At 57.6% G+C, this 57,671-nt stretch carries 42 protein-coding genes (1 of these 42 running past the window's edge); 32 read left to right on the forward strand and 10 right to left on the reverse strand.

Annotated features, from left to right (window positions below):
- Nucleotides 1–132: 132 nt before the first annotated feature.
- On the reverse strand, nt 133–1,086 hold the full coding sequence (xerD, locus tag NHH03_RS03365) for a site-specific tyrosine recombinase XerD (protein ID WP_253154331.1): 954 nt from the start codon (nt 1,084–1,086) through the stop codon (nt 133–135).
- 234 nt (nt 1,087–1,320) lie between these two features.
- Nucleotides 1,321–1,455, reverse strand: a complete 135-nt coding sequence (locus NHH03_RS27820) for a hypothetical protein (protein ID WP_261364064.1) — start codon at nt 1,453–1,455, stop codon at nt 1,321–1,323.
- 385 nt (nt 1,456–1,840) lie between these two features.
- On the opposite strand from NHH03_RS27820, the gene NHH03_RS03370 reads away from it, so the two are divergent.
- The 18 genes from NHH03_RS03370 to NHH03_RS03455 all read left to right on the forward strand — a co-directional run bounded on the left by NHH03_RS03370 (nt 1,841) and on the right by NHH03_RS03455 (nt 23,327).
- A complete protein-coding gene (locus NHH03_RS03370) occupies nt 1,841–3,469 on the forward strand; it encodes an arylsulfatase (RefSeq protein ID WP_253154332.1) in 1,629 nt (542 codons plus the stop codon).
- 105 nt (nt 3,470–3,574) lie between these two features.
- Entirely contained in the window at nt 3,575–6,085 is a 2,511-nt protein-coding gene (locus tag NHH03_RS03375) for a fused MFS/spermidine synthase (RefSeq protein ID WP_253154333.1), read from the forward strand.
- Nucleotides 6,082–7,050, forward strand: a complete 969-nt coding sequence (locus NHH03_RS03380; protein WP_253154334.1) for an AAA family ATPase — start codon at nt 6,082–6,084, stop codon at nt 7,048–7,050. The genes NHH03_RS03375 and NHH03_RS03380 overlap by 4 nt, the downstream gene beginning before the upstream one ends.
- Nucleotides 7,051–7,315: 265 nt before the next feature.
- Nucleotides 7,316–8,266: a DUF58 domain-containing protein gene (locus tag NHH03_RS03385; protein ID WP_253154335.1), complete on the forward strand. Its 951-nt coding sequence runs from the start codon at nt 7,316–7,318 to the stop codon at nt 8,264–8,266.
- Nucleotides 8,263–8,826, forward strand: coding sequence for a DUF4381 domain-containing protein (locus tag NHH03_RS03390; RefSeq protein ID WP_253154336.1), 564 nt, complete (start codon nt 8,263–8,265; stop codon nt 8,824–8,826). The genes NHH03_RS03385 and NHH03_RS03390 overlap by 4 nt, the downstream gene beginning before the upstream one ends.
- Nucleotides 8,820–10,802 (forward strand): VWA domain-containing protein, encoded by a 1,983-nt coding sequence (locus NHH03_RS03395; RefSeq protein WP_253154337.1) that lies wholly within the window; start codon nt 8,820–8,822, stop codon nt 10,800–10,802. The genes NHH03_RS03390 and NHH03_RS03395 overlap by 7 nt, the downstream gene beginning before the upstream one ends.
- Complete coding sequence (locus NHH03_RS03400) at nt 10,799–11,488, forward strand: tetratricopeptide repeat protein (RefSeq protein WP_253154338.1); 690 nt, start codon at nt 10,799–10,801, stop codon at nt 11,486–11,488. The genes NHH03_RS03395 and NHH03_RS03400 overlap by 4 nt, the downstream gene beginning before the upstream one ends.
- On the forward strand, nt 11,485–12,591 hold the full coding sequence (locus tag NHH03_RS03405; protein WP_253154339.1) for a BatD family protein: 1,107 nt from the start codon (nt 11,485–11,487) through the stop codon (nt 12,589–12,591). The genes NHH03_RS03400 and NHH03_RS03405 overlap by 4 nt, the downstream gene beginning before the upstream one ends.
- A gap of 56 nt (nt 12,592–12,647) precedes the next feature.
- Complete coding sequence (galE, locus tag NHH03_RS03410; protein ID WP_253154340.1) at nt 12,648–13,640, forward strand: UDP-glucose 4-epimerase GalE; 993 nt, start codon at nt 12,648–12,650, stop codon at nt 13,638–13,640.
- Nucleotides 13,641–13,746: 106 nt separating this feature from the next.
- On the forward strand, nt 13,747–15,705 hold the full coding sequence (locus NHH03_RS03415; RefSeq protein WP_253154341.1) for a c-type cytochrome domain-containing protein: 1,959 nt from the start codon (nt 13,747–13,749) through the stop codon (nt 15,703–15,705).
- Nucleotides 15,706–16,009: 304 nt separating this feature from the next.
- Complete coding sequence (aroF, locus tag NHH03_RS03420) at nt 16,010–17,008, forward strand: 3-deoxy-7-phosphoheptulonate synthase (protein WP_253154342.1); 999 nt, start codon at nt 16,010–16,012, stop codon at nt 17,006–17,008.
- Between the two features lie 4 nt (nt 17,009–17,012).
- On the forward strand, nt 17,013–18,068 hold the full coding sequence (locus NHH03_RS03425; protein WP_253154343.1) for a class I SAM-dependent methyltransferase: 1,056 nt from the start codon (nt 17,013–17,015) through the stop codon (nt 18,066–18,068).
- Between the two features lie 128 nt (nt 18,069–18,196).
- Nucleotides 18,197–18,379 carry a 50S ribosomal protein L32 gene (rpmF, locus tag NHH03_RS03430; protein ID WP_253154344.1) on the forward strand — a complete coding sequence of 61 codons (183 nt, stop codon included), beginning with the start codon at nt 18,197–18,199 and terminating at the stop codon, nt 18,377–18,379.
- A gap of 113 nt (nt 18,380–18,492) precedes the next feature.
- On the forward strand, nt 18,493–19,416 hold the full coding sequence (gene fabD, locus NHH03_RS03435) for an ACP S-malonyltransferase (protein WP_253154345.1): 924 nt from the start codon (nt 18,493–18,495) through the stop codon (nt 19,414–19,416).
- Between the two features lie 74 nt (nt 19,417–19,490).
- Entirely contained in the window at nt 19,491–20,249 is a 759-nt protein-coding gene (fabG, locus tag NHH03_RS03440) for a 3-oxoacyl-[acyl-carrier-protein] reductase (protein WP_253154346.1), read from the forward strand.
- A gap of 180 nt (nt 20,250–20,429) precedes the next feature.
- Nucleotides 20,430–20,675 (forward strand): acyl carrier protein, encoded by a 246-nt coding sequence (locus NHH03_RS03445; protein WP_150076235.1) that lies wholly within the window; start codon nt 20,430–20,432, stop codon nt 20,673–20,675.
- A 384-nt stretch (nt 20,676–21,059) separates the two neighbouring features.
- A complete protein-coding gene (gene fabF, locus NHH03_RS03450; protein ID WP_253154347.1) occupies nt 21,060–22,349 on the forward strand; it encodes a beta-ketoacyl-ACP synthase II in 1,290 nt (429 codons plus the stop codon).
- A 132-nt stretch (nt 22,350–22,481) separates the two neighbouring features.
- The gene (locus NHH03_RS03455; protein WP_253154385.1) at nt 22,482–23,327 is read left to right on the forward strand and encodes a hypothetical protein; all 846 of its coding nucleotides are present in this window, start codon (nt 22,482–22,484) and stop codon (nt 23,325–23,327) included.
- Between the two features lie 91 nt (nt 23,328–23,418).
- Here the strand turns inward: NHH03_RS03455 and NHH03_RS03460 are convergent, their stop codons facing one another.
- Both NHH03_RS03460 and NHH03_RS03465 read right to left on the reverse strand, forming a co-directional pair.
- Nucleotides 23,419–24,414: a tetratricopeptide repeat protein gene (locus NHH03_RS03460; protein WP_253154348.1), complete on the reverse strand. Its 996-nt coding sequence runs from the start codon at nt 24,412–24,414 to the stop codon at nt 23,419–23,421.
- 358 nt (nt 24,415–24,772) lie between these two features.
- Nucleotides 24,773–25,948 carry an aldose 1-epimerase family protein gene (locus tag NHH03_RS03465; RefSeq protein ID WP_253154349.1) on the reverse strand — a complete coding sequence of 392 codons (1,176 nt, stop codon included), beginning with the start codon at nt 25,946–25,948 and terminating at the stop codon, nt 24,773–24,775.
- 147 nt (nt 25,949–26,095) lie between these two features.
- Between NHH03_RS03465 and NHH03_RS03470 the strand changes: the two genes are divergently transcribed.
- The 5 genes from NHH03_RS03470 (at nt 26,096) to NHH03_RS03490 (ending at nt 35,975) form a co-directional block, all read left to right on the forward strand.
- A complete protein-coding gene (locus NHH03_RS03470) occupies nt 26,096–27,346 on the forward strand; it encodes a hypothetical protein (RefSeq protein WP_253154350.1) in 1,251 nt (416 codons plus the stop codon).
- A gap of 60 nt (nt 27,347–27,406) precedes the next feature.
- The gene (locus NHH03_RS03475) at nt 27,407–28,414 is read left to right on the forward strand and encodes a sugar phosphate isomerase/epimerase family protein (RefSeq protein ID WP_253154351.1); all 1,008 of its coding nucleotides are present in this window, start codon (nt 27,407–27,409) and stop codon (nt 28,412–28,414) included.
- A 55-nt stretch (nt 28,415–28,469) separates the two neighbouring features.
- Nucleotides 28,470–29,600 (forward strand): Gfo/Idh/MocA family protein, encoded by a 1,131-nt coding sequence (locus tag NHH03_RS03480; RefSeq protein WP_253154352.1) that lies wholly within the window; start codon nt 28,470–28,472, stop codon nt 29,598–29,600.
- A 934-nt stretch (nt 29,601–30,534) separates the two neighbouring features.
- Nucleotides 30,535–34,350 (forward strand): hypothetical protein, encoded by a 3,816-nt coding sequence (locus NHH03_RS03485; protein WP_253154353.1) that lies wholly within the window; start codon nt 30,535–30,537, stop codon nt 34,348–34,350.
- A gap of 20 nt (nt 34,351–34,370) precedes the next feature.
- The gene (locus NHH03_RS03490; RefSeq protein ID WP_253154354.1) at nt 34,371–35,975 is read left to right on the forward strand and encodes a protein adenylyltransferase SelO; all 1,605 of its coding nucleotides are present in this window, start codon (nt 34,371–34,373) and stop codon (nt 35,973–35,975) included.
- Nucleotides 35,976–35,987: 12 nt separating this feature from the next.
- Here NHH03_RS03490 and NHH03_RS03495 read toward each other — a convergent pair whose 3' ends face one another.
- A complete protein-coding gene (locus NHH03_RS03495; protein ID WP_253154355.1) occupies nt 35,988–37,460 on the reverse strand; it encodes a DUF1501 domain-containing protein in 1,473 nt (490 codons plus the stop codon).
- The gene (locus tag NHH03_RS03500; RefSeq protein WP_253154356.1) at nt 37,457–40,729 is read right to left on the reverse strand and encodes a DUF1553 domain-containing protein; all 3,273 of its coding nucleotides are present in this window, start codon (nt 40,727–40,729) and stop codon (nt 37,457–37,459) included. Before NHH03_RS03500 ends, NHH03_RS03495 begins: the two co-directional genes overlap by 4 nt.
- A 191-nt stretch (nt 40,730–40,920) precedes the next feature.
- Here NHH03_RS03500 and NHH03_RS03505 point away from each other — a divergent pair, with 191 nt between their 5' ends.
- Genes NHH03_RS03505 through NHH03_RS03530 form a run of 6 tightly spaced genes read left to right on the forward strand, consistent with a single transcriptional unit; the run spans nt 40,921 to nt 48,943 of the window.
- The gene (locus NHH03_RS03505; protein ID WP_253154357.1) at nt 40,921–42,897 is read left to right on the forward strand and encodes a peptide ABC transporter substrate-binding protein; all 1,977 of its coding nucleotides are present in this window, start codon (nt 40,921–40,923) and stop codon (nt 42,895–42,897) included.
- 6 nt (nt 42,898–42,903) lie between these two features.
- A complete protein-coding gene (locus NHH03_RS03510; protein WP_253154358.1) occupies nt 42,904–43,833 on the forward strand; it encodes an ABC transporter permease in 930 nt (309 codons plus the stop codon).
- Nucleotides 43,830–45,059 (forward strand): ABC transporter permease, encoded by a 1,230-nt coding sequence (locus NHH03_RS03515; RefSeq protein WP_253154359.1) that lies wholly within the window; start codon nt 43,830–43,832, stop codon nt 45,057–45,059. Before NHH03_RS03510 ends, NHH03_RS03515 begins: the two co-directional genes overlap by 4 nt.
- Nucleotides 45,060–45,065: 6 nt before the next feature.
- Nucleotides 45,066–46,055: an ABC transporter ATP-binding protein gene (locus NHH03_RS03520; RefSeq protein ID WP_253154360.1), complete on the forward strand. Its 990-nt coding sequence runs from the start codon at nt 45,066–45,068 to the stop codon at nt 46,053–46,055.
- The gene (locus tag NHH03_RS03525) at nt 46,048–47,088 is read left to right on the forward strand and encodes an ABC transporter ATP-binding protein (RefSeq protein WP_253154361.1); all 1,041 of its coding nucleotides are present in this window, start codon (nt 46,048–46,050) and stop codon (nt 47,086–47,088) included. Before NHH03_RS03520 ends, NHH03_RS03525 begins: the two co-directional genes overlap by 8 nt.
- Nucleotides 47,089–47,143: 55 nt before the next feature.
- A complete protein-coding gene (locus NHH03_RS03530; protein ID WP_253154362.1) occupies nt 47,144–48,943 on the forward strand; it encodes an adenylate/guanylate cyclase domain-containing protein in 1,800 nt (599 codons plus the stop codon).
- Between the two features lie 6 nt (nt 48,944–48,949).
- Here NHH03_RS03530 and NHH03_RS03535 read toward each other — a convergent pair whose 3' ends face one another.
- Nucleotides 48,950–49,621, reverse strand: coding sequence for a GNAT family N-acetyltransferase (locus NHH03_RS03535; protein WP_253154363.1), 672 nt, complete (start codon nt 49,619–49,621; stop codon nt 48,950–48,952).
- Nucleotides 49,622–49,859: 238 nt separating this feature from the next.
- Between NHH03_RS03535 and NHH03_RS03540 the strand changes: the two genes are divergently transcribed.
- Complete coding sequence (locus NHH03_RS03540) at nt 49,860–50,930, forward strand: DinB family protein (RefSeq protein WP_253154364.1); 1,071 nt, start codon at nt 49,860–49,862, stop codon at nt 50,928–50,930.
- Nucleotides 50,931–51,070: 140 nt separating this feature from the next.
- Here NHH03_RS03540 and NHH03_RS03545 read toward each other — a convergent pair whose 3' ends face one another.
- Nucleotides 51,071–51,886, reverse strand: a complete 816-nt coding sequence (locus NHH03_RS03545) for an alpha/beta hydrolase (protein WP_253154365.1) — start codon at nt 51,884–51,886, stop codon at nt 51,071–51,073.
- 12 nt (nt 51,887–51,898) lie between these two features.
- Nucleotides 51,899–53,944, reverse strand: a complete 2,046-nt coding sequence (metG, locus tag NHH03_RS03550) for a methionine--tRNA ligase (protein WP_253154366.1) — start codon at nt 53,942–53,944, stop codon at nt 51,899–51,901.
- Between the two features lie 221 nt (nt 53,945–54,165).
- Between metG and NHH03_RS03555 the strand changes: the two genes are divergently transcribed.
- Nucleotides 54,166–55,533 carry a trypsin-like peptidase domain-containing protein gene (locus tag NHH03_RS03555; protein ID WP_253154367.1) on the forward strand — a complete coding sequence of 456 codons (1,368 nt, stop codon included), beginning with the start codon at nt 54,166–54,168 and terminating at the stop codon, nt 55,531–55,533.
- A 191-nt stretch (nt 55,534–55,724) separates the two neighbouring features.
- Here the strand turns inward: NHH03_RS03555 and NHH03_RS03560 are convergent, their stop codons facing one another.
- On the reverse strand, nt 55,725–57,224 hold the full coding sequence (locus NHH03_RS03560) for a sulfatase family protein (RefSeq protein ID WP_253154368.1): 1,500 nt from the start codon (nt 57,222–57,224) through the stop codon (nt 55,725–55,727).
- Between the two features lie 250 nt (nt 57,225–57,474).
- On the opposite strand from NHH03_RS03560, the gene NHH03_RS03565 reads away from it, so the two are divergent.
- On the forward strand, nt 57,475–57,671 hold the beginning of the coding sequence (locus tag NHH03_RS03565; protein ID WP_253154369.1) for a hypothetical protein. It continues 1,153 nt past the right edge of the window; the window shows 197 of its 1,350 coding nt (coding positions 1–197); it begins with the start codon at nt 57,475–57,477; the stop codon falls past the right edge of the window.

The raw sequence follows: 57,671 nt of genomic DNA on the forward strand, positions 1-57,671 counted from the left end.
GTTTAGCGCAACTTCAAAACTCACGCGTCGGGTTACCAAAAACCAAAGCCCCACGCGAAAGCGCAGCTTCAAAACTCACGTGTTAAGTGAGGGATAGAAAAGGCAGGTTCGCACAAACTGCTGCGCTGTCGGTTACGCGCGGGGATGGTACTGTTGGTGGACGCGTTTGAGCCGGGAATGTTCGACGTGGGTATAAATCTGTGTGGTTTGAATGCTGGCGTGGCCGAGCATCTCTTGGACTTGGCGCAGGTCCGCGCCGCCGGCCAACAGGTGGGTGGCAAAACTGTGACGCAGTGAGTGCGGGCTGATTTTGGAATCGATGCCTGCGCGTTTCGCGTAGTGTTTGACTAGTCGCCACAGTTGGATGCGATCGAGCGCCCGACCGCTGCGGGAAAGAAACAGTTCCTCGGGGGCATGCGTGACTTTGGCTGCCAATTCGCCGCGCAGCTCCGACACGTAGCGATCGATCGCCGCGATGGCTTGAGAACCGATCGGCACCATTCGTTGTTTGCCGCCTTTGCCCGTGCATTTGAGAAACTTCTGGTCCAGCGACAGATTTCGAATCCGCAACGTACACACTTCGCTGGCACGACAGCCGGTTGCATACAGCACCTCCAGCATCGCCACATCGCGCTGCCAGAACGAATCGGTTTTCCGGGGCGCCGCCAAGAACTCGTCGACTTGGCGTTGCGACAAAACCCCCGGCATCCGCTGCCACATCTTTTGCGCCGCCAGCAACTCGGCCGGGTTGTCGACGACGGTGCCTTCGAGTTGCAGGTACTTAAAGAACGTGCGGACGGCAACAATCCCCCGTGCGATCGATGCCGGGGCTAGACCTGAATCGTGCAGCGTCCCCATGAACTCCGTCAAATCGCCGACACGAAGCGCATCCAAGCCACGCGTTCCCAGCCATTCAAAGAAATGGGTCAAATCACGTCCGTAGGCAACGATCGTGTTGTCCGCCAGATGACATTCACCACGCAAATAATTCAAGAATTCTTCACGGATCGAATCCACCGACTGCGATGGTTTGGCCACCGGGTCAGCCTGTTGCATCATCTGCAGTTTGGTACGTCGTTTTGCCACGAATCAGAAAGTCCGGTTTGAAGTGTTGTCACGACAGGTATTAACGACGTTCCGCTGCCGCCGAGCGTTTTGAAGATTCGAGTTTATCGCAACCCGACGCGTCAGCGAGGGATTTAGCCGGTTGACGGGATCCCTCGCTGACGCGTCGGGTTACCCTTCCCACGCAAATTTTACCTTCGAAGATTAAACCAACAGGCCGCGGGGCGGGAGAGTGAATCGCTCTAAGCGAAAACTTCACAACGCGTTGCGAATTGCCGCGTCCGCTGGGTGACCCGCAGCGATCCGTCTTCGTTTCGTCGGCATCGCCGATGGATACACTTGGCGGACCATCGTGATTTCATCGACCAGGGCGTCGTTTTTGGGACTCACGTTAACGGTCGCAACGATTCTGAGCGTTGGGCGTCTGCGGTCACCGACAGCAAACCACCTGGTGAGACTCTGTGCACCTCCCCCGGTGCAATCCAGTTGACGGGAGGTCTCAATTGGTTGTTGCTACCCCACGTTTCTACTAGCATAAATCGCGTTTCTCATTGCATTGCATTCCCCAGCCGCAGCCGGCTTGCCCTTGGTTCGTTTCGATGATCTAGAATCTGGGTACAGGACCGGATCGTTGACGAATCGTCCTATTTGTGGCCGTTGGCCGGGCGACAGGGGTCACTTGCCTACTCTTCTATTTGCTGCGTTTGTCCAGTCCGCCGACGCATGCGAATTTTCGGAACCATCGCGGACCAAACAACAGTGAGTTGAGTTGATCATGAGACGTTCAAGACGACTCGGTGGCTGGCGGGGCACCTGTGCTCTTGCTCTGGCGATCGTGTGCAGCAGCTTTTGCGCGACCGGCGTGTCGGCGCAAGACAAATCGGACGATGCGTCCAAGGCGAAGAAGCCAAATATTTTGGTGATCTTTGGCGACGACGTCGGCCAATCAAACATCAGCACGTACACCCGTGGACTGCCTGGCTACGACACTCCGAACATCGATCGGATTGCAAACGAAGGCATGATCTTCACTGATTATTATGCAGAGAACAGTTGCACGGCAGGACGTTCGACGTTCATCACCGGTCAGAGTTGCCTGCGCACCGGTTTGTCAAAAGTGGGTATGCCCGGCGCACCGGTTGGCTTGCAAAAAGGTGACATCACGATCGCCCAAGCGCTGAAGTCGCTCGGCTATGCGACCGGTCAATTCGGCAAGAACCACCTCGGTGACCGCGATGAGTATCTGCCGACGAACCACGGCTTTGATGAATTCTTTGGCAACCTATACCACCTCAATGCCGAAGAAGAGCCCGAGCGTCCCTACTGGCCAAAGAACAACCCCGAGTTTCTGAAGGCCTACAATCCTCGTGGCGTCATCAAGAGTTCGGCTGATGGAAAAATCACCGACACCGGTCCGCTGAACCGCAAGCGGATGGAAACGATCGATGACGAAACCACCAGCGCCTGCATGGATTTCATCGAACGACAAACCAAAGCTGAAAAGCCATTTTTCGTGTGGATGAATTTCACCCGCATGCACATCTTCACGCACGTGCGTGAATCGATGCGCGGTCAAAGCGGAATGCAAGGCAACGAGTATGCCGACGGCATGATCGAAATGGATCTGAACGTTGGCAAGCTGCTGAAGCAACTCGAGGACCTTGGCATCGACAAGGACACGATTGTGATTTACAGCACGGACAACGGTCCCAACCTGTTCACTTGGCCCGACGCTGCCACGACGCCCTTCCGATCGGAAAAAGACACCTGCTACGAAGGTGCATTTCGAGTCCCAGCGATGGTCCGTTGGCCTGGGAAAATTTCCGCGGGCAGAGTCGGAAACGGAATTGTTTCCGGCTTGGACTGGTTCCCAACTCTGTTGGCCGCCGCCGGTGACACCACGGTCAAAGACCGTCTGTTGAAAGGGTGGCAACCCGAGGGAAGCCAAACCACGTTCAAAAATCACTTGGACGGATACAACCAACTGGATTACATCACAGGCAAGTCGGACAAGAGTGCCCGCAACGAGTTTTACTACTTCAATGATGATGGCGACTTGGTCGCCATGCGTTTTGGAGACTGGAAGCTGATTTTCCAGGAGCAGCGTCAACAAGGGCAGCTCGACATTTGGGCCAATCCCTTTACCTCGTTGCGTCTGCCGAAAATGTTTAATCTGCGAATGGACCCCTACGAGCACGCCGAAATTTCCGGCAGCGGTTACGACCAATGGCGGACTGAAAACGTCTACTTGACCGCCGAAGGTGTCACCAAAGCCGCCGCGTTCCTGCAGACCTTCGTCGATTATCCACCGAGCCAGCGACCCGCGAGTTTTGGAATCGACCAGATCCGCGAGAAGGTCGACGAAAAGATCGACGAGTCGTTCAAGAAACGCGGACTTGAATAGTAAGACCGCAGAATGACCCGACGGTCAAAGACCAAGCGATCGAGCGCGCCCGGTGTCCGCACCCGGCGCGCTCCAGAATCAACACGCAGCAAGATCGAGCAACCTGTGTCGACGCAGGAGCGTGCTGCGACCGAACCTGCAAACCTGTGGGCGCTACCGCTACTGTTGGCATCGGGCTGCGCATCGTTGGTGTACCAGGTCGTTTGGGTCAAACAACTTTCGCTGGTGGTTGGCGTTGATGTTCATGCGGTGACAACCGCGGTCAGCGCATTCTTTGCCGGACTGGCCATCGGCAGCTATTACTTCGGCCGACGTGCCGATCGGTTGATGCGTCCACTGCGTTTGTATGCACTGGTCGAAATCGGGATCGCCGTGTTCGGCATCGCGACTACCTTGCTACTTAGCCACGCCGCACCGTGGTTTGTGTGGCTGGAAACCCACTTCGGTTTCATCGCCTGGGCACTGCCGTTCGTGCTGGTCGGTTTGCCTGCGGTGCTGATGGGCGGGACGGTACCGATCATCATGCGAGTGCTGGCCCCCGATGACCAGCGTGTAGCAGGCACCGGCGGTCGTTTGTACGCAGCGAACACTTGCGGAGCGATCGGGGGCGCCTTGCTGGCTCCGTTTGGGTTGATCCCGCTGTTCGGCGTTCGCGGAGCGGGATTCACAGCGGCTGCCATCAATGTACTGGTGGCGGTTGTGGCGTTCGCCATCGCCCGCCGTAGCGATGCCAGTCAGTCGCGAGAATCGATCGTCCAGCCGACTGCTGACGTCGACCGCAATGGATTTGCATTGGCGCTGTATTTTCTGGTCGGCGGTTTGGCACTGGGTTATGAAGTGATTTGGTCGCAGTCGATCGTGCAGTGGACCAGCACCCGCAGCTTTGCCTTTGCCGTCGTGTTGGCAACCTATCTGTTCGGTTTGGTGCTGGGCAGCGCGTGGTTTGCCCGCCGCGGTCGTCGCCCCAGCGATCCTTGGGGCGAATTCGGATTGTTGATCGTTGGCGTCGGCCTGGCCGCTCTATTGGGAATGATATTCACGGGGGATTGGCTGTCGTCCCTGCAGATTCAAGTCGCCACTTGGGTATTCAACGCGACACAATCGGAATCGCTGTCGATGGCATCGCGGTTTGCCACTGCCGCGGGCTGGATCGTACTGGTTCCCACGTTTCTGTTGGGGGCCGCGTTTCCGGCGATTTTGCGTTTGACAGTCAAAGCAGAAAGCGCCGGGCGAGACACCGGTCTGGTGCTGGCGTTCAACACCGTCGGTGGAATTGTCGGCACCGCACTGACGGGATTTGTGCTGGTGCCTTCGCTGGGTCTGGAGCGTAGCTTGGCGTTGATCTCGGCGGTTGCCGCGATGGTGGGAATCGCCGCGGTGACCAAGGGGGCTTCGACGACCCGGTGGATGCGCTGGGCGACGTACGTGGCCGGTGGATTGGTGATTCTGTTGGGCATCACGTTGCGTGCCGATCACCTGGCACAATTACTTGCAACAGCACGCAACGGCGAACTGGTGTTTTGTGAATCAAGCGCTAGCGGAACCGTGGCCATCATCCAACAGAAATCAGGAGTCAATCGCTTTCGCCGATTGTACATTCAGGGCGTTTCCAATTCCGGCGATTCAATGACGTCGCTGCGCTACATGCGTCTGCAGGCACTGCTGCCGCTGATGATTCACCGCGGTCAGCCACGCGATGCGTTGGTGATCGGTCTGGGCACCGGCATCACCACCGGCAGCCTGCTACGGTACCCGGGACTGAAGCATCGCGTTTGCGCCGAACTGTTACCGGCGGTGATCGAGGGTGCGTCACGGTTCGAAGGCAACTACAACGTGACCACTGACCCACGCGTCGAGATTCGATTGCGTGACGGCCGTCGCGAATTGCTCCGAAGCGATGATCGCTACGACCTGATCACATTGGAACCGCCACCGCCGTCTGCCGCTGGCGTGGTCAATTTGTACTCGCGAGATTTTTACCAGCTAAGCGCGAAACGATTGAACCCCAGCGGCTTGGTCGCCCAGTGGTTGCCGTTGCCCACCCAGACCGATCTGGACACCCGGTCATTGGTTCGCAGCTTTCTAGATGTCTTTCCGCATGCCAACCTGTGGACGACCGAGTTGCACGAGATGCTGTTGGTCGGCTCGCTGGACCCGATCGAAATCGACGCGGACACGATTGCCGAGCGATTTAATCAACCAGAAGTCGCTGAAACGCTGGGTGAAGTCGGGATCGCATCACCGGCCGCACTGCTGGCAACTTGGGTGACCGACCGGGCGGGATTGGAACGCTATGCCGCCGATGCGCTGCCCACCACCGATGATCGACCACGGATCGAATACGGCGACTGGGTGATGCCGGGCCAATTCATTCCAACGCTGCAGGCATTGAACGAACTTTACACACCACCCCCGCTGAGCGTCCCAGATCCGGAACTGCAAATCGCCATTGCCGAGGAGCGAGACAGGCTGTTGGCCTTCTACGAGGCGGGGATTTACGCCTATCACGGCGATCGACTACGATGGAACCAAACCATTACGTGGCTGCTTGAGAAGGACCCCCGGAATCCTTACTACCGTTGGTTCGTCCAGGGAACAGGAACAAAATCATTATGACCATCCACGAACAAATCCTTGATCTCAAGCAGCGCATCGCTGCGGCCGTGATCGGCCAAGAAGATGTCATTGATCAACTGTTGATCGCACTCTTGGCCAATGGTCACGTGTTGCTCGAAGGTCTGCCGGGACTGGCCAAGACGCGAACCATCAAGACGCTTGCGCAACATTTGCAAAGCGAGTTCCGCCGCATTCAGTTCACACCCGATCTGCTGCCGAGCGACATCACCGGGACAGAAATCTACACCGGCGAAGCGGGTGGCGGGACGTTTGAATTCCAACCCGGTCCGATCTTCGGCAACCTGGTGCTAGCCGATGAAATCAACCGCGCCCCGGCCAAAGCTCAATCCGCGCTATTGGAAGCGATGGAGGAACGGCAGGTCACCGTCGCCGGCAAAACGCACGCGCTGCCACAATTGTTTCTTGTTTTGGCCACCCAAAACCCGATCGAACAAGAGGGCACCTATCCGTTGCCCGAGGCGCAGATGGATCGTTTTTTATTACACGTCTTTGTTGATTACTCCAGCGATCAAGACGAACAAAAAATCCTGCAGTTGGTCCGTTCCGAAGACGCCGGCGGGACGCCGCACGATGACAACAAGATCCCTGAACAAACGGTGTTCGAAGCGCGTCAGCAGGTGCTCGGTGTTCAAGTCGCCGACGCGCTCGAGCGTTACATCGTGGCACTCGTCGCAGCCACCCGCCGCCCAGCCGACTATCCGCAATCACAGTTGTCGCAGTGGATTCGGGTCGGCGCCAGCCCACGTGGTACACTCGCACTGGACCGTGGTGCCCGGGCAAACGCTTGGCTGGCCGGTCGCGACACAGCCACGCCGGACGATGTCAAAGCCGTCGTGCACTCCTGTCTGCGGCATCGGTTGATGTTGACCTACGAGGCCGAAGCGGACGGCATTACCAAAGACGTTGTCCTGGACGAAATCATTAAACAAGTCGCCGTGCCTTAATTAAGTCTGCCCCTGCCAGCAAGCGAATTGGCAATTGAATCACCCAGTGCGAGAGTTTTGAAGCCAGCCGCTTTATGGTAACCCGAAGCGTGAGCGAGGGATTTAAGGTGTTAATGGGGTCCCTCGCTGACGCTTCGGGTTACCAAAAAACCAATGCCACACTCGACACCGCAATTTCCAGTAGCGCGAGCAACGGACACGAGTGATTCACTCGCTCACGCGTCGCACTCCTCGCTCCTAACGCCCCCTTATAGAAGCAGCGATCATGAAGCCTGACGATCCGGCAATTGCTTCTGCCGCTCCCGGTGTTTACGCCCAGTTGAGTGATCTGATTCGTTTGCGTGCACACGCTCGCGGGTTCAGTTTTCTGCCGCGACAGCCGCTGCATTCTGTTCTGGCCGGCCAACATGCCTCGCGGTTGCGTGGTCGTGGATTGGATTTTGAGGAAATTCGGCGCTACCAGGTGGGGGATGACATCCGACAAATCGATTGGAAGGTGACGGCGCGGACCCGCAAGACGCACAGTCGTGTTTACACCGAAGAACGTGAACGGACCACGTTGTTGTTGGTCGATCAACGGATCAGCATGTTCTTTGGCAGTGTCAAAAACATGAAATCCGTGACCGCCGCCCAAGCCGCAGCGCTGGGCGCCTGGCGCGTGTTGGCGCAAAAGGACCGTGTCGGGGCGTTGGTGTTCAATGATTCCACCATCGAGGAAATTCGGCCGCGACGCAGCGAGTCCACGGTGCTGCAAATCTTTCATCACATCATTCAGCAGAATCATGCACTTTCGGTGGACTCCGATGCGCGTGCCAATCCGGAAATGTTCAATGAGGTGCTGCGTCGTGCCGACCGACTGACCAAACACGATTGCCTGGTTTGTATCATTAGCGATGGATCGGGCCAGAACGAAGAAACACGACACTTACTAACGCGAATCGCCCAGCACAATGACGTATTGTTCGCGTTCGTACACGATCCTTTGGAAGCACAATTGCCCAGCGCTGGCACGTTGGTGTTCGGCGATGGACAGCAGCAGTTGGAAGTGAATACGAACAGCCGCGATCTGCACGATGGTTTTCAAGCCGATTTTGCCGCCCAGCGTGCCGCCGGGCGCAAGTTCTTGTTGCAGCGTGAAACGCCCGTCATTCCATTGAGCACCGCCGAGGACGTGAGCCAACAGATCCGCCGTCAGTTGGGAGCACGAATCCGATGAAAACGGACGCAACAAGTTTAGACAAGTTGCATGACATCATCGTTCCCGCTCCCGTTCCCTGGTGGCCGCCGGCACCGGGTTGGTACTGGGTGTTGGGGTTCACCCTGGTTGCTCTGTTGGCATTGCTGCTGCGGTGGCTGATTCACTGGCAGCAAAATCGCTATCGTCGCGAGGCACTGGCGGTGCTGTCCGAGCAAGTGTCGCTGTTGGCCAAGTCCGATCAATCAACGGACCGCCGCGCCGCATCGTTGCTGACGCTTGCCGAGCTGCTAAAGCGAACCGCCGTGACCGCCTTCCCCCGTGATCGGGTCGCCACATTGACCGGGCGACAATGGTTCGAGTTTTTGGATCAAACCGGTCGCGGCACAAGTTTTGTCGGTGGAGCCGGTGCCCGTTTGGAGGATGCCGTCTACCGACCCCAGACCGCGAACGATCTGACGACAGATCAACTGCATGAATTGACTGAAATGATTCGCCGTTGGATCGACACCCATCAAACAGAGAGTGAAACGACCGCGCGGACATTGCCACCGACGGAAGCGATGACATCGTCATGCTAACGCTCGCCCATCCATTATTGTTATGGCTGCTGCCGGCACCGCTGCTGGTGTGGTGGTTGATGCCTGCGCACCGCGAGACCCGCCAGGGATTGGTGGTCCCGTTCTTGGCACGTCTGTCGCGTCACAGCGGCCAGGATCCCGCCACCGGCGCGGTGATCGCCCGTGGCACCTGGTGGCGTTGGTTGGCATTGGCGATCTGCTGGGGATGCGTCGTGCTGGCAATGGCGCGGCCGCAAATTATCGAACCGCCGATCAGCAAAGAGATCCCGGTGCGTGACATGTTGTTGGCGGTCGACCTGTCCGGTTCGATGGCGACCAAGGATTTCAAAGATGCGCAAGGTAAAACCGTTGACCGCTTGACCGCGGTCAAGCAAGTGCTGGATGATTTCTTGGCGAAACGCAAAGGCGATCGCGTCGGATTGATTTTCTTTGGCAGTGCGGCTTTTGTGCAGGCACCGTTCACCGAAGATCTAAAGGTCTGTCGCCAGTTGCTTGACGAGGCCCAGGTCAAAATGGCGGGACCACAAACCGCATTCGGTGACGCGCTGGGGTTGGCGATCAACCAGTTCGACCGCAGCACGGTGAAGGAGCGCGTTCTGATCGCGTTGACCGACGGCAACGACACCGCCAGCCAAGTTCCGCCGGCCAAGGCGGCGGAGATCGCCAAAGACAAAGGCATCGTGATCCACACGGTTGCTGTCGGCGATCCGCAGGCCGCCGGTGAAGACAAACTGGATGAAACCACACTCAAACAGGTCGCGTCCTCCACCGGCGGGTTGTACGCCCACGCCAACGACGGCAAACAGCTTGCGGGAATCTATTCGCAACTGGACAAACTGGAATCCCACAAGGTGCAAACCGTTTCGCACCGCCCTCGCCGCGATGTTTACTGGTGGGCGCTGTTGGCGGCATTGCTGGTTTCATTGCTGCAGCTTTCGATCCAGTGGCTGCGTCACCAGGTCAGCCGATCCAACGTGGCTCCGCCGGCGACCCAGGACGCTCCCGCACCGCTGGCATCGATCGCTCCGATCGGATTGATCGCCGCGGCAACGATTCCATTTCACTTTATCCGTCCGCTGTGGCTGCTGGCATTGATTCCGGCGGCGTTGTTGTGGTGGGGACTGCGACGACAAACCGATGCCGCCAAGCCGTGGCAAAACATCATCGCTGCGAACCTGCTACCACATTTGCTGAGCGGCAAAGACCATCGATCTCGATTCGGACCACTGACCGGGGTCGCATTGGCCTGGCTGGTTGCGATCCTGGCGATCGCCGGCCCGACATGGAAACGCGAACCCGCCCCGTTTGCCAACGACACCGCAGCACTGGCGATCGTGATGAAAGTGTCGCCGTCCATGATGACCGAAGACGTGCAACCGAGTCGATTGGAACGAGCGACGCAAAAGATCCATGACCTATTGAAAAGTCGTGGCAATGCAAAAACATCATTGATCGCTTATGCCGGCACTGCGCACGTCGTGATGCCAGCCACGACCGATGCCGGCATCATTGATTCGTTCGCGCAGTCACTGGACCCCAAAATCATGCCGAGCGATGGCGACGTGGCGGCCGCTGCGCTGAAGTTAGCCGACCAGACACTTTCCGACGCCGGCGGTGGATCGATCTTGTGGGTCACCGATAGTATCGCCAACGACCAAGCCGACGCGCTGGCCAGTTGGCGTCAAGATTCGGCCACCGAACTGCGGTTGCTGCCGCCGCTGCTACCGGGCGGCGAACGTGACACGATCGATCGTCTCTCTCGATCCGCTGACGCTGATGTCGTCGCGCTGACCGCAGACGATTCCGATGTGCAACAGTTGGCCACCGAGGCAAAATTTGCCAATGTCAGTGGCGGTGACAGCGACAGTCGTTGGGCTGAAAGCGGCTATTGGCTGACGCCTCTGCTGGCGGTGCTGTTGCTGCCGTTTTTCCGCCGGGGTTGGATGGTCTCAAACTCTGCCAGAGGATCCGCATGAACAGACATCACCCAGCAAATGCTGAAACGGCGTCGAGCAAACGCCGTGGTCGCTTGGTAGCGGTTGCGGCCGGACTGTTGTTCCTGCTGGTTTTGGCGATCGGCACCATACGGAATCCACAATTCTGGCGTTCCTCCGACCGCAGTGGCGACATTCTGTTGTCAGAAAAACAGTACGACAAAGCGGCGCAGGTCTACGCGGACCCGTGGCGGATTGGAACGGCACAGTACCGCAACGGTGATTTCGAGAAAGCTGCCAAGACGTTCGCGCGGGTCCCGGGTGCCAATGGCGCGTTCAACCAAGGCAACGCGTGGTTGATGAACGGTAAATACGATGCCGCGATCGAGAGCTACAATCGGGCATTGGGGTTCCATCCGCGCTGGAAATTAGCCGAAGACAACATGGCGTTGGCGGTCGCCCGGAAAAAGCGATTGGACGACGCCGGCGAGCACCGAGCGGAAGAATCGGCCAATGCCTACAAACCCGATGGTGTGGTGAACGACCTGAAGGGCCAAGACAAACCCTCCGAACCGAACGACATGAACGGCAAAGAAATGTCGGACGAAGAACTGCGAGCGTCTTGGTTGCGCCGCGTGCGAACCACCCCGGGCGATTTCTTACGCGCCAAATTTGCTTATCAAGCCGCCCATTCAGCACAGCCCTCGGACAAAGAGGTTTCCAAATGAGTCTCGCTTGGACACCGCTGAATCGACTTCGGATTCAATGTTGCTTGCTGGGTGTATTGATCTGCAGCTGCGCCGTGGCGCAAGACACAAGCACTTCGAAAGCCGACACTTCAAAAGCCGACCAAGTCGGTCCCAAAGTCCGCGCCAGTCTGCAGAGCAAAGACACGATATGGGTTGGTCAGAAACTGGCGTTGGTTGTCGAAGTGCTCGTGCCGGGCTATTTCGACAGCGCGGCGAGCTTTGATTTACCCGATCCGCAAGGCGTGCTGCTGATGCCGCCGGCAGAACACCCGAGCGTCAGTAGCGAAAAGATTGATGACGTCGACTACACGGTTCAGCGTCATGAACTGTGGGTTTATCCGATGCGTGACGGCAAGCAGGCCGTCCCGGCGCTGACGGTTCGATTTTCTTATAAACCGATGCCGATGGACAAACAGGCGATCAATGCGGCGCTCAAAACCACGCCGTTGCCGTTCACCGTCAAACGACCACCGGGCACCGACCAGTTGGGTCAAATCCTCAGCGGGGAAGACGTGAAGGTGGACGAGACCTGGAAGCCCCAGCCGGGCACCGACGATGTGAAAACCGGTTCGGCGTTCACACGCACGATCACCTTCACCGCCCCCGACATTCCCGGAATGTTATTTCCGCCATTCAGCCCAGACGACATCGACGGGGTCGGGATCTATGTCAAACACCAGCTTCGCGATCAAACCGCTCGCGGTTCGATGAAAGGCGAGCGACAGGACGTGATCACCTATGTCTGCGAGAAACCCGGCCAATACAAAATCCCGGCCGAGCGATTCAGTTGGTATGACATCAAAGCGAAACAATTACAAACCATCGATTTACCGGCCCAGACGCTCAACGTGATCGCCAATCCGGCACTTGCCTCGGGCGCGGCGGACCCCGACGGAGCAACCACTGTCGACAACACGGATCGCCTGGTGCGGTGGTGGAAACCGTTGCTGGCGATCGGTTTGATCTTGTTGGTGATCCTGGGCTCTCGAAACAAGCGACTGCGCAGTCTGGTGTCCGATTGGTTCGCCCCGTTTCGGCCCCAGCATTTGCAACCGATGAACCCGACGCAATCTAGCGATTGATGGTGTATCCTGACGCCGGTTGACCCTCCCCCTTTAAATTCCCCTGTTGTGATTCTATGAACGTTTTGGTTGTCGGTGGCGCCGGCTACATCGGATCTCATGCCGTCCGCTTACTACTGGGTGCTGGGCACGACGTCACCGTTTATGACAACCTTTCACGTGGTCATCGCCAGGCGGTACCAGCGGGACTTTTGATCGAAGGCGAGTTGTCGGATCGTGAGAAATTGGTCTCGGTGCTCAAGGACAAACAGATCGATGCGGTGATGCACTTTGCCGCCTTTGCATTGGTCAACGAATCCGTCAACGACCCGGCGTTGTACTATCGCAACAATGTGGTCGCCGCGATTGAACTGCTTGACGCGATGCGAACCGCTGACGTCAAAAAAATCGTCTTCAGCAGCACCACCGCGACCTATGGCGAACCGGACCAGATTCCGATCGCCGAAACCACGTTGCAACAGCCGATCAATCCGTATGGATTCACCAAACTGGTTTTTGAACAGGCGCTAGCGGATTACGCGGCGGCCTACGGATTTGCCTACGCGGCGCTGCGTTATTTCAACGCTGCGGGGGCCCATCCCGACGGCACCATTGGCGAAGACCACACGCCGGAATCGCATTTGATTCCGATCGTCTTGCAAGTTGCCTTGGGCCAACGCGAATCGATCACGGTGTTCGGCGACGATTATGCGACGCCCGACGGGACCTGCGTCCGCGATTACATCCACGTCGACGATTTGGGCGCCGCCCACCTGGCGGCACTGGAAAAACTGCAGCCTGGACGTGGCATTTGTGTGAATTTGGGTACCGGCCAAGGCACCAGTGTCCGGGAAATCATCCAGGCCTGTCGCGAAGTCACCGGGCACGCGATTCCGGAAGTGATGGGACCGCGACGCGAAGGCGATCCGCCGGAATTGGTCGCCGACGCGAGTTTGGCCAAAGAAATTCTGGGCTGGCAGACGCGATACAACGACGTCAAAAGCATTGTCGAAACCGCCTGGAACTGGCATCAAAGCCATCCTCACGGCTATTCAGGCGCTTCGCAATAGAATTTTGGGACCAGATGGCTGCGGTGGGGCGTTCGAAAACAGGCCCCCCGATGATGGGTAATGTTTGGCCAGGTTCCAGCTCTCGATTCACAAACACGATAGAAAGATGCAACGATTCGTCCTTCTGACATTGTTTTCGATGCTCAGCTGCGGCGGTTTGCAGATCGCAGCGCCGCGCGACGCAGCAGCTGCCGAACTGGACCGCCGTCAAAAAAACATCGTGTCCACCATCGGAGCCGCCCTGAACCGTGCCGGCAAAGAATATTTTGCCGGCAAATACGAGGCCTCGGGGACCGAGATCCGCAAGGCGCTCGACCAGGTTCAACGGGCGGTCGATCTGGGCAGCCCCGAGTTGTATGACGCGATCGCCGGTCAGCTGGACAAAATTTCCAAAGCCCATGCGTTGCTGGAACTCGAAGGCGTCTCATTGCCGCCGTTTGTGCGACCGGAGCGCCCATCGGCCATGAAACCGACAGCGAATCCGTCGCCCGGCAGCGACGCCCCGGCACCCGATTCGACGTCTCCCATGCCGCCGGATTCACAGCTGATCAGTTTCACCAAGACCGTGGCGCCGATTTTGAACAGTAAATGTGGTCGCTGTCACGTCACGGCCAGCCGAGGCGGATTCAGTTCGGCCAGCTACGCGGCATTGATGAAGGGGCCGCCCGAAGGCGTGGTTTTGTTTGCCGGCGACGTGATTGGCAGCCGGTTGATCGAAACCATCGAAACCGGCGACATGCCACGCGGTGGAGGCAAAGTCAGCGCGGATGAGTTGCAAACGCTGAAGGATTGGATCAACCAGGGCGCCAAGTTTGACGGCACCGACCCCAATCAGTCGATCGCGATCGGTGCCCCGCCTACCGCGGCGCCCGATATGCAAGCGAAACCCCCGGTGATCACCCAGGCGACCGGCAACGAAACCGTCAGCTTTGCATTGGACATCGCACCGCTGTTGATCGAAAACTGCAACGGATGTCACATCGATGCCATGCAGGTACGTGGCGGATTGCGGATGGACACGTTCGGCCAATTGATGCGTGGCGGTGACAGCGGTGCGATCATCACACCGGGGCGGGGCGAAGCCAGTTTGCTGGTCAAGAAACTACGCGGCACCGCGACCGACGGGGACCAGATGCCCGCAGGCGGGCGCCCCGCACTGCCGGATGATGCGATCGCGCTGATCTCCAAATGGATCGACGAGGGGGCGACGATCGATGCAAACGAACGCCAGCCGATTAGAGTGATCAGCCAACTCGCCTGGGCGTCCAAGGCAACCAGCGCCGAGATGTCAGCCAAGCGTGCCGCCAATGCGGACAAAAATTTCCTGCTCGCCAATTCTGGCGCTCAGCCGACCGCCGAGAGCACGCCCCATTTTCGTGTCATCGGTAGCGGATCCAACGAAACTTTGGCGATGGTCGGCCAGGCCGCCGAACAGCATTTGAAAATCGCCCAGTCGCTAGCCCGATCGACCGGCGACGATGCAGCCGAAGATTACTTCCATGGCCAAGCAACGATCTTTGTCCTGCCGCGTCGATATGACTACAGCGAGTTCTCCAAAATGGTCGAACAGCGGAGCCTGCCTAGTGACTGGCAGGCCCACTGGCAATTCGACGGCATTAACGCCTACATCGCAACGGTCGCCACCGAGAGTGAAGACCCCGAAACCATTTCGGCGCGGTTGATGGCCCCGGTGGTCAGTCTGGCGGTGGCCACACGCGGAACCGACGTTCCACGCTGGTTCGCCCAAGGCCTGGGGACGGCCACCGCGCTACAGCAAAACGCCAAAGGACGCGGCGAACAGGAAAAACTGCGAACCCTGGCGTACGAAGCGGCGTCCTCGGTGAAGAACGCCAAGGACTTTCTGGAAAATAAAGTGACCCCTGAACAATCCGATTCATTGGGAACCGCGCTGGCGATGTCGATGCTTGACCGCAGCCGCCGCAAATATCTCAACACAACCCTTCGCGCGCTGACCGAAGACCAGCTCTTTGACGCTGCGTTTACGACCGGGTTTGGCGTGCCCCCAATGGTCTATATCGACCAGTTTCTGCAATTCGCACGCTAATCGTGCGTTCGAAGGGCCTCTGTGAGCTGTTGATGACCCACAAGTTTTGTTTGATCACCCGCTAAATCCCTCGCTCACGCTTCGGGTTACCAAAAACCGATGCCTCACGCGAATACGCTGGCTTCAAAACTGACGCGTCGGGTTGCCATTTGTGGGTCATCAACAGCTCTGTGAGAGCCGAACCATTTCATGTTGATCGATGGGTGCCCTGTTGGAATTCCCGTCGTCAGTTGCAACACTTTGCAGATTCACACACTGTCTCTTACCTCACACTCTTTCCACCGGTATCTCCATGATCGTGGTGATGGAACAAAACGCGACCGACGAGCAGATCCAAACGATCGCGTCGAAAGTCGAAGCAATGGGTCTGAAAGCCAACATCATTGTTGGCACCGAACGAACGGTGATCGCCGCCATCGGTGAAAAACGTGGCTCGTTTAAAGACTCGCTAGAAAGCTGTCCCGGCGTTTCGGCCGTCACACCGATTTCAGCACCCTACAAATTGGCCAGCCGCGAGGTCCGTCCCGAACCGAGCCTGATCGAGATTCTGGACTTTCGCGCCGGATCGGGGCACGTCGGTTACGTCGCCGGCCCCTGTAGTGTCGAGAGTGAAGAGCAATTGATGAGTTCGGCGCGAGCTGTCAAAGCCGCCGGGGCGACCGGGCTGCGCGGTGGGGCCTTTAAACCACGGACCAGCCCCTACAGTTTCCAGGGGATGAAAGAGGACGGATTGAAGTTGTTGGCGGCCGCCCGCGAGGAAACCGGATTGGCCGTGTTCACCGAAGTCATGGGGACCGATGACGTCGATTTGGTCGCGAAATACGCCGATGTGCTGCAAGTCGGCGCGCGGAACATGCAAAACTATCGGTTGCTCGAAGCGGTCGGAAAGTGTGGCAAACCGGTTCTGCTAAAACGCGGTGCATCGGGCACGATGGACGAATTCCTGCTGGCCGCCGAATACATTCTCAACGAAGGCAACGATCAAGTGATGTTGTGCGAGCGCGGCATCCGGACCTTTGAAACGCACACCCGTTTCACGTTGCCACTGGCCAGCATCCCGTACCTGCATCGCCGCACCCACCTGCCGATCATCATTGATCCCTCGCATGGCACCGGACACACCTACATGGTCAAAGACTTGGCCGTGGCCGCCGTGGCCGCTGGGGCCGACGGATTGATCATCGAAATCCATCCGGATCCGCCCAACGCGATGAGCGACGGATACCAGTCCCAAACGTTTGACGAATTCGCAGCGACAATGGATCGTTGTCAAAAAGTCCAGCGCGCATTGCAGGCGGACTGATCCGATGAACCAGTCTCCCCAGCAAGACCCGCCGGATTCAGGCTCCTCCCAGCCGGCGGCAGCCCAACCGGCAGCCGTTAGGGCCAGCGGTGACCGCACGATTGGCCAATACCAACAGTGGATGGAAACCAACGCTGCGGCGCACATGATGCGTGCGGCCCGGCAATCCGGCATCACGCAGAAATTGCGCGAACGCCAGCACACTCTCGACGAACTGTGTGAATCGCTGTCGCTGGACAGAACCACGTTGGGACTGTTGCTCGGCGGGCTGGTGTCGATCGGATTTGTCGAACAATACGGCGACGATTTCACACTCGCCCGGGCCGGTCACCTGCTGTGCCAATACGACGAAGACTTGGGCGACAGTCGCTGGGAAACGCTGGGCGGTCGGTTGCAGACCAGCGGCGACTCCGACTCCGACGCCGCGATCGACGACAACGACTATCGACAGCGACTCGCGGCGACGCAGTGGATTCATACCTCGGCGGCGATGCAGGCGGCTGAGATTTTGGATATCGGAGGCGACGCGACAGGGCCCGGTTTGCACATCTTAGACCTCGGCTGTGGATCAGCGGTCTGGAGCTGTGCGATGGCGCACCGCGACGCTCAGGCGACGGTGGTCGGGGTTGACCAGGCGGCGGCACTCGCCGCTGCGAAAACGCTGGCTGAATCGATTGAGTTGGGGGATCGATTCAAATCCATCGAAAGCGATCCGCTGTTGGCAACCGTCGGCAGCAACCAATTTGACCTGGTCGTGTTGGCACAGTTGCTGTCGTCCTATGGCGACACCCAGGCAGTCGAGCTGATTGGCAAATCGGTTGCCGCACTCAAATCCGGCGGACGCCTGGTCGCACCGGATTTTTATATCGGCCCGGGCAAGGCCGGTCTGACGGAGACGACCAGCCGTTTAGCCATTCATCTGGCCACCCGCGATGGCCGCGTCCGCGACCTCCGCCAGTCACAACAGATGTTCCAGGATGCCGGTCTACAATCGATCCAATTCACCTATTTGGCGGCCAGCGAAGCCGGTCTGGGGATGATTGTGGCTGAAAAACCGTGATTCGGTCACGGAGAGTTCACCAACCGGATCTTTTTCTCAATCGTGGATTGACGAACAGGGCTCCGCGTTTCTACGATGCTGGGCCAAATTTGTTTTAAAAACGACTCCATACTCACCCCCAAGCAGCCATGGCTGTCCCCAAGCGAAAACACAGCAATAGTCGAACCGGAAAGCGTCGCAGCCACGATCACGTTAAGAAACGTCAGATCGCTTATTGCCCGCAGTGCAGCAATTCCGTCCCGACGCACACGATCTGTCCGAAATGCGGCTACTACATGGGCCGTACCGTCGTTGAACCTCGCGACGAGTAGTCGGCTGTTCGGTTTCGGTCTTTGATTTTGACGCCCAATCCGCCGTGCCTACGCCGCGTCACTCGTGACGCTGGCAATACCAGCACGGCGGTTTTTCTTTGAAGTGGCTTTCCATGATGGACGTAAATTCCGCCGGAATTCTATTCCCCGGTCAGGGTGCCCAGTCAATCGGCATGGGTCGGTGGCTGTGTGATACCTATCCGATTGCTCGGGAATTATTCGATTCCGCCAGCCAAGTGCTCGGTTACGATTTGGCCGAATTGTGCCAAAACGGACCGGTCCAGCAGCTCGACGCGACCGAATTCAGTCAACCGGCATTGTTCACCGTCGGCATGGCCGCCGCTCAGGTTTTGCAAAGCGAATTCCCTGAGCGATTGAAAAACATCACGGCCGCCGCCGGTCTTAGTCTGGGTGAATACACCGCGGTCTGTTTCGCCGGCGGACTGGGATTCAGCGATGCACTGAAACTGGTCCAGCGCCGTGGCCAGGCCATGCAGGCCGCCGCAGACGCCGTCGACAGTGGCATGGCCAGCGTGATCGGTATGGAGTTGGATCCACTGACCGTGCTGTGTGATGAAACACGCACGGCTGACGAAGTGCTGCGATGCGCGAATCTGCTGTGCCCAGGCAATATTGCGGTTTCCGGCCACCGTTCGGCACTGCAGCGACTGGCGCCGGCCGCCACCGCAGCCGGGGCGATGAAAGTGATTCCGCTTTCGGTTGCCGGCGCCTTTCACACCGTGCTGATGCAACCGGCCGTGGCGGCACTGGAGCAGGCGTTGGCAGAGATACCGATCCAGGACACGCGGATTCCGGTGTACAGCAACGTCGACGCGGCGCCCCACCAATCCGCCGATGAAATCCGACAACTGCTCAGCAAACAGGTCACCCAGCCGGTGTTGTGGGAAGCCTCGGTGCGGCGAATGATCGCCGATGGCATCGAAGGATTCCTGGAAGTCGGCACCGGGCGGGTGCTGCGGGGAACGCTTAAACGCATCGAGCGGAAATTCCCCAGCGACGGATTCGGCGACGAATAGAAGCCGTCCTCCTCGTACCGACCGATCAACTTGTCACGCTTTTTTGCAATTTAATTTTTGCCCCACAAGACGCAATGCAACTGAATTTAAAAACCGACCTGTCCGGTCAAGTCGCGATTGTCACCGGTGCCTCCCAGGGCTTGGGAAAAGCCGTCGCAGTTGCCTTGGGCATGAACGGTGCCACCGTCGCCTGTATGGCCCGCAACGCGGATAAACTAGCCGACACCGTGGCTGCGATCGAAGCGGCCGGAGGCAAGGGCGTAGCCGTCGCTTGTGACGTGACCGATCGGGAAGCGACCGCAGCGGCGATCAAAGGCGTTGCCGATCAGCACGGCCGCTTGGACATCCTGGTAAATAACGCCGGGATCACTCGCGATAAACTGATGCGTGGGATGAGCGACGATGAGTGGGACAGCGTGATTGCGACCAATCTGACCAGCTGTTTCGTCTGCTGCCGCACCGCTGCGGGCATCATGCGAAAAAAGAAATATGGACGAATCATCAACATGGCCAGCATCTCGGGGCTGATCGGAAACCCCGGCCAAGCCAACTACTCGGCCAGCAAGGCGGGGATGATCGGCATGACACGCACGATGAGCAAAGAACTGGTCAGTCGCGGGGTCACCGTCAACGCGATCGCCCCCGGATTCATCGCCAGCGACATGACCGACGCGATTCCCGCTGGAATTCTGGACGAAGTCAAAAAAGCGATTCCGGCCAAGCGAATCGGCAATCCCGAAGACGTTGCCGCCGCCGTGCTGTTTCTGGCCAGTGCCGACGCCGGCTACATTTCTGGCCAAACCATCGTGATCGATGGCGGAATGACCGGCTGAGTGCCCCTCATCCGAATTCCGACATATTGACGCCTTTTGCTTGTTTCCCCTATCTTTTCGGCGAATCAACGAAGCGACACGGGGCTCTGACCCTGACCGTCTCGTTCCTCCCCATACACGAGGGGCGTTTGGTTCCCTTGAAGAACTTCCCCTTGCAGATCAAACCATTGGAGATTGCTTATGGCTACCGTCGAAGAACGCGTGGTCGATATCGTTGCTGAACAGTTAGGTGTCGAAAAAGACAAAATCAGCCGCGAGACTTCCTTCGTTAACGACCTGGGTGCCGACTCACTGGACACCGTCGAACTGGTCATGGAACTCGAAGAGGAATTCAACATTAGCATTCCCGACGAAGCCGCTGAGAAGATCCAAAAGGTCGGCGAAGCAGTGGACTTTATCGAGAATGCGAAAGGCGACGACGCTTAATCACGCCGTCATTCGACTCGATTCGAGTCGTAAGCCTGTGATGTTCCTTTCACCCCGGCTTGGCCTACACCGCCCGGCCGAAATGAATCGCTCTGCCACCGGCACACCCTGTCGCAATTGCCTCAAGTGTGTGTCACCAAGTGGTGCCGTTTCGACATAATTATTATGCATTGCCGCCCCCTGGTTTGCTTGTGGGCGGCATTTTTTCTGTCACGCACGCCAGCCCTTTGAAGTTGCGGTTTTGCGTGACGCATCGGGTTGTGATCAGCATGCAACTTCAAAACGCCGGTCCCACGGGCCGTGTCGACTATTCCAGCGACGCCCTGCATTGGCAGCGGTGTTTCGCAGCTTCGCCCTTATTGAACGTACCGCCAAGGCATTGCGATGACCGCAGGTTCATCAACCCCTCCAGCTCAGCCTCACATCATGAAAGGTGATCGCCGTGTCGTGATCACAGGCATCGGCATGGTGACCCCTCTGGCCTTGGATGTGCCCACCACTTGGGACCGCCTGTTGGCTGGCGAAAGCGGAATCGGACAGATCTCGTTGATCGATACCTCCAAATACAAGATTCACTTTGCCGGTGAAATCACCGATTTCAGTCTGGACGGTGTCGCCGAACCGCGCGAAGCCAAGCGTCTGGATCGATTCACCCAATTCGCCGTGCATGCCGGCCACCAAGCCGTCGTCGACTCCGGCGTCGACTTTGAATCGCTCGACCGCACGCGTTGTGGCGTGATCCTGGGCAGCGGCATCGGCGGTCTGATCGAAATCGAGAACCAGATCGAACGGATGCTGTTCAAAGGCCCCGATCGCGTTAGCCCGTTCACGGTGCCAAAGATGATGGTCAACGCCGCCGGCGGCAATATTTCGATCACCTACGGATTGAAAGGCCCCAACTATGCCGTCGCCACCGCCTGTGCCAGCGCGACCAACGCGATGGGTGATGCCCTCCGCAGTATTCGCTTGAACGAAACCGACCTGGTCATCACCGGCGGTAGCGAAGCAGCACTGACGCGAATGGGATTGGCCGCCTTCCAAAACATGAAGGCCCTGTCGTCGCGCAATGACGACCCCCAAGCCGCCAGCCGACCGTTTGATGCCGGTCGCGACGGTTTCGTGCTCGGCGAAGGCGCCGGAGTATTGATCTTTGAAGAACTCGAGCACGCTAAAAAACGCGGCGCAAAAATCTACGGCGAAGTGCTCGGCTATGGCACCACCAGTGACGCCAGCCACATCACCGCGCCCGATCCCGAAGGCACCGGTGCTGCGGCCGCGATGACCGCTGCATTGGCCGATGCCGAAGTGGAACCGTCGCAGATCGATTACATCAACGCCCACGGCACCAGTACGCCGCTGGGCGATAAAGCAGAAACCACCGCGATCAAACGCGTGTTCGGCGATGCTGCCTATAAAACCAGCGTCAGCAGCACCAAATCCTCGATGGGCCATTCGCTGGGCGCCAGCGGCGGCATCGAAGGCGCCATCCTGTGCAAGACCATCGAGACATCAACGATCCCGCCGACCATCAACCTGGATGACCCCGATCCGGCCTGTGACCTGGATTACACGCCCAACACCGCCAAGTCCCGTGAAGTCAATTTGGCGATGAGCAACAGCTTTGGCTTTGGCGGCCACAACGCCTGCATCGTGATCGGCAAATACACCGGTTGATGGGATCGCCCGCCTCGTTCACGAGACCTGCCAGAGCGTTTCGCTGGTACGCTATTGAGTATGCGAACCAACTCTTCTGCCCGAAACGCTTCCCCTGATTCCCGTTCCCGTGGTACCGATTCTTGCGGTGCACTGCTGGACCGCGAGGAATACATCGAACAGGCACATTTGTTCCAATTGCTGCACGAACGTGGCGGCGGTGAATTCCCGATCCAGGAATTGTTGGAACAGCTGCGGCACGAAGTCTTGGCGACAACGAAATTGCCGATGGCGATGGAGTACATGTTGACCGAGGTCAAGCACTCTGGACTGTTGGGTCCGGCGATGCATCAACTGGGACACTACTTCACCCCCTTTCAAACCTTTCTGATCGACCGGAGTGAAAGTGATACAGGGCGGTTCACAATGAACCGTGCGTTGCAAATCATGGAGTCCGAAGCCAAGTATCGGATCAAGGATGCGACCACCGCTGGGATGTTTCTGTTTCAATTCGAAGTCCTCTGTCGCAATCGCCTGAGCTACGATCAGGGGCTGACGGCGATCAGCGGTGACCCGATCTATGACAGCCAATGGAGCAGCTGGATCCTGGGTTTGAGAGCCCAGGTCGGGTTGGTCGATTTTGCCGACCTGCTGTTTTTGGCCAGCGAGCACTATCGCTACAAATTGGAACAGGCCGGGCAATCCGCCGACGGCAAAGGTCCGTTCCTGTTCGGTGACAAAGAAGGCCGAATCGCATTGGCCAATCGACGCAAAGACCCGCTGTACCTGTTTAGCGCTCTACAACGTCATCTTGGTTATCCCCCCGTCCCCAAACCGCTACCGGTCGACCACGCTCAAGAAATCATCCCTCAGATGGCGCGGCGCATCGAACGACTCGAAGCCCGCATTCAATTGATGGAAGAGGAACGCCGATCGTCATTGGACATCACCAAGTTCTACGAAAAGAACAAGCACCAGCTAAAACTGCCAGATGTGTAAAGCGATCCACACCAGCGCGACTTGATCGGGCATAAAGCCGGACACGCTGAAGCGTGAACTCCAACGGGTTGGAACGTTAGGTGAGCGCGCGTTAGTGGGCTCGTGTGATCACCCAGCCCTCGGGTGGATCGGGTAAGCCGAACGATTCGTGATAGGCACGTTGCTCCCGTTCGACCCACACCAAAGTTTGCTGGTGCAATTTCGACGGTTTCATTCGCACCGCCTTGCTGGCCAATTTTCGTGCCCGGGAGAAATCCTGATTGGCGACCGCGGCCAGCGATAGGTTGTGGACCGCGACGGACGAAAATGCATAACGGTCTCGGACTTCTCTCCAGACCGCTTCTGCTTCTTGCCAGCGTCCGGCCAATGCTAACGCGTTGCCGCGTCGAATCGCTTTGCTGCCGGGCGTCAGATACGGGATCTCCAATAGCACTCGCTCGCGCTGCACCGAGGGTGTGATCAGTGGCAACGTGTCACGCACCACCGCGGATTGCAACACCATCTCGGCCGATTCGGCCAGTCCCAGATCGGGATAGCGCTCGAGGGCGGATTTTAGATTCACGACGACCGGTTTTCCGTTGGGTTGGTCACCGCCATCCTGCTGCACCGGTAGCAATCGCCAGGAAACGGCAATTCGCTGGTCGGCTTGGTCGGTCGAGCTCAGCCCACGTTGGGGAAGAATCTCGCCGCGCAAGATGAAATCGATGCCCTGTTGTCGGGCTGTGTTGATCAACGCCAAATCACTTTGGTCGGCGTCGTCGTAGGACACCAATGCGACTCCGCCAGCGGCTAGCGGATCGACGGTTCGTTTCACGTCATCGGCGGACAACAATTGAGTGGCGCGGCCCGAATCGGTCGGCGCTGCCTGCAACAATTTTTCATGGATCGAATCGGCAACCTCGCTGGGCCCGGTGATGTCGGGAATCATCACCGACTTTCCCACCGTCGACTGTAGCGCCGGGGGCGACCAAACGTGAATCGGCACACCCATTTTGCAGCCGCACAGCAACACCGCGGTAAGCGCCGTGAAGCTGGAAAGAAAAAACGTGGGGAGACTAAATCGCATCATCCCATCGCGATACGACATTCTGCCTGTCGGCGTCAAGTCATCTCATCACCCGATGATGCTATCAAATCGCCCGACCGCGGCAGCCGTCACGACTTCTACCCCACCGCGTGCGTTTAGAAGCCAGCGCTTTTCATCACAACCCGACGCGTGAGCGAGGGATTTTGGGTGTTGACGGGATCCCTTGCTGACGCGTCGGGTTACCAAAAACCAATGCTCCAGGCGAAAGCGCAACTTCAAAACTTGCGCGTCCGGCTACTGAATCAACAGTCCGCGCGCGGGGTCGGTCGTCTATGCGACCGGGCAGGGCGGTTGGCTCTTGCCTGTGTGGGCATCTTCAAAGCCCAGGTCGATCGGGCAAATCCATTCACAGCGGCGCTCAGGCGCCCGGTGTCCAGCCGGGGCGGGGGACGCGGTGGATATTGGGCGAATGGTCGGCGGTCAGCTTGTCAATTTTTTCTTGCACGGTAGCGACCGATTCCGCGTCGGTCATCGGGTTCAAGGTGATGCGAAACGACGCGGTCTGCTCCGGTTGCAGCTGGACCACCCGCTGCTGTGACGCTTCGAACGAGCGCTGATTGGGATAGTTGGTGGCCGGTTCCAGCCCGGTGACGTAGCCATCGGCGCGATCGGCGGTGTTTTTCCAGACCACGAATCGTGGCAAGCTTTTCACCGAATAGGTGACGGCGAGCGCTTTGCTGGCGTCCGCATTCTGCAACATCGCGGTTGTCAAATTGGCTTCATCGGCGAGCAATTTGGCAAAATAAACTCGCTCGGCATAGCCACTTTGTGGGTCGGAGTATTCGTTCCAAGCATCGATTTCCTCGGCCGACAGTTTGTCTTTGGGTGCCAATTCATCGATCGGCATCACCAGCGAAGAACCGTTTTCCAGCACCGGCGCACCGACATTGATGTGGTACAGCAACTGCATCGTGGCGGGCTGCGAGCCGTCGTTGGTGACGTCGTCCAATACGTCGACGACCGGGCTGCCGGCGTGCACTCGAACGCGACTGCGGAGCCGAAAGTTGGAAAAGAACAGTCGGCTTTCGCGAAAATAACCGATCAACTCCAATCGCCCGGTCACTTCGTCGTATTCGATTTCCAGACCATCTGCCGGCATATTGCCGATCCGGCCGTGCAGCGGATACGCCAACCGACCATGGTCGTCGTGTTCCGGCGCCCCGTTGCTTTCCAGCCCGCAGCGCACCAGCAATTCGTCGAATCCTTCCAGCCACCCCAGACCACTGGGGTCGTGGATCGGTACCAGAGACGGGTGCACCGGGCCGTCGACCGGCGAGTCCCAGCCGAAGCGAACCGGGCCGTGTTCGATCTTCCAAATCGCCATCCCGCGAGTCGGTAAAACGTGGACGACCACGGCTCCGGTGTCGATACGAACGATTTCGACACCGTCGGCCCGTCCGCCGACGAAACGTCCATGCCGAGTTTGAATTTCGCCACGAGCGGACTCCAGCGAGACCGTCAGCGGCGAGCTCTCGTCCCAGGCGACGTTTTGCAGCGAATCCGCCAGGCTGCGGGCGATTGTCGTTCTAGCCATCCGTTTTTCCTAAACCCATTTTCTTTGCTGTGTGACGGCCTGGAACCCAGCGGCCATTCTTGCCGCCCGGCGCTCCAGTCAATACAACATGCGGGCGGACATCCCGCCCCAAAACATTAAAAATCACTTCCAACCATAAATCCATCCATGACGAATGTGAAGCTCGACGACGGACTGATTCAAGGTGATTCGGTCGCCTCTCTCTTGGATTCGGCGTTGGACGCCGGTGGCGGTTTGCTGCGTTTGACGCCGACTTGGGTTCCCCGTTCGTTTCTGCATCCCGGTCGCCGGATCAAATTGCACCCCGGTGATTACTACCGTTTTGGCGCCGACCGCGGTGGAATCGACGAACGCTGGTTCGGCAGCACGACCGACGCCGCCAACGATGGCCGAGTTTGGCACGAAGGCCAAAGTTTTTGCTTGTTCGAAGGCAAGAAGTTTATGCTCAAAGAGGCGATCGCAGAACGGGGTAACGACATCGTCGGCCAAGCGATCTATAGCAAGTACGACCGCTGGCCGGTGTACAGCAAATTCTTTGACAACATGGGCCCGATCCCCCACCACATGCACCAGTCGTTCGAAGACGCCGCGCTGGTGGGCCAAGAGGGCAAACCGGAAAGCTATTACTTTCCGCCACAATTGAACAACGTTGACAACAATTTTGCCTACACATTCATGGGCCTGGAACCGGGCACCCAGCCCGAAGACGTCCGCCGTTGTTTGGAAAACTGGAACGAGGGCGACAACGGCATTCTGGATCTCAGCCGCGCGTACCGATTGCAACGCGGCACCGGTTGGCTGATCCCGCCGGGCGTTTTGCATGCCCCCGGTTCACTGTGCACCTACGAACCCCAATGGGGCAGCGACGTGTTTGGCATGTACCAATCGATCGTCGAAGGTCGCTATGTGCCATGGGAGTTGTTGGTCAAAGACATGCCCGAGGAAAAACACCAAGACCTGGATTTCATCGTCGGCCAATTGGACTGGGACAAAAATGTCGACACCCATTTCAAGCAGAGCAACTTCTTGGAACCGATCGTCGATGAAAAACGATCGGGCGATGGTTGCATCGACAAGTGGATCGTTTACGGCACCGTTGATGGACAGCAACTGTTCAGCGCAAAAGAACTGACGCTGGCCCCCGGTGCCAAGTGCACGTTGAAAGACCCCGGTGCCAGCAGTTGGATCACCGTACAAGGTCGAGGACGAATGGGCGCGCTGGAATTGCAAACACCGGCCATGATTCGCTTCGGCGAAAACACAACCGATGAAGTCTTCATTTCTCACGTCGCCGCGACCGGCGGAGTGGAAATCGAAAACCTCGGCAGCGAGCCCCTGGTGGGCTTGCGCTACTTTGGTCCAGACACCCACGACGATCTGCCCAAAGCCGGATCCTAGTGCATCGCGTCCTGTCGTTGAGATTTCCCCCAACCTTCTGAATTCAAGTCGCTACGAACAATGAAACTGCACAACGCAATGTGGCCCGGTCTGGTCGGCAAAGGTGACGGCCCCGATCAAGAGCCGCCGATCAGTTTGGAAAAGATGCTGGACCTGACCGCGGCCGCCGAAGTCGACGGGCGCAAGTTTGACGGCATCGATTACTTTCTGTTTCTGCCCCACACCGACCCGGAAGCTAGCGACGCAGACCTGCGTGGCATCGCGGATCTGATTCAATCCAAAGGCTTCAATGTCGGTTCACTGGTGGCCCCGGTCTGGCCGGGCACGATCGGCGATTCGGCGATGGGCGACAAAGAGCAAACCGACAAATTCTTGTCGGCCGTCAAAATGGCTTGTCGTGTCGCCGGCATTTTTGATGATCACGGCGTCCGCAAGTACGGCGTGATTCGCATCGACAGCGCCGAGTTTGGCGTTGAAAAATGGCGTGAAGATTCTCAGGCCAATACCAAGAAAATCGCTCAGACGTTTCGTGAAGCCGCCAAGATTGCAGCCGATCATGGCCAGCGACTCGCCGCCGAAGGCGAAATCTGCTGGGCCGGCATGCACAGTTGGAAAGACATGCTGGATCTGTTGGAAGAAGTGGGGATGCCACAGTCGCTGGGTTTCCAGGCTGACCTGGCGCACACCTATCTGTATCTGATGGGATACAACGCGCCCGAGCATGCGCTGATCAAGGAAGGCGATAGCGACGAAGCCTTCTACGCGGCCTACGAAAAGATGACGGATAAATTGCGTCCCTGGACGATCGACTTTCACGTCGCCCAAAACGACGGCGAAGTCCACGGCGCTGGTGACCACGACAAAACTGGAAAGCATTGTCCGGCCGATGATCCCAACGGAAAATTGGACATCGTCAAATGTGCCGGTTACTGGCTGAAAGATGCCGATCAACGCGGCATTGAACACATCTGCTGGGACGGCTGCATGTTCCCCAACGCGACGCTGGAAAACCCGGCGACCTGGAACACGATCTTGGACACGATGATCAAAGTCGATCAGTCGCTGTAGTCAGGTCCGTCAAACTTGTCTTTTTCTCCCCACCAATTGAACCTTGCGAATCAACATGAAACCTCTCAACATCGGTATGGTCGGCTATGGATTCATGGGACGAACCCATAGCAACGGTTACTCCCAAGCCAACCATTTCTTTGACCTCGAGTACAAGCCTGTCCTGAAAGCCGTCTGCGCGCGGAACAAGGACAAAGCGCAAGCGTTTGCCGATCAATGGGGCTACGAATCGATCGAAACCGATTGGCGTGAATTGCTCAAACGGGACGACATCGACGCAATCGATATTTGCACGCCCAACAATTTGCACAAAGAGATTTCGATTGCGGCCGCCGAAGCCGGCAAAATGGTGTTGTGCGAAAAACCGATCGCGATGAGCACCGCCGATGGGGAAGAGATGTGCGCGGCGGTTGAGAAAGCCGGCGTCGTCAACATGGTCTGGTACAACTACCGACGGGTTCCCGCGGTTAGCCTGGCGAAGCAATTGATCGACGAAGGTCGGTTGGGACGGATCTTTCATTACCGCGCCAACTTCCTGCAAGACTGGACGATCAACGAAGACGTTCCCCAAGGTGGCGCGGCGACGTGGCGTTTGGATGCCGAAGCGGCCGGCAGCGGCGTGACCGGCGACTTGCTGGCACACTGTATCGACACCGCACTCTGGTTGAACGGTGACATCCAAGATGTTTCCGCCGTCACCGAAACGTTCATCAAGGAACGGACGCATGCCGAAACCGGTGCCAAACAAGCCGTCACCATTGACGACGCTTGCATGTTCCACTGTCACTTCACCAACGGATCGTTGGGTCTGTTTGAATCGACCCGTTACGCCCGCGGACACAAAGCGCTGTACACACTGGAGATCAACGGCGAACATGCCTCGATCCGCTGGGACTTGCACGATCTGCATCGCCTGGAATACTTCGACCACAGCGATGATTCGATCGTTCGCGGTTGGCGCAGCGTCCACGTTAGCGACGGCGACCAGCCCTACATGGGCAATTGGTGGGTTCCGGGTTTGAACATCGGCTACGAACACACCTTCATCCACCAAGTCGCCGATCTGCTCAAATCGCTGGAAACCGGCGAACCGATCGAGCCCAGTTTCCGCACCGCGCTGGAGACTCAAAAGGTCTGTGACGCCGTCCTGGAAAGTGCCAAAGACCGGTCTTGGAAAACGGTCTAAGCATCGTCGAAAGATGAAATGGGGGTGCTTCAAGTAGCTGAACCGGCCACGGTTCAGACCTCCCCAGCACGCCCCCCAGCCGACGGAACCCTTGGCGGGATCCGCTACGGTCGCGGCCAACCGTAGCTGGACCGGCCACGGTTCAGATCTCCCCAGCACGCCCCTCGAGCCGACGGAACCCTTGGCGGGATCCGCTACGGTCGCGGCCAACCGTAGCTGGACCGGCCACGGTTCAGACCTCCCCCAGCACGCCCCCCAGCCGACGGAACCCTTGGCGGGATCCGCTACGGTCGCAACCAACCGTAGCTGAACCGGCCACGGTTCAGACCTTCCCAGCACGCCCCCCAGCCGACGGAACCCTTGGCGGGATCCGCTACGATCGCAACCAACCGTAGCTGGACCGGCCACGGTTCAGACCTTCCCAGCACGCCCCCCAGCCGACGGAACCCTTAGCGGGATCCGCTACGGTCCCAACCAACCGTAGCTGGACCGGCCACGGTTCAGATCTCCCCAAGACGCCCCCCAGCCGACGGAACCCTTGGCGGGATCCGCTACAGTCGCAACCAACCGTAGCTGAACCGGCCACGGTTCAGACCTTCCCAACACGCCCCCCAGCCGACGGAACCCTTGGCGGGATCCGCTACGGTCGCGGCCAACCGTAGCTGGACCGGCCACGGTTCAGATCTCCCCAGCACGCCCCTCGAGCCGACGGAACCCTTGGCGGGATCCGCTACGGTCGTGCTCATGCCGTTGCTTGCAAAACGGCAGGCAGAAAGCGGAAGTTGAGCAGCAGACTGATCTTGCGCCGACGCCGCAATTCTTTGTAGGCTCACCGACAGCGCTACCTGGGTGTGACGGATACCCATCTCCATCTGCGGTGGCGCCGCTGTGTGTAAGGGATGGATGATCGTGCGGCTGGCACAAGGATGTGACCGTGAAGACCGACAAGTATTTGCTGGATGACATTGCGCGAACGCAACTCGATACGACGCGCCGACGACGTGAAAATCGCTCGCGCCGCTACTATCAGATGTTGCTGGCCGCGCTCGGGATGGTCGGCCTGCTGATTTTGGCTGCACCCAGTCTGGTCAGCCGATCGGGAATCGCCAAGTCTCTGTTGGCATCGACCGCACAGCGCTACGGATGGACGGCCAGTGCCGGCTCGATTGATGTTGGATGGATCACTCCGCTGTCGATCAACCAATTGGAATTGGTCGGCCAGTCCGGAGAAACCAGAATTCAAATTGATCGCACGGGCACCGCGCTGACGGTGATGAATCTGTTGCGATTTGACCCCGCCAAAATTGGTGAAGTTTCGCTGCGCGGTGTCGATTTCAGTTGCAGGGTTTCACCGGGCCACTCGTCGGTTGAATCGGACTTGGCAGAACTGCTGACCCCAAATGATTCGACCGATTCATCACTGCGGGCGATCATCCAAGTCCAAGACGCCGGGGCCACTGTGACCGATTCGGTAACCGATCAGTCCTGGACGCTGAATCAATCCAATCTCAATATCAATCTGGATGGCACGCAGATTTCGGGCGATGTCGCCGGCGTGGTCAACGCTCCGGGCGGCAGCGACGGCGCCATTCAAAGCAAATTTGTCTGGCAACCCAATTCGCAGTCAACCAAACCGGATAGCGAAACAATCACGACCGTCAGCGCGGGGAAACCCGGCGATGATGGTTCGCGACTGTGGGAGTTAACGGTCGACACGGAATCATTCCCGCTGTCGGTCATGAATCTGGTCTCCCGCCGTTTTGCCGGCGCTGTCAATGCGATGCCGGATGGGTTTTCGGGAGACACGACCGGTCATTTGCAGCTCTCTGGCGCGTTGGATGGTTCGGTCAAAGCCGAGCTGGGAAACCTTCGTATCCGCAATTTGCAAACCGTTCACGACCCCCAGCCCGACGCCCCTGCCAAACAGTGGGGAAATCAATTGGCAACACTTGACGGCCGATTCGCGATTTCCGACGGCTGGTTGTTCGGCTATGGGCTGGAGGTGACCACCGATTTTGCATCGGCGACGCTTGATGGTTCGTTCCCGACAACGATTTCATTGACCGGATCACACGACAATCCGATCAGCTGGTTGCAAGCGCTCGATGGTCAAGCACGACTGGATGTCGACTTGGCAGCATTGGATCGCGCGATGCCCGGATTGCTGCCGCTGCGCAGCGAAACCACATTGGTGTCAGGCCGCGCGCACGGCATCATCGAAAACTCCAATCGCACCGGATCGAACGCGTCCCGACGCAGTCGGTTGAAATTCAGCAGCGATGCGATTCGCGCTCGGGCCGACGGTCGCATGGTCGCCATTGAACCGATCGAGTTGACCGCCACGGTTGCCGACGACCAGGGAACCCTGCGCGCCGAACGATTCGATTTAAGCAGTTCGTTTGCCAAGGCATCGGGCAGTGGATCCCTGCAAGATGGCACGGCGGATCTACAAATTGATTTCGGCCGGCTGTATTCGATGCTGCGACCGGTGATCAATTTGTCTGAATCGTCGCTCGGGGGCACCGCCGGCGGCCAGGTGAAGTGGAGCGTTTCACAGGATGCAAAATCAAGCATTGATATCTGGGGGCTCTCCGGCCAAGGCGAAGCCAAAAATCTGATGGTCACGCTGCCTGGCGGCCACCGATTCAAACGGGCGATCGTGCAAGGCGAGCTTTCGGCCAAAGGCCGTTGGAACGGAAAAGCATTGCAGCAGCTTTCTGCCGCAGAAGTGGTGATGCACAGCAGCGGCGTTTCCGCCAGCGCGCAACTGACCGCACCGGTGAACAATCCCACGGCGGATTCGATGTATCCGATCCATCTGACCACCGACGGCCGACTGGAGAATCTCAGCGAATCCCTGCGTCCCTGGTTACCCGAATTTTTTCATGATGCCGAAGGCCGGGTGACGGGAACCGCCATTGCGACTCTCAGTCGGTCACAGGGCACATTGACCAGCGCCGACTTTGATCTCAGCCAGCCCCGGTTCGCCTACCGCGGCAACTGGTACAGCCAACCGACGCTGAAGGTTCGCTTCGAAGGCGTTTTGGATTGGCCCAGCGGCAACTTTTCGACGCAGCAATGCACGGTCGCCGGCCAAGCCATCTCGCTGGCCGTCCAAGGAGAGGTCAGCCCTGAAAAAACACAACTCGATGTGGCTTGGGAAGCCGATTTGGAACGCTTGCAAAAAAGCATGGGTGCGACCGTGGCACGGGCTCGTACCGTGGCTGCAATTCGGCCGGTCGGTTACCGCGCAGTGCAACAGGAACCCTATCGCGTCGGCGGGCATTGCAAAGGCAAAGCCACGATCACCAGGAAAGCGGACCATTGGAGAATTGATTCCTCCGCAGCGGCAACAAACTTGGCACTCTATCCGCCCACCCATCACTACCCCGTCCCGCCGGGCACCTCGGTCACTGCATTTGGTCCTCAGGATCAGCCGACGTTCAGTCAAAGCATGCGACGGTCAGGGAACCTCAGTCAAACCGACCCGATTTGGATGGAACCGCAACTGCAGATCGAAGGTCCGATCGAATACGAGACGGACAGTGGCATGATCACATTGCAAGGGCTGGCGTTCAGTAACGACGCCCTGTCCGGCACCCTCTCGGGCCTGATTCAATCGAGTCCGCAGAACGTACGCGCGGATTTGAAGGGCACGGCAACGTGGCAGATGAATCGGGTTGCCGAGCGTCTCTCCACACTGATCGGCACACCAATCTATGCCACCGGGATTCATGAAACACCGATCGAGCTGACCATTGTTTCGCCTGCCGACCGACCGATGACGATCACAGCGACTGGCGAATTGGGATGGGATCAATGCGACGTCGCGGGAATTCGAATGGGCAAGTGTGTGCTCCCCTGCCGAATCACCGAAAATCAAATCAAGATCGCCAAAACCACCATTCCGCTGATCTCCATCTCCGCGGCCCAGTCAGCAACCGGACAGTCAGCGACCGGACCATCGTCCGAAGTCAGCCCGGAAGCCGGCCAGGCTCGGTTTGCAGCTGAAATCAACTATGCGTCCGGCCCCATGACCATTCGTTTGGACCAGGGGGCTAAAATCGAATCGCTGCGAATCACGCCCGCCGCCGCAACGACTTGGTTGCAATACCTGGCGCCACTGGCCGCCGGGTCCACCCAGATCGATGGCATCGTGTCCGCAGAGTTCGCCGATGCGTTGATCGTGATCGACAACCCGTCCACCAGCACAATTCGCGGTTCATTGGATGTTCAAGAGATGCATTTGTCGTCGGGGCCGCTGGCTCGGCAGTTGATCCAAGGCGTGGACCAAATCAAATCGTTGGCTCGACTGACCGGTGCCGAAGTGGCGCCGGCGGAACAACAGACCTGGATCGAGATGCCGGCGCAAAGTGTTGAATTTGCGTTTGAAAACGCCGTCGTCTCGCACCAACGAATGTACTTCCAGATCGATCGCGCGGAAGTCATGACCAGCGGTCGGGTCGGACTGGACTCGCAAATACAATTGGTGGCGCAAGTCCCCTTGGACGCGCGGTGGTTGGGCAGTGACCTGAAAAGTCTGGCTGGCCAAACGCTCACCTTTCCGATCACTGGTACACTGACGCGTCCCACACTCGATTCGTCGGCGCTGCGAAACATGGTGACGCAGTTGGGAACGCAAGCCACGGCCGAAGTCGTTCAGGATCGTCTGGACGGATTGATCCAAAAGCAACTTGGATCGGGAATGGAACAACTCAATTCAGGCCTGGAAAAGTTTCTGGGTTTCTAACAACCCCAATTTTGACAACCATGTCTGCACCCGAGTGGATCGACGATTGGTATTCGTTGTGCTTCGACAACCGTTTCACGCGTGAGTTGCCAGCCGATCCGGAATCGTCAAACACCACCCGTCAGGTTCACAACGCTTGCTATTCCCGCGTCCACCCCAAACCGGTCGCGAGTCCAAAACTGATCGCCTATTCGGCGGAAGTGGCCGAGCAATTGGGCATTCCACCGGCCCTGCTCGAATCACAACAATTCGCCGAGGTATTCAGCGGCAACGCGGTGCATCCGTCGATGGATCCCTTTGCGATGTGTTATGGCGGGCATCAATTTGGCAACTGGGCCGGACAGCTCGGTGACGGACGCGCGATCAATTTGACCGAAGTGACTGCTGCGGACGGTCGCCATTACACCTTGCAGTTAAAAGGCGCCGGGCCGACGCCCTATTCCCGATTCGCAGATGGGCTGGCGGTTCTCCGCAGCAGCGTGCGTGAATTTCTTTGTAGCGAAGCGATGCATCACTTGGGCGTGCCCACGACACGAGCACTGAGTTTGGTGTTAACCGGCGATTCGGTAACGCGTGACATGTTCTACGACGGGAACGCGAAACAAGAACCCGGCGCCGTCGTCTGCCGAGTCGCTCCTTCGTTTGTACGACTGGGCAGCTTCCAGATTTTTGCCAGTCGTGATGAGTTCGAGACGCTGCGCAAACTGGTCGATTTTACGATCCGCAATGACTTTCCCCATCTTGGTCCGCCCTCACCGGAAGTCTACGCGGAATGGTTCGCCGAAGTCTGTCAGCGGACGGCGGAACTGATGGTGCACTGGATGCGAGTTGGATTCGTTCATGGTGTGATGAATACGGACAACCTCTCGATCTTGGGGCTGACGATCGATTACGGCCCCTACGGATGGCTGGAAGATTACGATCCGAATTGGACTCCCAATACAACGGATGCCCAGGGCCGACGCTATCGCTACAGCTATCAACCGCAAATCGCGCAATGGAACTTAGTCCAGTTCGCCGGTGCCATTTTGCCGCTGGTGGACAATGACGTCGATCAACTGCAGCCCGGGCTGCGGCATTATGTGGCAACCTTCGACGAAGGCTGGCATAGCATGATGGCAGCAAAATTGGGGTTGGGCAAATTTCGTGGCGAAGACGACAAAAAGCTGTTTTCGGACTTGCTGGATGTGCTGCAACTGGCCGAAACCGATATGACGTTGTTCTATCGGCGACTGGCCGATGTGTCCTGCGACGACGCGGTTGATTCGGTGTGTGATCAATTGTCCGACGCCTATTACCAACCCGATGAAATCAACGACCAAGTGCGCCAGGCGACCAACGAGTGGTTCGATCGCTATCGAGAGCGCATTCGCAGTGAATCGATCAGCGACGATCGGCGACGACAACGCATGAATCGTGTGAACCCGCTGTACGTGCTGCGGAACTACTTGGCACAGTTGGCAATCGATCGTAGCGAGCAAGGCGACCACAGCGGTATCAGCGAATTGCTAGACGTGCTCCGCAATCCTTACCAGGAACAACCCGGCAAACAGGCCTTTGCCGAGAAGCGTCCCGAGTGGGCGCGTCACCGCGCGGGATGTTCGATGTTGTCGTGCAGTTCCTAAAACGGTGACCGCTTAGCCGATCAGGTCGTGGATCACGTGAGCCGGTTCGACGCCGGTCAGTTTTTGATCCAGCCCTTGAAATTTATAGCTGAATCGCTCGTGATCGAACCCCAGTAGGTTCAACACCGTCGCATGGAAATCGCGAATGTGGATCGGGTCTTTGACGATGTTGTAGCTGAATTCATCGGTTTCACCGTAGATGGCTCCTCCCTTGGCTCCGCCACCGGCCATCCACATTGTGAAACAACGTGGATGATGATCCCGACCATAGTTGTCGCGTGACAACTTGCCTTGGGTATAGATTGTGCGGCCGAATTCACCGCCCCAAATCACCAGTGTGTCGTCCAGCATGCCGCGTTGTTTTAAATCTTCCAGCAACGCATAGCAGGGCTGATCGATGTCCTTGCATTGGCTGGGCAATCGGCCCGAGACGTTGCTATGGTGATCCCAGTTGTTGTGATAGACTTGGACAAAGCGAACACCACGCTCGGACAGTCGTCTGGCCATCAACGCAGTGTTGGCAAATGTCCCTGGCTTCTTGGCATCGTCGCCGTACAACTCGAAAGTGTGTTCCGGTTCGCTGGCCAAATCCGTCAACTCGGGCACACTGGCTTGCATCCGGAATGCCATTTCATATTGCTGAATCCGAGTTTGCGTTTCTGGATCGCCCAAACGTTGGTATCCCAGTTGGTTGATTTGGTTTAGCTGCTCGATCGAGCGGCGGCGGAGCGCATCGGGAACTCCGGGCGGATTATTGATAAACAGAATCGGATCCCCTTTGCTGCGAAAGGAAACGCCAGCGTGTTCACCGGGCAAATAGCCCGCACTCCAAAGCCGCGCCGAAATGGCCTGTTCTTGTTCACGATTGCTGGGGACGGCGACCAACACCACAAACGCCGGAAGGTTATCGTTCATCGACCCCAGTCCGTACGATGCCCAGGAACCCAGGCAGGGGCGACCGGTGACTTGATTGCCGGTTTGCATGGCGGCGATCGCCGGTTCATGGTTGATCGCTTCGGTATGCAACGACCGCATCCAGCAGATTTCGTCTGCCATTTTGGATAGGTGTGGCAACAGTTCTTTGTTCATCCACATCCCACAGTCACCGAACTGCTGGAACTTGTATTTACTCGGTGAAATCGGAAACCGTGATTGACCACTGGTCATCGTCGTCAACCGCTGGCCATTGCGAATCGATTCAGGCAGGTCTTTGTCATACCAGTCTGCCATGCCGGGTTTGTAGTCGAACAGATCCATTTGTGACGGACCGCCAACCATGTGCAAGTAGATGACTCGTTTGGCCCGTGGCGCGAAATGCGTTGGTATCGCTCCGGACGGATGGCCCGCCCCCAGCGCCAATGAATCGCTCCACGCACCACCGAGTAGCGAACCGATGGCGGCACCGCCTAGCAAGTGGCTGCCGTCGGTGAAGAATTGTCGCCGCGATTGCAGACCGGCTCCAGTCATGTGATTGAAACCACTCATTTGCAAACGACCTCGTCTAGATTCATGATTTGATTACACACCAATGTCCATGCCGCTAATTGGGCCGCATCGATTGATTTGGGTCTGTCGCTCTGGCCGACGGCAATCAGTTGTTCTGCGTCATCGGGATGTGCCAGATAATGGTTGCGGAACTCACCCAAGCTGGTCAGCAGGATCTCGGTTTCCACGGCATTGATCTCACGACACAACACGCGCCGCGCGATGGTGGTCGCGATCCGTAGGTCGCGGTCGGTTGATCCCGACTCTGGCGTTTCGGCGAGCACCGATTGGGCCAGGAATCGAGCGGCTTCGACGAACTGAGGATCGTTCAGGGTGACCAACGCTTGCAGCGGCGTGTTGGTCCGTTCGCGACGAACCACACAGACCTCGCGACTGGGGGCATTCAGCGCATCCATGTTCGGCGGCGGTGCCATGCGTTTCCAAAAACTGTAAAGCGTTCGCCGATACAAGCCTTCGCCATCGTCTTGTTTGTACTCGCGCGTGTCACTTCCCGGCAGTCCGACGATGTTCCAAATATCAGTCGGTTGATAGGGCCGTACACCAGGACCATACATCTGGTGCGACAGTAATCCGCTGGCGGCGAGTGCTTGGTCGCGAACCATTTCGGCATCCATCCGAAATCGCGGGCCACGTGAAAGCAACGCGTTGTCACGGTCGCCCAGCAACTTTTCAGGGGTGGTGATCGCGGCCTGTCGATAGGCGGCGCTTTGGAACAGTCGTTTGAAAAAACGTTTGACGTCGTATCCGTGTTGCTGAAAATCCACTGCCAGGTAATCCAGCAATTCAGGGTTCGAAGGCAACATGCCGGTCACGCCAAAGTCTTCGCTGGTCGGAACCAGTCCACGGCCAAATACTTGTTGCCAGAATCGATTCACGGTAACACGCATGGTTAGCGGATTCGCCGGATCGACTAGCCATCGTGCTAGACCGAGCCGATTTTTGGGATCACGCGGGTCCATCGGATGCAGTGCCGCCGGGGTCGCTGCGGCGACTTGATCACCCGGCTGGTCATACTGGCCACGCATCAAGATGTGCGCCGTCGCTGGTGAATCCATGCGTTCGCGCTGGATGTGTGTGATCGGGCTGCGTGCTTCAATCGCCTCTCGTTCTTGCTGCAAGGTTTGAACGGACTGGACCAGTGTGTAATAGTGATCGTCGACAGCCACCAAGTAAAATTGGTCGACCTGTTTGCGGTCTTTGGCACTCCATTTTGAACCGGCATCTCGCGCGGTGATCAAACGTCGAATCTCTTGAACGTGGAGCAGTCGACCAACGTCGGAACTGGAAAGCTTGCGGCGATAGAAACGAAAATCGCCGATCCCCATGCCGACCATGGCTTTCCCAGTGTCTCGGGCGCCTAATTGCAGGGCGACATCGTTGACCAATGTCGCGCCGGGTTGAAGTGTTTCTGTTTGTGTGGTTAGCGATTGTGGAATTCCATCCAGATAGATCGTGATCCCAGCCGTTTTGCCCGACCCGTCGTAGGTCACCGCAACGTGTTGCCAGTGTCCCGGTTTCAGCACCTGTTTCTCTGTCGTGGCTTTCAAGGCATTGTCGGGCCAATGATCAACCAAATGCACGGCCAACGCATTGCCCTGGCGAAACAAATCCCAACCGCGGTGACCGGGGCCGGCAGCCATTTTGGCAATGAAGCTTTCACCACCGGATTCCGGCGCGTTGATCCAGGCCGAAAAGGAGAACGCGGTACCAGGGGCGACATTTCCGATCGGCCCCAGTTCAATCGGTTGACCGTCTTGGATCACCGGAGTGGGGGCGTGATCCGCGGACGATTTCCAAACCAATTTGTGGTCTAAATGAAAGGTCACGTCCAATTGCCCGTCACTGCGGAGATCATTCCCGTGACCTTCATCGAGTGGCAAATGGGCGACCAGTCCGGCCGTTGGGACCAACTGATCCAATTCGTTCAAATCAACGGCAGCGGCCCATGCATCGATCGATGCTTTGGCGGTGTCTGGATAGCCGTCGCGCGCGGCGATTGCAGCGGCGATTTCCTGCGGCAACGCTTCCCAGCGGGGACGGTCGGCATCTGTCGGTACCGCCAGGATTGGTCCCAGACCGTCGGCACGGTTGCCGTCTTTGGCACGCTGCGTCGTATTGCCGAAAAACGCGGCCAACGAGTAGTAGTCTTTTTGTGTGATCGGATCAAATTTGTGGTCGTGACATTGGGCACAGTTGGTAGTCAGCCCCAGAAAGACCCAGCCAAACGTTTGCACGCGGTCGGCCGCATAATTTGCCAAATTTTCTTCGTCGATCGTGCCGCCTTCATTGGTCGTGATATTGCATCGTTGAAATCCGGTCGCGATCAGCTGCGATTCCGTGGGGCTGTCCAATAGATCCCCGGCGATTTGTTCGATGATAAAACGATCGAAAGGTTGATTGCGGTTGAACGCTTTGATCACCCAATCACGATACGGCCACATCTCGCGATAATTATCAAAATGTAACCCGTGAGTGTCCCCGTACCGAGCGGCGTCCAACCAGTATCGACCGCGGTGTTCGCCCCAGGTTGGTCGATCCATCAAGCGATCGATCCACTGCAGGTACGCTGGCTCGCCGTCGCGCGCATAGTCACTGACAAACGCCTCGCGATCGGCTGGGGAGGGAGGCAATCCGGTGACGTCTAGATGCAAGCGGCGAAACAAGACGTCGGGTTCAGCTTCGGCGGCCGGTTGGAGATCAATTGACGCCAGTTTTGCGGCGACGTAATCATCGATCGGATTCTTTCGCCAATCTTGATTCGCAACCGGTGCAGGTGATTGGATCGTCGCCGGTACCAACGACCAGTGACGCTGGTACTCTGCCCCAGATGCAATCCAGCGGTTCAATGTTTCCCGCTGCTGCGGGCTGACCACTTTTTTGGAATGCGGTGGGGGCATCACCACCTCCGGGTCGTCGCTTTGAATTCGAGCAATCATTTCACTCGCTTCCGGATCCCCGGGAACGATTGCGGCACCCTCGATCGCAGCGTCTCGTTGGTCCAACCGCAGATCAGCCGCGCGTGATTCGGCGTCGGTTCCATGACATGCGAAACAGAGGTCTGCCAAAATGGGACGGATGTCGCGGTTGTAGCTCGGGTCAGCGGCGTCAACCCGGGGGGCGGTCCAACCTGCCGCCAACAACAGCAGCATGCCAGATGCAAGCTGACGCAACCGCCATGGCGTTGCAAACGGCGATGTACGGCCAGATTGCGTCTGGCCGATGGGGGTAAGACGGGCACGTCGTCTCATCAATGAACCTCGGGCGAGAAAATCACAAGCGTGTGATGGTGGGATTGCATCAGTCTACTTTGAACCGGGGTTGATTGTGTGCCGGTAGCCGTTTCGCTATCGCATCAAACTTGCCGATCCGACTAAACTTCCCCGCATCGCCCAGCCAGCGTTTTCTCATTTTGCCAGCCCAAACTGAATAGAGACACACAGTGCCCCCGGAAGTTCGGCGTGGAATCGTTATTTTTTCCTGTCTGGTCACGCTTGTCGCCGTGATCTGGGCGGCTCGAATGGACTACGTCCCTCCGGCCCACTTTTCGTTGCAAAATGGCACCGACCCCAAAACGCTGGACCCTCACCGGGCGACCGGACAACCGGAAAGCAAGATCATTTTCGAGCTATTCGAAGGTCTGCTACGGATGTTGCCCGAGGGTTCGCCGGATCCAAAAACCGGTTTGCAACCACTGACACCCCAGCCGGGGATGGCGACCTCGTATGAGGTCAGTGAAGACGGCAAGACGTACACCTTTCATCTACGCGACGGACTGGTTTGGACCGACGGAACGCCCTTGACCGCTCACGATTTTGCTTGGTCATGGCAGCGGATGTTGCACCCTGCCACGGCCTGTGAATACGGCTACCTGATCAGCGAAGTTGTCCTGGCCGACGAGTATCACCATTCGATCGTCAAAGTCGGTGACCGCGTCGAGGTCGAGCTTTGGGATCGACCGGGTGAATCGTCCGGCAGTGATGCCAATATTCAACACTTTCCCCGTGGGACAATGAAGTACGGCACGCTTCGGGCGATCATCAAACCCGATCAAATTGTATTGCCGGATTCGGCCAGTGACGACGCACGCGAATCGGCCGAGCTGGATTGGCAAGAGAGTTGGGTCTATCAAATCGACGTGGCGCCCAGTGACGGTTCGGGCAACGTGGACTGGGATGGCCCCACAACGCCCGAGGAATTCTCGGTTTCCGCCCAGGTCGCTCGCGACGACAGCATCCAGCGGACTCACGGCGTGATGGTGGACTTTCAACACTTCGGTGGAGCGCAAGCGGTTGACGATCAGACCTTTGTCGTACGGCTCAACAACGCGGTGCCCTACTTTCTGAATCTGGTCGCCTACTACCCGCTGTTTCCGGTGAACCGAAATTGCATCGAAACTCACGGCGCGCCACTGTGGACCAAGGCGGAAAATATCGTCACCAATGGTCCCTACATGCTGCAGTTTCGCCGGCTGCGTGATCGCATCCGTGTCGCCAAAAACCCGGACTACCACAACGTCGACTCGGTGGGCATGGAGACGATCGATTTCATCTCACTGGAAAGCCAGAACACGGCGCTGAACATGTACGAAACCGGCCAGATCCAATGGGCCTACGATCTGCCGACCTCGGTGCTGGAAGAATTGAAAGACCGCCCCGATTTTCACAGCGCCCCAAAGCTGTCGATCTATTTCTACAAATTAAATCACGACGTGCCGCCACTGGACGACATTCGAGTTCGTCAAGCGCTCAGCATGGCGATCAATCGGCGACAAATTGTTGAAGAGGTCTCCAAGGGGGGGCAACAACCGGCGTACTCCGTCGTGCCGCCAGGGATCGCCGGATACGACAACGCCGATGGTTTACACGAAGACGTCGCGCGCGCCAAAGAACTGTTGGCCGAAGCCGGTTATCCCGGTGGACGCGGATTCCCCAAGATCTCATTGCTGTACAACACCAGCGAAACCCATCGCCCGATCGCCGAAGTCATTCAGCAACAGTTGCAAAACAACCTGAACATCAAGATCGAATTGAAGAATATGGAATGGGGCAGCTTCACCGAAACGGTGCAAATGGAAAAGTACGAAATGGCGCGTTACGGCTGGGTCGGCGACTACCCCGACCCGAACACGTTTCTGGACATGTGGGTGACCGACAATCCGCAAAGCAATACGAATTGGAGCAACCTGGAATACGACGGTTTGATCAAGGCGGCCAGCACCGAACTGGATTCAACCAAGCGAATGCAGTTGCTGCGACAGGCAGAAACCATTTTGGCAAACGAGTTGCCAGTGATCCCGATCTACTTTTACACCTCCGCCGAGATGGCCAAGACCAACATCGAAGGCTTCGCACCGTCGGCCCAGGACCTGCACCCGTTGCAAATCCTGCGCTACCGATCCGAGACACCCAAGGAATGATGCCGGATGCGTGACTTGCTCGGATATTTGCTCAAACGCGCCGCCTGGATGGTGCTAACGTTGTGGGCGGTTTACACCGTGTCGTTCGTTTTGATGCGCAGTGTGCCCGGCAACCCCTTCAGCGGTGAACGCAGTGTGCCGCCGGCGATCGAACGCCAGCTCAAAGCACGCTACAACCTGGACGCACCGCCACTGCAACAGTACTGGGATTATCTGGTCGGCGTGGTCACCCGATTGGATCTTGGCTGGAGCACTCGGCTAGAAGACTACAGTGTCAATCAAGTGATCGCCGAAGGGTTCCCGGTGTCAGCGACACTGGCGATTTTTGCGTTGGTGTTTGCGATCCTGTTGGGTGTCACCGCGGGAATCATTTCTGCGGTCTATCGCCGCTCCACAGCCGACCACGTGCTGATGTTCGCCGCGGTCTTGGGGATCGCGATTCCCAATTTTGTCCTGGCCAGTCTGGCGATCTTGTTGTTCGTTTTCATGATCCAGATTTTTCCCGCCGGCGGCTGGGGAACCCTCCAGCAAATTGCGTTGCCGGCGTTTTGTTTGGGGCTGCCGGTCGCTGCCTACATCGCGCGGCTTAGCCGCACAGGGATGTTGGAAATGCTGACGAAGGATCATGTGCGAACGGCCTACGCCAAGGGACTGCCCAAACGAACGGTGATCCTGCGACACGTCGTCCCCGGCGCGATGTTGCCTGTCGTGTCATACCTGGGGCCCGCGGTGGCGCGGGTGTTAACCGGATCATTGGTGCTGGAAAAAATCTTTGCGCTGCCGGGGATGGGCAGCCACTTTATCAACGCCGCGACACAACGCGATTACACCTTGGCGATGGGAATGGTGCTGACATACACCGTGCTGCTGTTTGTGATGAACACCCTGGTCGACTTGACCTATGCGATCATCGATCCGAGGGTCAAGCTACGATGAATACGGAAGCCAACCGCGAAACGCTGGAACGAATCCTGGTCGAATCGCGCAACATTCATGGCGTGTCACTGTGGCAAGATGCCTGGAATCGACTGCGTCGCAATCCGGCGGCGATGATTTCGCTGACCTGTCTGGTGTTGCTAGCCGTGCTGGCGATTTTGACTCCGCTGTTGCCGCTGCAAAGCCCGATCGACAAAGACCTGAATGAGCGGCGTTTTCTGCCACCGAATCTAGGCACGGTGGTGATGGGAGGACGGCCGGGATTGAAATTTGCCGACGGCACGTTGACCGGCGAACTGGATCGGTTCAATGCGGAAATCGCTGACTTGGCGATTCAATTGCAATCCACCAGCGATCCCCAGCAACGCCAGGCACTCGCCGCAGGCATCGCCGCGCGGATCGACATCGAACATCCCTTCAACCAAATGTGGAATGAGCTCGGTCCGGTGTCCTGGTGGATGTGCCAGACGCGAGTGGCCCTGTTTGGCAACTATGCCATCCCCAGTCTCTTCGGCACCGACAAACTGGGGCGTGACTTGTTGGCTCGGGTGTTTTGGGGGGCTCGTGTATCGCTGATTGTCGGCATTGTTGCCACCTTGGTCAGTCTGATCATTGGAGTCAGTTGGGGGGCAATCGCAGGCTATTTCGGCGGCATGATCGACGCGGCAATGATGCGAATCGTCGACATGTTGTATTCAATCCCGTTTATCTTTGTCGTGATCTTCTTGGTCACCTTTCTGGGCGAGGATTCCGTCAAAAAGAAATTGGATTCCATTGGGATCGACCAGATCACCATTTTCTACATGGTCATCGGCGCCATCTATTGGTTGACTATGTCACGTGTTGTACGTGGCCAGGTGTTGTCGTTGCGCAGTGAGCAATTCATCGAATCGGCACGAACGGTCGGCGCTTCACCGATGCGGATCGTGTTTCGACATTTGGTTCCCAACGTGTTGGGTGTAGTGATCGTCTACCTGACGCTGACGATTCCCAGTGTGATGTTGTTCGAAGCCTTTCTGTCGTTTCTGGGATTGGGCGTGTCGCCGCCCGATGTTTCCTGGGGACTACTGTTAAACGATGGCGTCGAAGCCCTATCGATCATCAAAGTGTTTTGGTGGGTCGTGGTCTTTCCCGGCGGTGCGCTGGCGGCCACCCTGTTTGCACTCAATTTTCTGGGAGACGGCATTCGTGATGCGCTCGACCCACGGATGAAGAATCGAGACTAAAACCCCATGAAAGATTCCCAACCGCTGCTGCAGGTCAACGACCTGCAGGTCAGTTTCAAAACCGATGAATCGCAAGTCCGCGCCGTTCGTGGTGTTAGCTTTGACGTCCACCCCGGCGAAACGGTTGGACTGGTCGGTGAAAGTGGTAGCGGAAAGAGCGTCACCAATCTGGCCATGATGGGCCTGGTTCCCAAACCGCCTGGAAGAATTGATGGCGGGCGGGTGATGTACGACGGCAAAGACCTGTTGACACTCAACGAACGCCAAATGCAATCGATTCGCGGTCGCCGGATCGCGATGATCTTTCAAGATCCGATGACCGCACTGAATCCATTGATGACCGTCGGCCAACAACTGACGGAAATGACGCGATTGCACCTGGGGCTGAACAAGCGCGAGGCAAATCGCAAGGCCGCCGAAATGTTGGAACTGGTCGGGCTCAGCGGCGCGGAGAAACGGCTGCGCGATTATCCACACCAATTCAGTGGCGGCATGCGACAGCGGGTGATGATCGCAATGGCGTTGTCCTGTGAACCCGATTTGTTGATCGCTGATGAACCGACCACCGCATTGGACGTGACCATCCAAGCTCAAATCCTGGATCTGTTGCGTGATCTGCAGCAACGTCGCGGCACCAGCATCATTATGATCACCCACGATCTGGGCGTCGTCGCCGAAGTCTGCCAGCGTGTGCTGGTGATGTATGCCGGTCGGGTGGTTGAACAAGCCGACGTCCAATCGCTGTTCGCCGCACCCAAACATCCCTACACGCTCGGATTGCTAAATTCATTGCCGCGATTCGATCAATCCTCGCACACGCTTGAAGCGATTCCCGGACAGCCACCAGATTTGGGCAATTTACCGGCGGGGTGTTCCTTCCGTCCGCGCTGTCCCTGGGCAGTCGATGCCTGTGCGAACGAAGACCCCCGGTTAGTCACGATGGATCAAGATCGTCAGGTCGCTTGCCTGGTCGCCCAGGAGACCGCCAATGTCTGATTCGACACAAACTGAGGGAACGCGCGCTGCCGATTCGGTCACCGCAGATCCACCGTTGCTTTCGGTTCAGGACCTGCACGTTCAATTCCCGTTCAGTCGCGGATCCTTTTTGAATCCACACCACGGCGTGATCCGTGCCGTCGATGGACTGTCGTTCGACATCCGCGAAGGTGAAACATTGGCGCTGGTGGGGGAATCGGGGTGTGGAAAATCCACCACCGCACGCGCGATCATTAATCTGGTGCATCCGACCAGCGGTCGTGTGCGGCTGTGCGGAACGGACATCACAGGTCTGGGTGATCGCGCGATGATGCCACATCGGCGGGTCGTGCAGATGGTTTTCCAAGACCCGTTTGCTTCGTTAAATCCGCGGATGACGGTCGGCAATATCATTGGAGAACCGCTGGTCGTCCATCGGCTTGCATCGGGCAAAGACCGAAAACTGGAAGTGTTGCGGTTGATGGATCTGGTCGGTCTGAACCCTCGCTTCTTGAATCGCTATCCCCATGAATTCAGCGGCGGGCAACGACAGCGGATTGGCATCGCTCGCGCACTTGCGGTCCAGCCAAAACTGATTTTGTGTGACGAGCCGGTCAGCGCCCTGGACGTATCCATCCAAGCCCAAATCATCAATCTGATGATGGATCTGCAACAACAACTCGGTTTGTCGTACTTGTTCATCGCACACGATTTAAGTGTGGTTCGTCACATCGCCACGCGGGTCGGCGTGATGTATCTAGGCCGATTAGCGGAAATCGGTGAAGCCGAATCGGTGTATTCGCACCCCACGCATCCCTACACCGAAGCCCTGTTGTCGGCGGTCCCTGTTCCGGATCCCGTGCTGGCCGCCACACGTCAACGAATTCGACTGGTGGGCGAAGTCCCCACGCCAGATCGTGAGCACGTTGGATGTTCCTTTGCCGACCGCTGCCCGCTGGTAGTGGACCGCTGTCGCGTCGACCGCCCGCCACAGGAGCAAGTGGTCCAAACCAGCCAATTGCACACCGTTGCCTGCTGGGAGCGCGGCAAGTAAGCTTCGCGGGGAACCACAGGCAAGACGTACCACTTGGCATCTGGAACACTCCTCCATGGCTGACTTGATCGCACAGGGGCCGCAGAACTATCACCGCTGGCGACGGGAGATCCCCGATCCGATGTCACGCGTCGAGGTGGTGATCGGCCGCAGTCAAGCCGATTGGAATGTGCCTTGGGACTCGATGATTTCCCGATCCCATGTGCGGTTGATTCCACAACCGGATCAACGCGTCGAAGTCGTTTTGATCGGAGCAGCACGCAACCCGGTCTTTCACCAGGGGCGGCGCGCGGATCGATTCATCTTGGTCCCGGGCGACCATTTTGTGATCGGCAAAACCACCTTCACGCTTGCTGCCGCCGCGGCCGGATCGCCGGACCGGTTCAGCGCATCACCGGCAAACGATTTCGACGTCACCGAAAACGTCTTTGATCACGACGTGCTGCGACGACGACATTTCCGCGATGTCAATTCACGGATCGACGTTTTGACACGACTGCCCGATTTGATCGCCAGCAGCGACAGCGACCAGGAACTGTTGGTTCGCGTGACCAGCGTGTTGTTGCAATCAACACCCTCGGCAGAGGCGGTTTCGATTCTGGCGGCCGAAGCGCTGCAAGAGGACCCGGATGCCATCATCGAAACGCTGCACTACGACAACCGCAGCGCGACACTGGGCGGCACATCGATCAGCCGCCAGCTTGTCAAACGGGCGATCGAAAAACGGGAGAGTGTTTTGAACGTTTGGGCGTCCAACGGGACTGCCCAAACCACATCCTCCTTCACCGCACGCGAAGACGTCGACTGGGCGTTCTGTGTTCCCCTGCGGACCGCCGCCTGTCGTGGTTGGGTGATCTACATCACCGGGCAAATATTAGAACCCGAAGTGACCGGATCCGGGCGGCCGATCGAGATTTCCGAACAGTTACAGGATGACATTAAATTCGCCGAACTGGTCGGCACCACCATCGCCAGTTTGCGTCAAAGTCGGCAACTACAACGTCGCCAAGCAGCGATGCGGAATTTCTTTGCACCGGTGGTCATGCAGGCGCTTTCGACGGGCGATTCCGACGCCGTGCTGGAACCTCGCGAGACAGATTTAACGGTGATGTTTTGCGACCTGCGAGGTTTTTCCAGACGCAGCGAACAAGATGCGGACAACCTGCTGCAATTGCTGTCGGATGTCAGTGACGCGTTGGGCGTGATGACCAAACACATTCTCGGGTTTGATGGTGTGATCGGCGATTTTCATGGTGACGCGTCAATGGGATTCTGGGGCTGGCCGTTGGCACAAAAACACTCGGCGCTACTCGCCGCACGCGCCGCGTTAGCGATTCGATCGGAATACCATCGTTCGGACTTGGGGTTCCGATGCGGCATTGGCATCGCCCATGGCCGCGCCGTCGCCGGCCAGATCGGCACCAAAGACCAAGTCAAAGTCACGGCGTTCGGTCCGGTCGTGAACTTGGCCAGTCGGTTGGAATCGATGACCAAACAATTTGGTGCCGAAATCATTATCGACGATGCAACCCGGCTGGCATTGAGCCGCGGAAGTGAGGCGAAAGCCGACGCAACATTTCAAATGCGGCGGCTCGCCAAAGTGCGGCCGGCAGGATTCACTTCCCCCGTGCAGGTCACCGAATTGATTCCCGGTAGCGAAGATTCGGAAAATCTGGTGACCGATTCGTTGATCAACGACTACGAAACGGCATTGAAATTGTTCGCCGAAGACCAACTCGATCCGGCGCTCAAGCTGTTGCGAACGCTACCGACCTGGGATGGCCCCACCCAATTTTTGATCCGACAGATCCTCAATGACAATCAACAGGGTGATGTGATCGAGTTGCCAAAATGAGCCGATTCAAAGTGCGATCCTGATGCCTGGTGCATCGGCCGCTACACGCAACCCGGCCTGACTGGCGGATGCTGGCAACAAACTGATTTGAATCGGCCCGCGACCCATTCGAACGACCCAGCCCAAACGTTGCATGCCCAGCTTTTCAAACGCTCGACAGGATGCGGTGTTCGCACAATCGATCATCGTCGCCAACGATCGAGCTGTATCGAGTGGAGCTCCATCGATTTGATTGCTAATCGCCCAGCGAATCAACGCCGCCAGCAAACGTTTGCCGCGATGGTCGGGGTCGGTCCAGGCGTTGTAAACAAACAGTGTCCCTGCGGGCAAATCAATCGAGGTGCCCAAGTGAATGGCACGACTGTAGTTGTCGGATCCCGCAACAAACTGTGTGGCCAACCCAGTGAATGACACCATTCGCGACTCGGCAAAGGCCGCGACCAATCGCCGGCCCGGTTTGTCCCAATGGACAGCCGCGCCGACTTGGGGATGAACCATTCCGCCAGCGATCAGATCGGACAGTTCAGCGGGGGATATCGTCCGGATCGTGTAACCCGTCGGAACGGTGCCGTCAATCAGTCGATCCGCGGTCAACTGGTACAGACCGGTCACGTCGATCATTCCCAGTCGCCGCGAAAGTGCGTAGGACCAGCGAAGCGGGGTGTGAAAAAAGTTCATGGCAATTCAAGACTAGTCTGGTCGTCGTTGCGAATCCGGTCCGCCGCAGAAAACTATCCGGCTGACCATGCCAGGGTCTTAACGGTTGTAGCAAACAAATCTATTAATCCAGATTCCAGCGTCGTCAACCGACAAAATGTGACGCCTGCGGTCGCGCGCCCAGCGCGGGTAGTCAACAGCGACTGAACTGGTCAAGCTATGACGGTTCACCCACACACGCTTCTGGATCACGGATCTGATGCAAACTTACGAACTGCTGGACGACCTGTATGCCTACAACACGTGGGCCAATGGAAAGATCCTGGCGATGTCAGAACAAGTCACCAATGCGAAACTCGATGCGCCTTTGGAAATGGGATTCGGATCGCTGCGGGCGACCCTGTTTCATCTATTGACCGCCGAACGGGTTTGGATGGAACGCTGGACCGGAGCGCCATGGAGACCGTTTCCTCGTGATCCAGATGGAATCACGTTGGCCGAAATTTCCAGCGGGCTTGGCGAAGTCGCGGCGCAGCGTCGTTCGCTAATCGAACTCAATCGTGGCAGTCGCTGGAAAGAATCGATTACCTACATCGACAGCAAAAAAAACGAACACACCAGCGAGCTCTACAACCAATTGATTCACGTCGCCAATCATGGCGTGCATCATCGCGCACAAGCCCTGCACTTTCTAAAACGGTATGGCCAGACCGTACCGGCCGGGTTGGACTATATCTTTTATCGCTTGGCGGCCACGACGATCGAACAACCGCCCAAGTCGGTCAAAGCATTGCAGGACTTTGGATTAGAAGTGGGAACCTTGGATGTGCCCGATCCGATCTATGACAGTGTGTTGGTGGATCGCTTGTTTCGCCATTGTGATTGGGCCAACGCAGAAATCATCACGATGTGTGACACCGTCGAAGTCGCCGCCCTGGACCGCAATTTTGACATGGGTTGTGGCACGATTCGCAAGACGTTGTTGCATCTGATGGATGCCGAACGATGGTGGATCGATAACTGGAATGGGAAACAGGGTGAATTTCCACATTCAGCCGAAGACATGAAACTGACCACGATCCGGGACACGTGGCCGGCGATCGCAAAAAAACGCTCCGCGTTCGTCAAGACGATCAACCAACAAACCGCAATGGATGTCGTGACCATCCAACCCGACGGTCCACCAACGTCGTTTCGCATCGGCGAATCCGCCGTCCACCTGGCGCTGCACGCCACGCATCACCGAGCCCAAATCATCAACATGCTGCGGCGATCCGAAGGCCGGATTCGCGACATCGATTTCTTGTATGCACCATCGATGTCGTCGTAGGTCAAATTTTCGATTTGTAATTGGCCGGGCTAGGGAAGCGACTACTCTCTGAAACCGGCGACTTACGCCGGCATTACATCTGCCGCCCGCTGGGCTTAAGAAAACACAACTTCAAAACTGACGCGTCTCGCTTACCAAAATCAGCACTGCGATTGATTCCAGAGCCAACGGATCGCGTCGGCGATGTCGTCTTCGTGATCTTCGGTGGCTACCGAATCGTGATCCAAGCCCTGCATCACGACCAATCGTTTCGCGTTTGGAAGCAGGTCATAAATTTCCATCTGCAATGTGGGCAGCACCAGTGAATCGAGTTCGGATTGCAGCATCACCGTGGGTAGATCCGCCCGTGGTGCCGTCAGTTGCAAATTCATTTCCGGTGGCAAACTCTCAGCGATCGATCCGGTCCAACGGCCCATCGGATAACGCTGGGCAATGTGTTTGAACACATCGACCAGCGGCGGTGGGTTGCGCAGAATCAACCCCTCGGCGCGGACATCCGGGTGACCCGCCAAGTAGGTTGCGGTGGCACAGCCGAGCGAATTGCCGACGATCCAAACTTTCATCGACCCCAGATCAAACTGGGTCTTTAATGTTTGCCAAAAATGCAGTGCCCGCGGTGCCATTTTGGACAGCGACGCGCGCCCGCTGCTGCGTCCATACCCGGGTGCATTCCAGGAACAGATTTGCGCCGTCACGTCGGGCAGAAAGGAACACGGCCACTCGCTGGCACGCTCGGCGCGTCCGGCGGTGCCGGGAAATTTCAACACCAGCATCTCTGCCGCCCGGAGCTCGTCATCGGCCTGGTTCAACGGCGGCGGAGAGTGACCGATAAAAAATTCATCGGTCATTCCATCGGCAGTGACCAAGTGACGCTGCTTGGGCGCATAGGCGATCTCATGCCGCGACGGCCGCAGAATGAATTGATCGAGCAGGATGCGTTGCAGTGACCGAATCATCAGCAATCCGAACTAGTGCACGCGCTGGCCTGGCAAGGCGCCCTCGTCGACGGCCAGCAAGAACACGTCTTCACCGCCGGGGCCGGAGGCGCACACCATGCCTTCGCTAAGTCCGAATCGCATTTTCCGTGGTTTCAGGTTGGCGACCATCACAACCAATCGGCCGACCAGTTTCTCGGGCTGATAGGCGGCTTTGATACCGGCAAACACTTGGCGAGTTTCGTCACCGCCCAAACCGAGCGTCAGTTTCAACAGCTTGTTGGCCTCGGGCACATGTTCGGCCGAAAGCACGCGAGCGACTCGAAAATCGACTTTTACAAAATCATCAATCGTGATCTCGTCAGCCAATGGTTCATCCTTCAGCGGCGCGTCGCTGTCATTGAATGTCGGCAGGTTTTCGGTGGCCGCTTCGGCGTCGGCGTTGGCTTTACTTTCGTCAATCATCTTCTGTAGATCCTCGGGTTGGATGCGTTCCATCATGCGTTTGAATTTTTCCACCGGTGTGCCCACCAGTGGTGTTTTGCTTTGCTGCCATGACGTGATCGGTTCACCTAGCAGTGCGTCACACTTTTGTGCCAGCGATGGCAAAACGGGAGCCAGGTAAATCGCGAGTTGTCGAAACAGGTTTAAGGCGACGGTCACGACGTCACGCAGTTCGTCTTGTCGATCAGCGTCCTTTTTCATCTCCCACGGCTTGGCGTGTTCGACAAACGGATTGGCGGCATCGGCCAGTTCCATGATCAACCGCATCGCGCGGCTAAAGTCACCGGATTCGTAAGCCGCCGCAATCGCATCGCCAGCTTGGGCAGCGTTTTGGAACAGTCCGCCGTCGTCCGGATAGATCGGTGACAGGCCTGTGCTTTTGGCAAACTTGCCGACACGACTGGCCAAATTCACGACCTTGCCGACCAAGTCGCTATTGACCTTGTCAACAAACTCGTCGATGCCCAGATCCAAGTCTTCGACTCGCGGCGTCAGCTTGGTTGCGTAGAAATAACGCAACAGGTCCGGTTCGGCGTATTTTTGATAAGTTTCTGCCGCAATCAACGTCCCGGTCGACTTGCTCATTTTTTCGCCGCCGACATTCAAGAAACCGTGAATGTGGACTTTGGTTGGCAACTGGAATCCGGCGGTGTGCAACATGCCGGGCCAGAACAGGGTGTGAAAGTACGTGATGTCTTTGCCGATGAAATGGTGGATTTCGGTTGATTCGCTGCGCCACCAATCATCAATGGACTCGCCATTGGCCGTGCACCACTCGGCGGTACTGGCGATATAGCCGATCGGGGCATCGAACCAAACGTACCAATAGTTGCCCGGTGAATCGGGGATTTCAAACCCAAAATACGGACCCGGTCGGCTGATGTCCCAGTCCTTTAGCGGTTTGTCCTCGGCCAGGAAATAGCCCTTTAGATAGTTGGCCGTTTCTTTTTGTAATGCGTCACCATTGTCAATCCACTGCGTCAGGAAGGGACGCAGTTTTTCCAATTCGACAAACAGGTGAACTGCGGTGCGGATTTCCGGCGTGGCGCCACTAAGCGTGCTTTTGGGGTCGATCAATTCGGTCGGCGAATAGGTGGCTCCACAGACGCAGTTGTCGCCGGGCTGGTCTTTGTGGCCACTGACCGGACAGGTCCCGCGGACAAAGCGATCGGCCAAAAACGTTTCGGCTTCGGGGTCATACAATTGGTCGATCGCCCGCTCGGTGATCAGATCGGCATCGCGCAGCGCTTTCCAAATCTGGTGACAATATTCGCGGTTGGAATCGCTGTTTGTACTGCCGTAGTGATCGAATTCGACGTGAAAATCTGCAAAGTCTCGTTGGTGTTGACGGCTCATGTCGGCGATCAATTCTTCTTCGCTGCGATTTTCCTTTTTCGCACGAATCATGATTGCGGTGCCGTGAGTGTCGTCGGCACAGATATACAGACAACGGTTGCCGATCAATTTTTGAAATCGGACCCAGATGTCGGTTTGGATGTATTCCACCAGGTGGCCGATATGGATCGGCCCGTTGGCATAGGGCAAAGCGCTGGTGACCAGGATGCGGCGCGTCATGAGCTCTTTCGGCGTGTTTTCGGTTGGGGGGATTCAGCGGCGAATTGTAACGATCGTCGTGAAACACGTAATCCCGAGAGTTTCACGCGGATTCGCTGGTGCAGAGGGATGGTTTGGGGTTGATGCCGACACAAGGGATTTCCGAGAGTGCCCCCTCGCGGACAGCCGAAGGATCGGCTGATCGTCCTATCTGTCTAGGGAGAGACATTTTGAACACGCAAATGTTCGGTCGGATCGACCGGTCTATCGTCTCAGCACTGGTGTTTCTGTTGACCGCCGTCACGGGGGCCCAGGCGTCAGCAACGACGTCGGTCCTGCTGGCGTTTTCATCAGATCGATGCGGCGCCTGTCAGGCCATGCAGCCAACCCTAAAGTCCCTGGAGCAGAGCGGCGTTCCGATTCGGCACGTCGACGTGAATGCCGAGCAAGAGTTTGCCCGCCGCCACGGGATCCGCCAGACCCCAACCTTTGTCGTCTGGTCGGCCGGACGCGAACTGACTCGGTTGGTTGGCGTGCATTCCGCCCAACAACTCCATGACGCATTGGCGATTAATCCCGCCGGCCCGCTGGTTCAGACCGGCGCCAACGTCAGCAACCAAGCCGCACTGGATGCTCCCCAAACCCGATTGGCAAACACCCGCACAGCCGCTTGGTCGGGCGCCCAGGGTGAAGCCATGCCGAGTGTCTCGTTGGCCGATGCGGTTCAGCGAGCCGAAGCGGCGACGGTCCGTTTGCGAGTCCACGATGGACACGGTTTCGGCGTCGGTACCGGAACGATCATCGATCGCCACGGCGACGAAGCATTGGTGTTAACCTGCGGACACCTGTTCCGTGAATCGAAAAAAGAATCGCGTGTTGAAGTCCAGTTGTTTGTCGGCGGCGAAGTGCGATCGGTCCCCGGTCAAGTCGTTGACTATGACGCCGACCAACGCGACATCGCATTGGTTGTGATTCAACCCGGGTTCGACGTGCAACCGGTCAAGATCTTGCCCAGCGCCGAACCGCCACAAGCCGGCCAGTCGGTGTTCAGTTTCGGTTGTGATCACGGTGACGATCCGTCACGCCGCGACACACGCATCACCGGCGTGAACAAATACAATCAACACTTGGGTGCATCGAACATCGAAATCGGCGGTGCTCCCGTCGATGGCCGCAGCGGTGGCGGACTGTTTGATTCGAGCGGTCGTCTGGTCGGCGTTTGCAACGCGGCGGACTACAAGGGCGACGTCGGAATCTACACCGGACCTGGCAGCGTCCAATGGCAACTCGACCGCGTTCAACTGTCGCATCTCTACCAAGACCCTGCGTCATCGCCATCGCCGTCGCAACCACTCGCCGACGCAGTGCCACAAACTCGTTTGGCAGCACTCGGGACCAACACACCGATGGCGTTGCAGAGTCCACAAAACACTGCACCGGTGGTAAACCGGTCGGCCCAGCCGGCTGCTTCGACCGCTGGTCAACCCGCCGCGGCGGGTGAGATGATCGTGATCGTTCGTGACCCCTCACATCCCAAGGGCAACCGCGTGCTAACGGTTCAGCGTCCGACCGCGGAACTGATGGAAATGATCGGTCGGCACGCAAGGTAGTTCTGCGGTCACCACGGAGCCGCTTGGTTTGTCGTCTGGGTTACCGGAGCTGACGCCAGGTTTCACCTGGCCTACTGGGGCTTGCGCCAGGTTGCATCTGGCCTACTGAGACTGGCGCCAGGTTGCACCTGGCCTACTGGGGCTGGCGCCAGGTTGCATCTGGGATGCTGGATCGAGTGGCGTCACGACAGTCATCGTGGACCTGGGGCGTTGATCTGGTCGGCCGAGCGATCTTGACCAGGCGTCATCACTCCGTCTGAATCGACGGACTTCCGATCCAACGGCGTTCCGGTTTTCCGATCAAACGTATCGGGTGACAATTTCGGTGGGACACTGTCTCCGGTTTCGTCCATCCAACGCTCCAGCACGCCGGCCAACTTGTCTTCGACGGCGGCATAGTCGGGATCACCCGCCAAATTCTTCAACTGCAGCGGATCGGATTGGACGTTGTACAGTGCTGCGGTCGGTCGCGGCGACAAAAATACATCGGCCTGGGCGGGTGTTAATGTGCCTTGGGATTGCAGTTTGCGAAGCTGTTGGTGCGAATCACTGCGAACCGAATCGGCCGGTCCCTGCCAAGCCAAATTGGGACGTTCGTTCAAAATCAACAAGTAGTCGCCATCTCGGACGCTGCGACCAAACGCTTCGTAGTCATGCCAGTTGTGCTCGGAAAAAGCGTACTGGCGAATCGTGGCCGAGGGATCGTTGAACAACGGCAGCATCGAGACGCCTTGGACCGTTTCGGGAATCTCACAACCGGCTACCGAAAGTGCGGTCGGTGCTAAATCGATCGCGCTGACCAATTGCTCACTCGGTCCGGCCCATTTGATGCCCTGGGGCCAATGGGCAACCAACGCGGTTTTCATTCCTGAATCATGCAGTCGCGTTTTCGCCCGTGGAAACGGTCGGCCGTTGTCAGCGAGAACAAAAATCAACGTGTTGTCGAGCACACCTTGCTTGCGCAATTCATCCACGACCACTCCGATGCGATAGTCAAACCGAGTGACTTCGTTGTAATACGATGCCAGGTCCTGACGTGTGGGTTCGTCATCTGACAAAAAGGGCGGAACCACTACGTCTTGAGGTTGGTGTTTCGGCCCATACAGTTTCGGTTTCCATTGCCCGTCGGCATCCCACCCGCGGTGGGCGTCGTACGACGCAAACCAAAAGAAGAACGGTTGATCCATTGGTCGCTGCTGCGTCACGCTCTGCCAGTTCGCCGAACCGCTCGAATCGCCTTTGGTTCGCCCGGCATCAACATGATCAAATGCCACCGGTCGTTTTGACTGGCCCTGCGTCGGCGCGGTGGATGTCATGTGATGCTTGCCCGACAGCGCGGTGTAGTACCCCGCCTGCTTTAAGATCTCAGGGAACCAGGGCAGCGGCAGTGAAATCGGCTGGTGCAGTTCGGCGCCTTTTCCGTTGTTGTGCGGATAGCGTCCTGTGATGATGCTGCTGCGCGACGGGCTGCAACTGCTGGCCGTCAGGTAGGCGCGGTCAAAACGAATGCCGGTCTCGGCCAACTGGTCGATATTCGGCGTTCTGGCGGCATCGTTGCCATAACATCCGTAGTCATTCCAGCTGACGTCATCGGCAATGAAAAAGACGATATTGGGGCGGTCGTCGCTGCGCGCCGGCGAGACGGCGCAGACCAACAATAACGCGGTGCAACGGGCGATGGTTGATAGCATTTGCAGAGGACAGGACGTGTGAGGAGGCAGGGTGCAAGACCGGTTAGGATCGTTGGAATTTTCATTGGCGGTGTTTCTCGTAGCTGGGCCCGCCAGGGTTCAGTCGGTCTGAATCCTGGCGGATCCAGCCACGACACGGATGGTTCCGACGATCCTTTAGTTTAGTCGCTGCTCGTACCCTGCGGTGGTGGCCGTTATGATTGACGGCAGAGGAACACGCTGAAAAAGGTTCGATCGACCGAGGGCAGTGATGGGTCGTTGTTTGCAAACACAATTGCAATGCTCTGGAATCCAGGGGACAGTGACGCTGTCGTCTGCAGCGCGGTCGCTAGTCGATAGGCGCTGGCATGCGATCACCAGCAGCCATCTCGGCCATTCGACCCGTCTGCATGCCGAGGTCTGTCGCTACATCAGTCGTTCGATGATCGATGCACGGCGGTCGGGACA

It is taken from the genome of Stieleria tagensis (genome assembly GCF_024129865.1).
GTDB lineage: Bacteria > Planctomycetota > Planctomycetia > Pirellulales > Pirellulaceae > Stieleria > Stieleria tagensis.

What these genes read in the sequence shown, in the direction of transcription:
- NHH03_RS03510 (WP_253154358.1), top strand. Translation starts at nt 42,904, where the DNA reads ATGCGTGACTTGCTCGGATATTTGCTCAAACGCGCCGCCTGGATGGTG.
- aroF (WP_253154342.1), top strand. Translation starts at nt 16,010, where the DNA reads ATGGAACAAAACGCGACCGACGAGCAGATCCAAACGATCGCGTCGAAA.
- NHH03_RS03560 (WP_253154368.1), bottom strand. Translation starts at nt 57,224, where the DNA reads ATGCTATCAACCATCGCCCGTTGCACCGCGTTATTGTTGGTCTGCGCC.
- NHH03_RS03475 (WP_253154351.1), top strand. Translation starts at nt 27,407, where the DNA reads ATGAAACTGCACAACGCAATGTGGCCCGGTCTGGTCGGCAAAGGTGAC.
- NHH03_RS03385 (WP_253154335.1), top strand. Translation starts at nt 7,316, where the DNA reads ATGAAGCCTGACGATCCGGCAATTGCTTCTGCCGCTCCCGGTGTTTAC.
- NHH03_RS03400 (WP_253154338.1), top strand. Translation starts at nt 10,799, where the DNA reads ATGAACAGACATCACCCAGCAAATGCTGAAACGGCGTCGAGCAAACGC.
- NHH03_RS03500 (WP_253154356.1), bottom strand. Translation starts at nt 40,729, where the DNA reads ATGAGACGACGTGCCCGTCTTACCCCCATCGGCCAGACGCAATCTGGC.
- NHH03_RS03425 (WP_253154343.1), top strand. Translation starts at nt 17,013, where the DNA reads ATGAACCAGTCTCCCCAGCAAGACCCGCCGGATTCAGGCTCCTCCCAG.
- NHH03_RS03395 (WP_253154337.1), top strand. Translation starts at nt 8,820, where the DNA reads ATGCTAACGCTCGCCCATCCATTATTGTTATGGCTGCTGCCGGCACCG.
- fabD (WP_253154345.1), top strand. Translation starts at nt 18,493, where the DNA reads ATGATGGACGTAAATTCCGCCGGAATTCTATTCCCCGGTCAGGGTGCC.
- rpmF (WP_253154344.1), top strand. Translation starts at nt 18,197, where the DNA reads ATGGCTGTCCCCAAGCGAAAACACAGCAATAGTCGAACCGGAAAGCGT.
- NHH03_RS03495 (WP_253154355.1), bottom strand. Translation starts at nt 37,460, where the DNA reads ATGAGTGGTTTCAATCACATGACTGGAGCCGGTCTGCAATCGCGGCGA.
- galE (WP_253154340.1), top strand. Translation starts at nt 12,648, where the DNA reads ATGAACGTTTTGGTTGTCGGTGGCGCCGGCTACATCGGATCTCATGCC.
- NHH03_RS03370 (WP_253154332.1), top strand. Translation starts at nt 1,841, where the DNA reads ATGAGACGTTCAAGACGACTCGGTGGCTGGCGGGGCACCTGTGCTCTT.
- NHH03_RS03535 (WP_253154363.1), bottom strand. Translation starts at nt 49,621, where the DNA reads ATGAACTTTTTTCACACCCCGCTTCGCTGGTCCTACGCACTTTCGCGG.
- NHH03_RS03545 (WP_253154365.1), bottom strand. Translation starts at nt 51,886, where the DNA reads ATGATTCGGTCACTGCAACGCATCCTGCTCGATCAATTCATTCTGCGG.
- NHH03_RS03390 (WP_253154336.1), top strand. Translation starts at nt 8,263, where the DNA reads ATGAAAACGGACGCAACAAGTTTAGACAAGTTGCATGACATCATCGTT.
- NHH03_RS03480 (WP_253154352.1), top strand. Translation starts at nt 28,470, where the DNA reads ATGAAACCTCTCAACATCGGTATGGTCGGCTATGGATTCATGGGACGA.
- NHH03_RS03415 (WP_253154341.1), top strand. Translation starts at nt 13,747, where the DNA reads ATGCAACGATTCGTCCTTCTGACATTGTTTTCGATGCTCAGCTGCGGC.
- fabF (WP_253154347.1), top strand. Translation starts at nt 21,060, where the DNA reads ATGACCGCAGGTTCATCAACCCCTCCAGCTCAGCCTCACATCATGAAA.
- NHH03_RS03405 (WP_253154339.1), top strand. Translation starts at nt 11,485, where the DNA reads ATGAGTCTCGCTTGGACACCGCTGAATCGACTTCGGATTCAATGTTGC.
- NHH03_RS03465 (WP_253154349.1), bottom strand. Translation starts at nt 25,948, where the DNA reads ATGGCTAGAACGACAATCGCCCGCAGCCTGGCGGATTCGCTGCAAAAC.
- metG (WP_253154366.1), bottom strand. Translation starts at nt 53,944, where the DNA reads ATGACGCGCCGCATCCTGGTCACCAGCGCTTTGCCCTATGCCAACGGG.
- NHH03_RS03555 (WP_253154367.1), top strand. Translation starts at nt 54,166, where the DNA reads ATGTTCGGTCGGATCGACCGGTCTATCGTCTCAGCACTGGTGTTTCTG.
- NHH03_RS03530 (WP_253154362.1), top strand. Translation starts at nt 47,144, where the DNA reads ATGGCTGACTTGATCGCACAGGGGCCGCAGAACTATCACCGCTGGCGA.
- NHH03_RS03525 (WP_253154361.1), top strand. Translation starts at nt 46,048, where the DNA reads ATGTCTGATTCGACACAAACTGAGGGAACGCGCGCTGCCGATTCGGTC.
- NHH03_RS03470 (WP_253154350.1), top strand. Translation starts at nt 26,096, where the DNA reads ATGACGAATGTGAAGCTCGACGACGGACTGATTCAAGGTGATTCGGTC.
- NHH03_RS03380 (WP_253154334.1), top strand. Translation starts at nt 6,082, where the DNA reads ATGACCATCCACGAACAAATCCTTGATCTCAAGCAGCGCATCGCTGCG.
- NHH03_RS03520 (WP_253154360.1), top strand. Translation starts at nt 45,066, where the DNA reads ATGAAAGATTCCCAACCGCTGCTGCAGGTCAACGACCTGCAGGTCAGT.
- NHH03_RS03445 (WP_150076235.1), top strand. Translation starts at nt 20,430, where the DNA reads ATGGCTACCGTCGAAGAACGCGTGGTCGATATCGTTGCTGAACAGTTA.
- NHH03_RS03515 (WP_253154359.1), top strand. Translation starts at nt 43,830, where the DNA reads ATGAATACGGAAGCCAACCGCGAAACGCTGGAACGAATCCTGGTCGAA.
- NHH03_RS03490 (WP_253154354.1), top strand. Translation starts at nt 34,371, where the DNA reads ATGTCTGCACCCGAGTGGATCGACGATTGGTATTCGTTGTGCTTCGAC.
- NHH03_RS03540 (WP_253154364.1), top strand. Translation starts at nt 49,860, where the DNA reads ATGCAAACTTACGAACTGCTGGACGACCTGTATGCCTACAACACGTGG.
- fabG (WP_253154346.1), top strand. Translation starts at nt 19,491, where the DNA reads ATGCAACTGAATTTAAAAACCGACCTGTCCGGTCAAGTCGCGATTGTC.
- NHH03_RS03460 (WP_253154348.1), bottom strand. Translation starts at nt 24,414, where the DNA reads ATGTCGTATCGCGATGGGATGATGCGATTTAGTCTCCCCACGTTTTTT.